Origin of the sequence: Rhodococcus sp. 06-462-5 (assembly GCF_002258315.1) — a bacterium.
In the GTDB taxonomy this organism is placed as follows: Bacteria; Actinomycetota; Actinomycetes; order Mycobacteriales; family Mycobacteriaceae; genus Rhodococcoides.
The window spans coordinates 1-57671 of sequence record NZ_NOYD01000001.1 but is presented as its reverse complement, the minus strand read 5'-3'; the positions used below and the strand labels follow the sequence as shown (position 1 = coordinate 57671).

Genomic DNA, 57671 nt, shown 5'->3' with positions numbered 1-57671 from the left:
GAAAGCCACGGACTCGCTGGGGTATTTGTCGTGGGAACGGGTACGGCCATGTTGCACTGTCACTGAGGTCGCTTTCTCGGGTGTCGACTCACACTATCGATCGATGGGCCGTTCCGCAGGCTCCATACTTCTGTGATCCGAGGGCTTCGAGCAACCGCACCGGTGCAGCAAAATGGTTCGGTCAGTGGCACCAACCATTGACCGAAACCCCGCTCATGGCGGCGACGATGTCGATGGAGTCGGCAGACTTGTCGACGGTGAGCTCGTGCAGTTCGGCGATGTTCATGATCGGACCCCTCGTTCGTGTGGATGTGACACCGAAAATATTGCCGAAGTGAACCCCCCGAGCGGCAGTACCTGTCATCACGTGTTCCGTATGACGCGGTGCGCACCGCGAACATGACACCCGTCATGTCGAGAACCCGCAGCTCGACGCGAATGCGGCTACCGGATCTTGCGCGAGAGCTATCAGTGCCCCGGCGGCTCCGGTCGCGAGATCTGTTGTGTATCGGGCATTCTGGTCGCCCTTGAACATCGTATTGCTGTCGACGGTGCCGACGGACCAGTTCAATCGGCGGGTGAGTTCGGGTAGGTAGGGATGCTCTCCGTTGGAGATGGCGTCGGCGGCGACGGCCAGTCCGGCTCTACCCTCGTACAGTCCGCCGAGCGCCACGATCGGTGTCGCCACTGCTGCCGAGAGCCCGGCGATCACATCCGAGTCCAGTTCGATTCCGCAGAGCTTCGCGGCCACCGCGACGCCGCCACTGCCGCGCCCAAGATACGGCAACAACTTCGCGTCCTGTCGTCCGTAGAGCCCGTTGGCTCGCTGCTCGCACGACTGCAGATCCCAATCGAGCGCAGCATTCGCGGCAGCATCGGTGTCGCCTTGGAGAAGATCCCCGAGAGCTGCTGCAGCGCAGGCGACTCCAGCGCCACCGAACCCGATTCCGGGGACATGATCGGCGGGACGAGTTCCTGATACCGGTAGAGCCTCGGTGAGTTCGAGCGCTGTTTCACGGAGATCGTCGCGTCCGGTCGCGCGAGCCATGTGGGCGAACGCCAGAGCGATGCCGGCCTTTCCATTTCGCCACCACGGGCACGAGGTGTCGGGTCGGCCGTCGTCCAGGCGATCGAGTACCTGCTCGGCCGAAGACAGATCACCCAGTTCACTTAAAGCCCAGGCAATTCCGTGCCCTCCATCACCGAATCCGGACGGCAGTAGCGGTGCTGTGAGTGCGGCGTTCGCCAGCCACTCCACCCCGGCGTCGAGAAACGCGCGGTCCGCTCCGCAGCGTTGCAGTTCGACGAGTACCCCTGCCGTCCCCCACAGCAGAGACAAGCCCGCACCGGACACGTGAAATCGGCGATGGTCGACGGGAAACAGCGAATCCTCCGCGTCGAATGTTGCTGCGCTGCATATTCCGGAAACCAGTTCGGTGGTAGTCGGCACCGGCAATCGGTCGCGATGCGGGGCGAGCCCGAGATCGGCCCGGGCTCCGGCCAGCATGTCGGCGCGCACCGCTGCCGACGTCACGTTCGCGACAGCAGGATGCAGCAATGCGTCGACGATGTTGCGCGCGGCTTCGCGATCGCCCTGCGGTGTGGGAGGTTCTCCGTTCGAGTAGCCGGCCGCCACGATTCCGCGAGAGCACGAGACGCCGTCGATCGCGCACGACTCGAAATCGATTATCGTCGCCGAACCATCCTCCTGCATCACCACATTGGCAGGATGCACGTCTCCGTGCGCAACGCCTGCGGCGTGCACGATGTCGAGTGTGCGGCGCACTGCGGCAAGTACGTCGTCGATCCATCCGACGTACCCCGAAGCTTCCACGTCGAGACCGGGAATGACGGCGGGATGACGGCGTGCTTCGTGATGAACGAGTGTGCCGACCCCTACGTCCTGCATGACGAGGAAGTCGCTGGGGCCGATGGTCCCGTACCAGATCGGCTCGGGCGCAACACCTTTCCCTGAGAGTCGTTGTAGCGCAATATGTTCCTGCGTAAGCCGGATGGGCGCGGCAAGCCCGTCGAGATCGAGGCCGGCGCGATGACGAGCTTCCTTGACGATGACGGCGCGTCCGTCGTCCCACGTACCGCGGTACACCCCACCTGCATTGGTGCGATGAATCAGCCGCGCGTCCCGAAGCGGCAGGGTTGCCGCGGTCAGAGTCCGGCGATGCTCGGCCGCCACTGCATCGGCGTACGGGTGCGGGGGCGACTCGCCTGCCGAACCCCGGCGGTCGTGCTCGAGCTCCCCACCGCGACGTATGGCCGGCACCACGCCGTCCCCGGTGGCCAGCCACTCGCCGACGAACGCGCCGAAGCGCAGGTGCACCGACGAGGTCCCGATTCTGGGTTCACCGACGATGTCCGGCCCCTCGATACCGTCGAGCGCGTCCACCAGAGCCAGGCAGAGATCCTCCAGTGCGTCCGGCTCCGGGTAACACACCACGACTTTGCCGCTGTGGGTCGTGGGCGCAAACTTCGTCTGCAGCGCGTGCACGAGGCCGGACGAGCGGAGGTGCTTGAACGCGACACCGTGATCGACGCACACGCGAGCGGCGAGTCCGATCGCTGCCGCCGCCTGATCGGGGTGCGCGGAGATGTGTACCTTCCAGCCGGAGGGCGCGAGCGGGGCAGCCGGGGAGTGTGACCGCCACGGCCCGCTGACGCGCGAAGTCCACAGCGGGGGGACCGCGGGATCGGGGAAAAGACCCCGCAACCAGGGTGAACCCTCCGTCCAGGGCGGCGCGAAGAAGTGCTCGTGCCCCAGTGCGAAGAACCCCCAGTCGACCCCCATGCGGTCATCGTTACCTGTGCAGACGAGTTTTGCAACAGCAACAGGGCCAGGTGGTCGGTATCAGGACTCGGTGCGGACCTCGGCCCTGGCCAGCGCAATGGCGGGCACTAGCGTCACGGCAGCGGCACCGACGAGCCACCAGCTGGTCTCCGCAAACGCTCCGGCGACCAATCCGCCGTGCTCGGTCGCGGCCCGTGAGAGTACGAGCGAGACAATCGCGGCCGCCAGAGCGCCGCCTATCCGTTGCAGCAAATTGAGCTGAGCTGCGGCATCGGCGATCGACTCGGCGGGGCTCGACTGGTACGCCCTGGTCATCACCGCGACAACCGCAAGGCCGATGCCCGCCCCTCGGACAACGAGCAGTCCGCACAGCAGCGGATAGGATGTGTCGTCGGACAGGGTGACGAGAGGGACGGTCGCAACGAAGGTGGCGACGATACCCACGATCATCGTGCGGCCCGCGCCCCACCGCCGCATCAGGCGCGGGCACAGGCTCCCGGAGATCACCACGCCGAGACCCGCGGTGGAGAGCAACAGTCCGGTGGTGACACTTGATTCACCGCGGGCGGCCGAGAAGTACAGCGGAATGACGACCATCGGGGCGTAGAGCAGGAAGCCGAGGAGAAAGACGTTCACCGAGGCACGAGCGAAGATGCGATGACGCATGAGGCTCAGATCGAGCAACGGGTGCTCGATTCGGTTCTCCCGCAACACGAACAGCATCAACGCCACTGCACTGATCACCGCGAGCCCGGCAACCCGGAACCAACGCAACGAATCGTCCTGCGACAGTGCGGAGATGGCGGAGACAGCGCAGACCGTCGCGGTGGCACCGGTCACCAGCCCGAGGACATCGAGGGGTCGAGGGCGTCCAGTGGGCCTCGGTCCGACGACGAAGGCTCCGATGCAGGCGATGCCGATGCACACCGGGACATTGAGCCAGAACACGGCGGGCCAGCCGCCGACCTCGATGAGCAAGCCGCCCACCGTCGGGCCCAGCAGTGGACCGATGAGTTGAATGCTGCCGTTCAGAGCCTGCACGCGAGCGAATTGCTCGCGGGAGACATCTCGCGCGACCAGAACGGTGGCCAGAGGGATGATGATTCCCGCTGCGGCACCGGACAGGACGCGCGAGGCGACGAGTAGTTCGAGGGACGGACTGAGCGCGCAGAGCGCAGAGCCGATGCCGAACAACGCTATTGCGCCCAGATATGCCCGTCCGGCACCGACGCGAGCGGCGAGCCAACCGGCCAGCGGCATCGCGGCGACCAATGCCAAAAGATACCCGGTGACGATCCATTGGACCTTGTCGATGGTGCCGAACCGTTCGGTCACCGAATGCAGCGCGACGTTGACGACGGTGGTGTCCAGGGTCGCCAGCAAGGTTCCGGCCAGGGCGCAGGCGATGGTCACGCGGGCTCTGCGTGAGGGTGCGTGCTCGGCGGGTGCGGGTGCGGGTGCGGCTGTGGCCGTGTCGGATTCAAGTTCGACGGTACGGATGGTCATCGGATACTTCCTCGGTCGGCGGGGTCGCCGCCCGGCAGCGCCGCGGCGTTCGCGGCACCGCCGAGGGCAACGGAGGCGTAGTTGAGCAAGGCCAGGCACAGCTCTGGGTCGTCGTCGCGCCGGCAGCCGAGGGTCAGTACCGTCGACCTCGACGTCGTGACGGCACTGACGAACATCGACGCGTGCGGCACGACCATCGGCAGTGTACTGATCGTCATCGGGTCGAAAGATGCTGTACCGAACAGACTCTCGTCGATGCTGCCGTGGTCGGAGATGATTGCAGTGACGGGATGCCCACCGGGGGAGTCGGTGCCCAGAGCGGAGTCGAGAGTTCTGGCGAAGCCGTTGGAGGCGCGATAGTCGCTGCGGTACGGGTCGAGTTCTCGGCCGCGCATCAGGGCCATCAACACTGCGCCCTGGGCGGCCCGAGCGTCCGTGTCGCCGGTGATCGGGATCGCGATGGGCGAGGACAGATTGGCGGTGGATCGGACGCTGGGGCTGTGCCGTCGCAGATCGACGGGAATCGACACGGTGCCCGCATCCGATCGCAGTGACTTCGCCACTGCTGCCACGATGTGTCCGACTACCGGTTCGGTGACCGGCGGAAGTTCGGCTCGATACCAGCACGCTGTCGTCTCCTCGCTGTTGCCGCTACGACGAAGCGGTGAGGGACGTGTCTGCGGTGCCGGCGACGGCGCGCTGCGCTTGCCGAATGTCGGTGCTCGGCGTGCGACGTCGATATCGGCGTCCTCCGACGGAAAGCCCAGGGCCGCTTCGCCTCGTAGCTCGCGGAACACGTCGGCGAGCCAGGCGGTGAAGCCGTGCCCGTCGGTGACCGCATGATCGACCACGGCTGCGATGCGGGTGCGCGCGTCGGTGGCCGAGGCCGGATCGGAATGCCCGACGGCGATCCGCACCACCGGGCCCTCGGTGATGTCGATCGGATCGTGAAAGAACGTTGCGTCGGAGTGCAATCGGTCGATCGGCAGATGGGTGACCACCGGTAGAGGGCCGCCGCCGTGCCAGGTGGCACCGCGCCGACGCACCGACAGTCCGGGGGCGAGGGCGAACGCCGCCGCGACGGCCGCGTCGAATTCCGCCGGGTCGATCGATCCGGTGCCGTCCACCACCACGCGAATGAGTGTGTTCGCACCGAGGGTGCGGGCGTTGACGTAGGTGCGTTCCACCCGCGAGAGCCGTCGACGATACCGGTGGTCGAGTACTGGTGCGGCGCTCATGCGGCCTCCTCGAATCTGGACGAACCGTCGATCACGCTGCAGCGCAGCGGTAGTGGTTCGGTGGTGACAACTGCCACGGCACTGCCGTCGGGCCTGACGTCGGTGTGGACCCAGTAGCCGTCGTGCATGGGCCGCCAGCCGGGGGCTGCGTCGGGCAGGCGCACTCCGTGGAACGTCTCCTTTGTCAGATGCGAGGCCTTGATGAGCGCCTCGCATTCGGCGAACTGGGCGATGGTGCACGGACCGGGTAGTCCGACCAGCTCGCCCAACCACGCCAACCCCAGCGGCCGAGGGCGCGAATCCTGCAGGTCCACCCCCACCGGGGCGCTCGGGTGCAATGCCACGACCGCATCGGCACCACAGTGCGCCACCGAGGCATGCAGGCCATGATCGGCAACGGTCCAGCGCCGCAGTGCATCCGTGCGTACAGACCGCCGGTCCGGTGCGACGCCGTCACGGCACTGCACGGCCGTAGCGATCAGACCACGACCGTGCAGTCGTACCGGATAGCCTGCGCGATCGCGTGGCAGAGAGCGTCGGCGAGAGGAGATCACGTCGATGACGGCAGAGGTCCTCACGACAGCCTCCGGGCGACCAACGCGGCGTAGCTGCCGCCGTACGCCTGAGCCGACACCAGTACTCGGGACGGGCCCTCGGGCGTCGACAGTGCGGTCACCAGACCGATGGCGGACGAGGAGCCGAACGTCTCGCCCGTGGTGTTCTTGAACAGATGCCGAGCCGAGTCGGCGAGTCCCGTTGCCGCAAAGGCAGAGTGCTCCGCACGGGAGAGTAGATCACTCCCGACCGCCGAGGGAACTACGGCATCGACATCGGTGGCGTCGATGCCGGCCTGCTGCAACGCGGTCGACATCGCCGAGCTCCAGTGGGCACCGTTCGGATCTATTCGTCCGACGCCGTCGGTGTCGCCGGCGGATCCGAATCCCTCGAGTGCCGCCACCGGAGTCACTCCGCGCGCCGTCGCGGCATTCTCGGACTCGACGAGGAATGCGGCGCATCCCTCGCTGAGCACCATGCCGTCGCCGGTCTCTGCCTCCTCGACGCCGCGATATCCGGGGAACCCGGCCACGGTGCGAGCAGCCATCTCGGGGAATTCGTCTGCGATGACAACGAGGATGCGCTTGGCGGCCCCGCGTTCGATGACTCGGTTGGCCAGGTGCAGGGCCGCGATCGCACTGGTTCCACCCGTCGAAATGGTGGCCGTGTAACCGCGAAAGCGATTGAGCATGGCCAGATGTCCGGCTGCGGCGTTGACGACGGTGTTGGGAAACACCAGAGCATTCGCCCCGGCCGCGCCGTGTTCGACGATGCCGCGGTGGAAATCCGACACGGCCGTCGTCGGGCCGTAGCCGGTCGCGAAGATCACGCCGGTCTCTTCGGCCTCGGCGCGCGTGAGCTTGCCGAACTTTTTCAGTAGGTCGTTGGTGGCGGCGGCGGCCAAGATGCTGAGCGGATCCATCCGACGCAGCTTCGCGGGATTGATGCCTTTCGACAGACCGCGAATATTCGCCTTGCCGAACAACATCGACTTCTCCGAGGGTTCGATTGTCTCGACCCCGAACAACGGCGTTCCCGACGCCACCGCGGCTACGGTCTCCTCGGTGGACGTGGCGGTACCGGCAATGGCGGACATCCCCGTGATGACCGCGGTGGTGCGGACGTGGCGCGGGGCGATGTGCTCGTCACGTGTCTGTCCGGCGCGGGTGATGACGAGCGAGGCGTTGTTGCCGCCGAAGGCGAACGAATTGGACAGCACCACATCGGTCTTCGCGGACCGTCCGATATCGGGAACGATATCGAGGCCCGTCGCTCCCTCGAGCCCGCGGGTGTTGACGGTGGGTGGTTGAAGGTCGGTGGCGATGGCCAGGATGCAGCACACCGCCTCGACGGCTCCGGCTGCGCCGAGGGTGTGTCCGATCATCGACTTCGTGGTGCTGGCGGGTGGCGCATCCTTGCCGAACACGGCCCGAATCGCTTTGGGTTCCACCACGTCGTTGGTCGGTGTACCGGTGCCGTGCAGGTTGACGTAGTCGATGTCGTCGGCGTGGAGCCCCGCTGTGCGGAGCGCCTCGGTGATCGACCGAGCTGCGCCCTCGCCGGTGGGGTCGGGTGCCGTCTGGTGGTAACCGTCGAGTGTCAGGCCGTAGCCGGCGACCTCGGCGATGACGCGAGCCCCGCGGTCACGGGCCTCGTCGGTGCGTTCGAGAATCATGAACCCTGCGCCCTCGCCGAGCGAGATTCCGGTGGACGCCGCCATCGGAGAGCACGGCTGCGGATCCAGAGCACCCAGGCAGGTGAACCCGTGGGCCGACAGGGACGCGAGAGGGTCGACGCCGCCGCAGAGCACCACGTCCACCTCGTCGTTCCACAACAGTTCGGCGGCGTAGCCGACGGCAACGGCACTGGCAGCGCATGCATTGGACGTCACGATGCGAGGGCCCGAGATGTCGAACTCTCCCGCGATCCAGTCGGCGACACAGTGCAGCTGCGAATTCGCCACGGCCACATGATCGAAACCGGACGTCTCCACGAAACGTCGGTGCTCGGCCTCGAGGGTAGGCATGGCCCCCAGACTGCTGCCGACGACCACGGCGACGCGTCGATCCGACCGCGCCGGGTCGAAGTCGGCACCGGCGAATGCCTCGCGGATCGCGCGTTCGGCCAGGGCGTAGCACCGGTCCAGGTCCTCGCGCAATGGCGCTTCGACCATGCCGGCCCATTCGGTACGTAATTGAGATGTGTCGAACAGGGTGTTGATGCGGATGCCGGACCGGCCGTTGGAGATGGCATCCCAGCATTCCTCGGTGGTGGCACCTGCGGCCGTGATGAGCCCGACGCCGGTGACGGCGATCTCCTGATGTGTCATGTCATCTCCTGAAATTGCTTCGGCGATCTCGGTGATCAGGCCGATGCGCCCGCGCTGGAGCGCGAGAGCACCCGGGGCAGGGTGACGGTGACTGCGGTGACCTCGTCGATCGTCACGTCCAGCGCCGGAACGACGAACGGGTCGTCGAGTAGTGCGAACGCGAGCTCCTCGGTGTCGTTGCCCGCCGCTGCAGTCCAGACGATCGTGCCGATACGCTCGCCGTCGGCGATGACCGGCGCTCCTGCGGCGATCCGGGTGCCGGGCGCAGTGACGACCGGGGTCAGTTTGGGCGAGTCGGCCGCCGGGCGAACGAGCTCGTCCGAACCGAGGAATTCCCCGATGCGCTCCCAGTCGACGATCCACGACAGATCTGCTTCGGCAACGCTCAGGGTCGCGAATCCATTGTCGTAGTAGGGCATTCCGGCCTCGGCTCGTACTCGCGCCAGACCGTCGGGACCGACCGCGCCGCCGCCGACCGCCGTGGCCAGTTCCACGAACTGTGCCAGATCGGCCTCGCCGTCGGTGGTGAGTAGCAGGTAGCCGTACTCGCCTGTCGTACCGACTCGGGCGAGCCGGCCCTGCCCGTCACCGGACTCACGCTCGACGTCGACCACCGAGTGCAAGAGCAAGTCCTCGATGTCGCCGTCGACGAAGTTCTCGGCGACGCGGGGTGCGAGCGGGCCCTCGACCGCGATGGCCGACCAGCCTTCGGGGGCCACGGTGACGCTGACGCCCTCGGGGATCTCAAGTGCGCCGACGTACTCGGTCACCTCGGCGTCGGTGATGGGGGTGCGCGGAATCAGCCACGTGTCCTCGTCGCCCTCCACCTGCAGGACGAGGGCGAACGGTGAGCCGTCGGCCCGCAGGGCGAGTGCTTCGCGAGTGGTGTCCGGATCGGCGAAGTCGGAGGACTTGGACAGGAAGGTGTCGAGCAGGGCGAGACGCTCGTCGCCTTCGAGGTGAATCAACGGAGCGGCGATCGGGTACACGCCGGCAGCTTCGCGGACGATGCGGTAGTCGTTGGTGCTCATGGTCGTAGGCCTTTCGTTGCTGTGAATGGGTTCGGTAGTGCGGTCTAGCCGGCGAGCGAGAGGGTCGAGGCTGTTGCTGTGCAGTCGAATTCCCACAATGCGGGTACGTCCGACGCGGCGGTGACGCATCCGACGAGGAGTCCGGACGAGGTGGCACGAACGAGAATTTCCGGGTCGTGGCCGGTGACGTTCCTGATTCGCAGAGTGACGCCTGCTGCGGTGGGAACCGAGAGCTCGTCGGTCCAGATCTCGAACCGACGGTCGAGATCGAGCAGGTTCTCGGGGCCCGATCCGTCGCGGACTCCGATGCGCGCTCCACGAGCGACGGTCGGTGTCGACCAGACGACAACGTCTCCCGATCCGGGAGCGTCGGCTTCGACTGCGAGAAGATCGTGACTGGTGTCGGTGTGGTGGCGAGCAGACCATCGGAGCAAGCCTTCGTGGCCTTCGAGCCACTGTCCGCTCAGACTCCACCGAGTGGATTGTGCTGCACCCCAGCCTATTCCATGATCTTGATCTGTGCGACCCGGTTCGACGGTAACCCAGAGACCACCCGAACGGGCAGGATTGGGTCCGATCGCCGACGTGCGTGGCCACGGCGTGGACAACACTCGGCTGCCGTCCCGCCGCCACCGTGCCAGTACGCCACGTTCGACGTCCAGTGCGATCGTCGTGTTCGGAACCGCCTCGACCGGCAACGCGGCCTCGACGAGTGGCGAGGCCGGGAGCAGCGCCGTGGGCCTCGGTACCGAGGCCTCCACTGTGACGGCGATTGTCTGCGTGCCCGGTTCCACTCGATGGGCGAGCAACGTGCCGGTCACCAATCCGCCGCCGCGGATTCCGTTGTAGCGCAGTACGACCCCACGGGAAGAGTCGTGCCAGATCGGGTCCACGTCCGGATCGAGTTGTACTGCAGCCGAGGGTATCTCGGAGGAATCTCGCAGCTCCACACCGGATGCGATCAGGGCCGGACCGTCGCCGACATCTACGGTGCCGTGCCGGAGGCCGATGGTATCGAACAGATCTGCCTGCCACTCGGACCGAGAATCGCCGACGCAGTCCAGCGCGTACGTGCGGCGCAGTCCGTCGGGGGAGACCTCGAATCGTGCCCGTAGCGTGATGTTCTCGCTGCGTTCCTGTACCAGGATGGTGTGCCCGAGAGCCTGCACATCGAGGGTGCGTGGCTGAGAGTCACGCCACCCGGAGAGATGATCGACGTGCAGGTTCGGCAGGGTCGAGGTCAGCAGTGGGCCGGTGATGCCGGCTCGGTCGTCGAACATCCGCAGTAGCCCGTCGCGGGTATCGACCGTTGCCCTGATCGACCCGGCCGTCACCTCGACCGACGTTGACGCGATCATTGTCGGCCGCGGCACGATCGGCAGGCTCAGAACGTGTTCGGACCCGCCCGGGTCGGTCACGACCGCTCGATCGACCAGGTTGTGGAGCGGATCCACGAGTGCGTCGACTGCATACCCGCCGAATCGCAGCCGGTATCGCACGAAGGACATTCCGTCGACCGTCTCGAGATCCTCACCGAGATCGGTACAGCGCGGGGCAGTCACCGATCCGAACGAGGTGATCGCTCGCAGCGCCGCCCGCGCCGTGTCGTCGAGATGGGGAGCGACGGTACGCAGGACGAGCGGGACGTGGTTGACGAGTTCGACGTTTCCGTCGGCCCCGGCGACAGTGTGCCGCAGGCAGACGCTGCCGACGCGGCGGTAGAGCGAGAACGCGGTTGCATTGGCGGGATCGACCGTCAGACGTAGGACGTCGTAGCCGGCGTCGAACACCGACTCGAGGGCGGCGGCGAAGAGTCGGCCGGTGGCAGTCCCGCCGCGCCGACCCGGTGCGAGATAGAACATGTCGGCGATGACCTCGCGGGGTGCGGTGGTGCGTCGACCCGACGTGCGAAACAGGCCGAGGGTGCCGTACAGCTCGGTCGTATCACCCGAGGTGTCCTCCGCCACGAAAAACGCTACCGTTCGACGCAATTCGAGTTCTCGGAGGACATCTGCGCCGGTGATTCCCCCGGTGACGCGATTGGGTGAGTCCGCTCGCGCGGTGAGCAGAGTGGCAACGCGATCCGCGTCGTCGGGGGTGAACGGTCTGATGGAGGTGTGCGAACCGGTGCTCATGTCACCCCCGCCCCTCGGTCACCACGAGAGAGCCTGCCGCCACTGGCTTGCCGTCCACCGACGCCGTGACATCGACGGAACGCAACCCACCGAGCTTGGCACCGAGGCGAGCACCGAGCTCGAGCATGTCTCCCGGCACGACCAGGCGATTGAACTTCATGGACCGGATCGAACCGAGATAGCCGACGCCGTCGGCCGGGTTCTCGTCGCCGATGGACTTCTCCAGACTCTCGGCCACGTACACGACGGCCACCAGCTGGGCCATGGCCTCGACGATCATGACGCCCGGCATGATCGAGTGGCCGGGGTAGTGGCCGGCGAAGTAGGGCTCGTTGACCGAGACGGCCTTGATGCCGCGGCCGGACTTCCCCGGTACGACGTCGTAGGCCCGATCGATCATCAACATCGGCCACCGATGCGGCAGCATTCGCTGGATGTCGTCTATTCCGAAACTCAGTGTTCGCGTCTTCTGTGCGGGGGAACGCTGCGCGGCGGAATCGAGTGTGGGAGCGCTCATCACTGCGTCCGATCGACGATGTGATCGACCATGGCGTTGATGGAGCCGAACGCCTTGGTGTCGTCGTCGGTGATGTCGACCTCGAACTCGGCGGCCACGGCCACGACGAGCTCGAGCGTGTCCAACGAGTCGAGCTCGATACCGCGGCCGAACAGAGGCTGGTTGTCCGACACCAGTTCCGGCGAGGTCTGCAGACCCAGGCGGTCGATGATGAGTTCCTTGAGCCGGTTGTTCAGGGCGAGGCGTTCGGTGGCTGCGGCGCGAGTGGAGGAGCGGGTTGCGGTGGTCATGATGTTCCTTCCGGATGGTGTGTCGAATTTCGGGGATCGATGGGGGAGTCGGGTCAGGCGGCGATCATGCCGCCGTCGACGGTGAGGACCTTGCCGGTGATGTAGGACGAGGTCGGCATGCCGAGAAATACGACTGCCTGGGCAACTTCGGCGGCAGTACCGAAGCGCTGCAGCGGGATCGCGTTGCGAGCGCTCTCACGCATGGCCTTCGGCACCGCGCGAACCATATCGGTCTCGATGAATCCGGGAGCGACCACGTTCACGCGAATCCCGCGTCCGGCTACCTCGGCAGCGAGGGATTTCGCCATCGAGATGATGCCGCCCTTGCTGGCGGCGTAGTTTCCCTGACCGGCCCTGCCGGCGACACCACTGGTGGAGCTGATCATCACGATCGCGCCGCCGGTGGAAAACATGAGCTTCGTGGTCTCGCGGGCGGTAAGGAATGTGCCGGTCAGGTTGGTGGCGATGACGGAGTCCCACTTGCGGGCACTCATCGTCGCGAAGTGCCCGTCGGCGGTGATACCGGAATTGAGCACCGCGACGTCGAGTCTACCGAAGCGGGAACGTATTTCACGGAACATCGCGATCACGGCTGTCTCGTCGGATACGTCGGCGGCGATGGTGGTGGCTTCGCGTCCGCGCTCACGGACGGACTGGGCGACCTTCTCGGCATCCTCGGAACTGCTGCGGTAGTTGATGATCACGTCGCATCCTGCCTCGGCGAGTCCGATCGCCACGGCGGCTCCGATGCCGCGCGATCCTCCCGTCACGAGTGCCACGGGCGGACGGTCGGTCACTGGGGTGTCGGTCATGAGCGTGCTCCTCTCGAATGGGTGGTTCCTGCCACGATGTGTTCGGGCGGGTCGAAGCCGGGAACCTCGGTCCCCAGACCGAGGCGACTCGATCGCTCGAGAACCAGAGCCGCGACGGCGAGGTCGAGGATGCCGAGGCCGAACGGAGAGAACACAACCCCCGCTGGATCCGGCCGATAGGTGCCGGTGCGCAGAATCGAACCGAGCGTTCCCTGCACGAAAGACAGGTCCGGTTGCTGCTGCGCCGCCAACGCAATCGAGGTGTTCTCCCGATTGACGTGGTCGACGTCGTCGACCACGTTGTGCGAGGACAGAATCGACGTGACCGTCAGATCTCGCAGCGAGACGTGCAGCAACACTTGACCAATCGGCCTACCCGATGCAGCGAGGGTGAGCCAGGGGGCGGGTGCGGTGGTGGTGACGGCGACCGTGTCACCGCGCTGGATCACCTGCTCGGCGCGGTCGACGACGATGGGTGTCAACTGTGGGAATTCGCGACCGATGACGTCCCCGAATTGCCGGGCCCGGTGCGGGTCGTGGTCGAACAACAGTGCCGTGCGTGCCTCGGGATGAGCGACGCGAAGGAACCGAACCTGTTCGAGTGCAATGGTTCCGCAGCCGATCACTCCGATCGTCGTGACGGGTTGTCCGGCTCGCAGCGTCATGCTGGCCAGCGCCGCCGAGGCCGCGGTACGCCAGGCGTTGATTCTGCTGCCTTCCACGATTGCGCGCGGGTAGCCGGTGTCGAGACCCGACAGGAGCACCAGGGACGAGGCCCGCTGACGGCCGGTGTCCACATTGTGCGGAAACGACGACACCCATTTGACACCCGCGAGGGCCTGGTCGCCACCGAGATAGGCGGGCAGTGCGATGAAGCGTGTGCCCGGTTGGTCGATGGGCCGCACGAACGCCGAGAACGGCAGGTCGGATTGACCCAGATCATGTGCGATGTATGCAGATTGGACGGCATGCAGCACTGCCATCTCGGAGTCCGCCAGTGCGCGGTGCACATCGTCTGCGGTCATCAATTTCATCGTCGAAGCAACTCCTCGAGTCGGGTGGATGCGGCGAGTACCGCCGGTAGTCCTATGTGGTCCTGGACCCACGCGTCGTCGTAGATCGAGTGCAGGTATCGGTCACCGCCATCGGGGAGGATGGTCACGACGGTGCTGCCTGCCGGTAGTCGAGGCAGGTACGCGGCGATGGCCGCGATCACCGCACCGGACGAGCCGCCGGCGAGAATCGCCTCGCGCTCGGCGAGCAGCCGGCACGCGGCCACGCACTCGGCGTCGGTGACGAATACGACGTCGTCGGCCAGATCGTCTCGGAAATGACCGGGCACCATGGTGGATCCGTGTCCCGGGAGGGTGCGGCCGTAGTCGGGAGCGGGCGGTGCCATCGAACCGAATATGGCGCTGCCGCAGGCATCGACGGCCACGATGCGCGTGTGGGCTCCGCTGCTGCGTAGGTGATCTGCGATGCCGCGGAGCGAACCGCAGGATCCGGCGGCCACGAACAACACATCGGGTTCTCCTATGGCGTCGACGATTTCGCGTGCTGTTCTCCTGTGTGCGGCCGCTCCGCTCGGATTGTTGTACTGATCGAGGCACAGTGCGCCGGGAATGGACGTCAGCAGCTCCTGGACCCGGAGCAGCCGGGTAGGCAAGAACTCGCCGGTGGCGTGGTCGCGTTCGGTGACTATCTCGACCCGTGCGCCCAGTGCCCGCATGATCGCGAGATTGGTGTGCGATGCCTTCGGATCGGTCACCACGTGCAGACCGAGGCGGTGATAGGCACAGACCAGCGCGAGCGCTACACCGAGGTTGCCTGAACTGGATTCGACGATCGTGGTGACGCCGGGAACAGCGCGTCCCTCTGCCAGGGCGGCCTCGACCATCTCCCGCGCCGGTCGATCCTTGGTGCTACCACCGGGATTGGCGCGTTCGACCTTGGCGAGAACGCTGGCGGACACGGTGCGAAACAGTCGGTCCAGTCGGACCATGGGGGTTGCGCCGATTGCGGCGACGATGCCGTCGTGCACGGGGCTGATCGGATGTCGGGTTGCTGTGCCGTCCAGAATTACGGTCATGATGCACCTCCGGTTCTCGGGGGAGATGTCGCCGGCAACATCTGCAGGCGGATCTCGCTGACGTAGCGGTGCCCGACTGCGTCGGCGAGCCAAGATCTGCCCGGTTCGGGCAGGCATTCGGTGACGACGATCGGATCGAGTCGGTGCTGCTGGCGCCGGACCTGATGGACGAACGCCGCCACGAGTGTCGGGCTGTCGAGGTCGAGATAGAGCGGCTTGGTCTCGCCCGGCACCTTCGCGTACACCCGGCCCGGCAATCCCAGCTGGCGGCGCCAACGGGTGACGGCCACGAAGTCCTGCCATGCAACGGTTTTCGTGGGCAGAGCGAGTTCGGCGATCGGACTACGCCAGGTCTGCCGGAACACCACCGTACGATCGACCTCGAGCCGGGGGGTCTTCTGTCCGTGCAGCCCGACCTTGAAGCCGTCGGCTGCGACGATCGACAGTGGCACGGCGAAGGCTTCGGCGAGGGTGAATCGGCGTCCGTCGGGCAGCACCACGAACGTGTGCCCCTCGGTTCTGTCGAATCGAATGTCCGACGCCGCCACCACCGATCGAGGCTCGCGCGCAGCGGCATTGGTGAAGCCGATCGACGTCTCGTCGTGGCCGCACGTGGTAGGTACGAACCGGCCGGTGTTGCGCTCCCACGTCGAGGGCAGCAGCGGGACCAGTCTGCGGACCCCCGAGACTGCGTTGATGGTGTCGCGGAAGTCGTCGGCGGCGCCCAGGTTCCACGTGAACACCGGCACGTCCAGCGAGACCAGAGCGGCGTGCATCTCGCCGAGAACCGCAGTGGAGTCACCGGCCAGAAGCCGATCGGCGTTCTCGGCGACGAACTGCAGATCCGGACTGTGCGGCAGATTCACCGCGGTACCGGTGAGATCGGTGAATGCTGCCCGTGTCGTCAGTTCGGCTGCGCTGCGCTTGACGACAGCACCATCCAGCTCGCCCGGTTCGAGGCCGATCGACTGCGACCATCGGTCGGCGAGTTCACGGCGAGCGCGGTCGACCCCAGTGCCCTCGCCCCAGAACACCGTCATGGTGCGGGGCCATACCTCGGCAAGAGTGATCGAGCTCAGATCGCCGCGGGCCGCGCGGTCGATGATCGCGTCGATCTCGGCGACGACGTAGTAGGCGAGGCGATCGGTGAACCACCGCGCGGCGTCGGCGATGAGTGCCAGAGCGTCGGCATGCGGGGCTAGCGCAGCGGTACCGATCGTCATGGTCACATCGCGGGCCGCGTCCTCGAAGCAGACGCTGCGGGCGGCGTACGACTTCGCCTCGGCGCGATGTGCTTTCACCTCGGTGATTCGCTCGAAGTCGGCCGAGAGTGCGGTGAGAGCAGCGTCGAGAGCGTCCGGGGTGCCGGCCTCCGAGACCGCCCGAAGCCCACCCTCGATGTCCGCGAGATCGCGAAGGCAGCGGGCCGCCACGGAGGCGTCGGCGATGGGGAGTACGCGGGACTCGAGGATGCGGTGAGCGTCGGCGGTGGTCGGAATTCTGGCGTCCCAGTTCAGTACCTTGCGCCGAACGAGCTTGCGCACTGCCGTGTCCACCGCCGTCGCGTCGAGTGCGAGTTCGTCGGCTATCCGGTCGATGGTGGCGTGCCCGTCACAGCGGAGCACGATGCGGAGGCCGTCCTCGGCGAGCCGGATGCGGCGCGATCCCGACCGGGCCTGCGACCGATCCGTATCGACTGCGACATCGGGGCGCAGGTACGGCGGGAGCCAGCGTCTGATCTGCTCCTCTCGGGACCATGCTGCGCCGATCGCCGCCGCGGCCCAGGCCTCGAGGAAGGTGCGGCGTTCGCGGATCAGCTGCGGCCCGTGCTCGAGCTCTCCCTCGGTGCTCTCACCCAGTTCCACCCACGCCCCGGGACCGAAATAGCCGATGGTCTCGGCCTTCCCGCAGTAGCGCTGCCAGTACAGGGCAAGTGATCGCAGACGCTGTCGACGCTTGGACGGCGATCCACAGAACGGACTGGCAATCTGACGCCAGGCACCGCGGTTCTGCCACACCAGTGCGGTGACGAAATCCTCGCGCTCGACCAGGAGCGTCAGACGAGCTTCCTCCTCGTCGCGGGACGCGGTGAACTCCTCCTCGGTGGTGACGGACGGCCCACCGAAGACGTCGAGGCCGTCGGCAGAGAAGCCGGCGCTGCGCAGATTGGCTGTTCGCCACAGGTCCCAGTCGGTGGTGCCCAGAGCGAGGGTGCGGGTGAAGGGCGGGTCGGTCAGCGCGGCATGCCCGGTGGTGCGCGGAAGTTCGACGGCGGTCACGACACTGCCCTTTCGGTCTCGTCCGCTCGCGCAGCCGTGACGCCTGCGGCGAACCGGGTGACCGCCTCGACCACCGAACCGTCGGGAACGTGGGAGAAGCTGAGACGAATTCCGTCGGCGTGTTCGTCGGCGAGCGAGAAGTGGCTGCCACCCACGACGGAAACGCCCTGAGCTGCAGCATGTTCGACGACCGATGCCGTCGGGTAGCCGTTGCGACGACGCAACCAGATGTAGAAGCCGCCTCGAGGGGATTGCCATTCCCACTCGCCCTGATCGAGACGTTCGGCGAGTTGAGTGTCCATCAGTGCTGCACGACGGGCATAAACGGTGCGGAAGGCGTCCACCAGATCGAGCCAGCCGTGCTTGGCGTAGTAGCGGCCGACGGTTGCTTGGGCCAGCGGCGCGGGGGAGAGAGTGGTGATCTCGGCTACGGTGCGTAGCTCGTCGGCGAGCGCGGCGGGCGATTCGATCCAGCCGCACCGCAGGCCGGGTGCGAGGATCTTCGAGAACGTTCCGAGGTGTATCACCCGCTGCGGATCGAGACTGTGCAGTGTCGGGGCGGTGCGGTTGTCGATCGTCACGCCCGGAAAGCTCAGCAACGCATAGGGATCGTCCTCGATCACCGTCAGCTCGGCCGATGCTGCCGCCTCGACGATATCCCCGCGTCGGTCCGCGGACAACGATCGCCCGGTCGGGTTGTGGAACGTCGGATTGGTGTAGAGCAGCACCGGGCGACCGCCCGTTCGGCGCACGTCGGCAGCGACTGTCCGGATGGACTCCGGAGTGGGGCCTTCGCGGTCCGATTCGACTGCGACGGTGTGCAGGCCGGCGGTACGAAACGCCGCCGCAGCACCCGGGTAGATCGGTGTCTCGCACAGCACGGTGGCTCCGCTGCCGGCGAATGCCAATGCGACGGTGAGCAACCCGTTCTGCGAACCGGCGGTCGGGATGAGATGTGCCGCGTTCACCGAGGCTCCGCGGAATTCCATCGCCCCGGCGATAGCGGCGGCCAGGGCGTCGGGCATGCGATAGGTGGAGTACTGCAGCAGGGTTCGCCCGCCGAGTCGCAGCATGCTGCGCATGGCATCGCTGATGTCGATGGAGGGAAAGAGCTCGGGATCCGGCAGTCCGCCGGCAAGGTTGATGGTGTCGGCCACGGTATCGAACAGGCGGGGTAAGGAAGACCGGGTGGGTCGCGTCGGTGGCAGTGCAGTGGTGAGCATGTGAGATCCGTCCTCGAAGAGTCGGGTGCGATGAACTCCTGCAGCTATGCCGCAGTGAGATTCGATACGGTGTCGAACAGGACGTCTGGACTCAGAGCCGCACCTGCAGTGAGGGATTGCTCGTCGAACTCGACTCCGAATGCATCCTCGATGGCAACCAGGATGTTGACGACGCCGAGGGAATCGATCGACGATTGCGAGAACGGACGGTCGGGTGCCACAACCGACTCGGGGGCGAGAGCGGCGAGAACGGAATCAAACTGCGAGCGCTGCATGATGGTCTCCTGAAGGTGTAGAGGTGGTGGTGTCGAGTTCGGCGCGCAGGGCGCGCCGGTCGGGCTTTCCGTTTGCGGTGAGGGGGATGCGGGCGCGGTGGACCACGGCGTTGGGATGCCGGACGGGATCGAGCGCGGCGCGCAGCTGCTGATGCACCCAGCGCGGATCGGCTGACCCGGTGACGATCAGACGCAGGGCTCCGTCCTCGGTGACAACGGCAACCGCCTCGTCCACGGAGTCGAAGGACTCTGCGCACGACTCGATTTCGACGAGTGAGATGCGAACACCGTTGCGTTTGACGACGTCGTCGTCGCGTCCCAAGAAGTAGAGCCGCCCGCTGTCGTCCATGTAGCCGCGGTCGCCGGTGTGCAGCTCGAGACCATCGGCACCGGGACGAAATCTGTTCTGTGCGTTCATGGGTAAGTTCCAGTACCCGGCCATGACCGTCTCGCCGGAGACGACGATCTCACCGGCAGTTCCTGCCGAAACGGGCGTTCCGTCACCTGCGACGATGCGAATGTCGTCGCCGGCGATGGGGTACCCGACCGAGTCCGGGTACTCATCGAACTCCTCGGGCGGCAGAATGGAGATGCGCTTGCATTCGGTCATGCCGTACATCGAGGCGTAGCGGGATCCTGGGAAAGACTGGAGCAGGGTTCGAGCGAGTTCGGGTGCCAGCCGGGCACCGGTGTTGGTGAAGAGGCGAACCGTGGTGATCGAGGCTGTGCGGCGAGCCACGATGCGCAGGATCTGGGCGAGCGCCGGTACCAGTGGGATGACGGTCACGGAGCGGCGTACCACCAGGTCGAGGATGCGCAGATCCTGGATCCCCTCGGCAACCACCACCGAGGCTCCGACTGCGAAGGACAGAAACACCTGGTAGAGGCCATAATCGAACGACAAAGGGAGACGGCACAGCACAACGTCGTCGGATCGGTAGCCCAGGCCGGTGCCGATGGCGCTGACCGCGGCAGCGACTGCTCCGTGTGGGCACACGACGCCCTTGGGACTACCTGTGGTTCCGGAGGTGTAGATCAGCAGTGCGATGTCGTCGGGTCGAACGGGACTGGTGATCGGAGTTGTGAATCGGGAGCTTCCAAGGGCGGCAGTGACGCTGTCGACGGTGAGAACCCGCACCGGGCTGTCCTCGTGACGCTCTGGGTGATCGGTGACGACGAGTCGGCAGCCACTGTCGCGGACTATGTGTGCTGCCTGGCTCGCGGTGAGTTCATTGTTGATCGGTACGAAAACCGCTCCTGCACAGACGGTTCCGAACAGCAGCTCGACGAATGCTGCACTGGACCGGCCGTGATGTACGACGCGATCGCCGGGCCTGATGCCGTTGTCGATCAACCACGCCGTCGCACGCAGAACGCGCTCCCGCAGCGACCCGTAGGTGAGCTCGGTATCGCCGTCGACGATGGCAATGTCGGTTTCCCGACCCTTGTCGAGGAGCTCAGGCAGCAGCATCGGATCGGCCCTTCGTCGTGGACGAAAGGCGATCGATGTCGCGCGGCGAGGTGATGCGCACGACGGTGGCCGATGGCAATGTGCGCGTGGCGATTCCGGCCAGAGTGCCGGCCGGTGGCAGGCAGATCGCGCTGGTGATGTCGGCTGCGCGGAAGGTCTCGAGGCAGAGGTCCCAGCGGACAGGTGCGGTGATCTGTTCCACGAGTCGCTCGCGCAGGGACGTTGCATTCCTGACGGACGCGCCGTCGGCGTTGGACACGATGGGGACGTCGGCATCGCGCACAGGAACCGACGCAATCGCCTCGGCGAAGACCTCGGTGGCCGACTGCATCGCGGCACTGTGAAACGCACCTGCCACGTGCAGACGGCGTGCGGCGGTTCCGACGGGTGGTGCAGCGACGAAAGCCTCGATCGCGTCGATCGGACCTGCGGCCACCACCTGACCCGGGCCGTTGTGGTTGGCCACGGTGAGGCCGGCTGATTCGATTGCCTCGGTGACGGTTTGCAGATCCCCGCCGAGGACGGCCGCCATAGATCCGGTGGTAGCTGCACACGCGGCGGCCATCGCGCGGCCTCGCACGGCGGCCAGATGTACCGCGTCTGCCGGGTCGAGTGCTCCGGCCAGCGCTGCTGCGGCCAGTTCTCCGACCGAATGCCCTGACACCGCGGCGTGGGCCTGGCCGGCGTCTGCCAGGGCGTCGATCGCCGGAAGCCCGGCAAGGAGTGCAGCGGTGACGAGGAGGGGCTGTGCGTTCTCGGTACGGGCGATCTCGTCTTTGCTCGCGGTGGTGCCGAGCGCGATCAAGTCGATGCCGGCGCGCTGAGACCAGTTCTGTACCAGGCGATGTCGATGGGGGTCCTTGAGCCACGGTGCGAGCATCCGCGGCGTCTGTGCTCCCTGTCCGGGGGCGAGAAGGGTGATCATGGTGGTCCTCGTGCTCGTAGGTTCGGGGCATGCTTTCTCGCGCGGCGGCCGAGGTGGCCGATGCGTCGGGTGCTGCTGGGAGAGGATGGGAAGTACACGTGAGTCACTGGCGGCCGGTCGCCCCAGCGAATCGTCGGACGGCGGCGAAGGAGAATCCGAAGAACCAGGCCGCGAAGTTGATGAGCGCACCTGCGAGCGAGGCGTGGGATCCGTCGAGGTTGTAGCCGTCGGTCAGCGCGTAGCGGGCCAACGTCGCCACACCGTAGAGCGGTGTCACCTGTGCAATTGCGAGCATGCCGCCCGAGAGCGGGATGAAGATGTTGCCCAGGAAGGCGAGGCCGGTCATGACGACGCCTGGAACGTGGGTGACCACCTCGGGTGGCAGCAGCATCCCCAGTACCAGGCCGAGAGCGGAGAAGATGGCAGATCCGATCCAGGCCACGACGAGGCCGGTGATCCAGACGATCGCTTCGGCGCGGGCTCCGGTGAGTGCTCCGAGGACGCCGACCACGATGACCGGGATGGCCGCGTACACCTGGCAGGCGATGATGCGCGATGCGACGTAGCCGCCGGCACCCAAGGGAGACAGGCGAATTGTGCGCAGCCAGCCGTTGGCCTTCTCGTTCGAGATGCCCGCGGCCCGCGAGATGGTGCCGATCGACGCACCGTAGACGGCGATTCCGATCATCATCCAGGCCTGAAAGTTGCCGTGCGGCAGGTCGACTCCGGCGCTGGGTTCCACGACGCGGAACAGGGCGAGGTAGAGCACGGCGGGCAGCGCGACGGTGAAGATCAGATTCTGCGGGGTGATCTGCCTACGGATGTCGTGTAGTACGAACGTGGGGTGTAGTCCGCGGCGGGGGCGTAGTGAGGTCGTAGTGGTCATCGGATGTCCTCAGTTCTGGTGAGTGCGGTCGGTCAGCGCGGAGAATGCTTCGTCGAGTGAGGCCGACACGATCGCGATATCTGTCGCGGAGGTCGACGTGCTCAGTGCGCGCACCACGGGGTCGGTATCGGTGCACACGAAGCGGAACCGGCCGTTGGCGGGTTCCTGTAGCCGCGAGCCGGTCTGCGCTGCAACGAATTCGGCCTCGGAGCGTGGCAGGTTGGCGTCGACGGTCCGATTGGAGACGGTGGCCTTGATCTGGGCCACCGTGCCGTCGGCGACGAGGGCACCGTCGACGATGACGACGATTCGATCGGCGAAGTCCTGTGCCTCTTCGAGGTAGTGGGTTGCGAACATGACGGTGGTGCCGTTGGCTGCCTGTGCGTGCATCGCCTGCCAGAAGTGCTTGCGCGCAGTGACATCCATACCGGCGGTCGGCTCGTCGAGCAGCAGCAGTTCGGGGTCGGACAGGAGCGCGAGAGCGAACCGCACCTTTTGCTGTTCGCCACCAGAGCATTTCGATACGCGTCGATTCACCAGTTCACCGAGTCCGGCGCGGGTGATCGCGGCGGCAGGATCGGCCCCGATGTACAGCGAGCCCATCATCGCGACCAGGGCGCCGACAGTGACGTCCGGCAACAGTCCACCGGACTGCAGTACCGCGGCGCTGCGTCCTGTCGACGCGGCGGTCAGCGGATCGGTGCCGAGCACCTCGATGGTGCCACCGTCCGGTTCGGTGAGTCCGAGGATCATGTCGATTGTCGTGCTCTTGCCTGCGCCGTTCGGCCCGAGAAACGCCACAACCTGCCCGCGGGGAATCGAGAGGTTCAACTCGCGAACGGCGCGGAACTTCGAGCCCGTGGAGTCGCTGAACGACTTGTGGACACCGGTGGCGTGTACCGCGAGTGCTGTCTCGGTAGCCACCGCCTCGGTGCGAGTCGAATTCTGCGTGATCATCTGCAATTCCCTTCGCTCTTTCGTCTGTGGATCTTCAGCCGTGTTCCTCGGCGACACATCAGACTCTCCACCTCGAAGAAAGCGCAGGTCAACGCCAATTGCCAGGTCGTTTCGGCCGTCATGGCGAACTGTTGACAACTGTCACGTGCAACTACGGACCAGGTGTCACGTAAGTGCCCCGATGCAGATCAGGCGGTGGACCTATCGTGGCGGAATGGAATTCGGATTCGACGTGGGTTCGTATGCGGTCCGGGAGGTCGAGGGCAGCGATGGTCCTGAGGACTTCCTGGCGGTGTTCAACAGCAACCCCGAGTTCCTCGACGCGAGTACGTTGCACACCGGTATCACCGCATTCTCCACGGAGGATGTCGAGAAGTTCTTGTGGCACAACACGGTCATGGAGAATTCGCATTGTTTGGCGATTCGTGTCGCAGAACGAATCGTGGGAGTGGTGACGTTGCTGGTTCCGCATCCCCGCGAAGGTCAACCGTGGGTGGGGAGTCTGATCGTCGACGGGGACGTGGGCCACGATCGTGTGGCGAATCCGGTGTTGGCGGAGCTCGAGCGCATTCTTGCGGCACAGGGGTGGACCCGTGTGTTCGTGGGTCCGATGGTCAGCATGGTCGAGAGCATCGGATGGTGGCGTTCACTCGGCTATCTGCCGGTCGAACGGCGACTGGACAACGACAAACGCGAAGTCGAGGTCCATCGAAAAGTGTTGCGGTGCTAACCTCCCGGGGTCAGAGCGGTGACGTTCGCAGCTGTCTGGGTGTCGGTGGCCTCGGTCTCGTCGAAGTAGCGACGAAAGAGCATCCGCATCGACTCGATGACATCGATGTGCTGCTGAAGAATGACATCGAGAGAGCGATCGGTGCCGGTGGCCTTCCTGAGGAATCTGTCGCGCAGGTCCTGGGCGGACTTTAAGTCGCCCCAATCTTGGAATTCGCCCAGCTGGGTCGCCTGTGCTTGCATCTTTTGAAGGTGAGCGAGGTAGGTGACACAGGCTGCGTCGCATTTTGCGGCGACATCGGAGGGAATGGTGATCGTGCCGGCGTCGGCTTGGGCGTTGAGGTCTTGCCAATGTGCGATGAGGTTCGGCTGGGCGTCGGTCACAGTCTCGGCATCCTTTGATCGAAGATCTAGCTGGGAAATTCGGGATCGAGCTTTGTGACCACGGAGTTGAGCTCCACGCACGGGTCGTGCGCCGGTGTGCGGACGAGTGCGCCAGTGATCCAAGTTGCTCTTATCAATTCCGGTCCGGCGGTGAACGCGACACCGCAGTTGCGCGTCGAATCGGCATTGACCTGCTGATACTGGATGGCGTTGCGAGTGCCCACTCGAACGGGCTGGAGTCGATCGAAAGTACTCGGTTCGTCGATGTAGTCGATGCCTTCGAGCCCGACGAAGATCGAGAAGTAGTACACACCGGTTGGTGCCTGGTTCTCCCAACCACAGATCTTGAATCCGTATTGATCCCGTCCGAAGATGCCCGACTCCTTGGTGTCGACGCTCAGTCCCGCACGCTCGATGGCCTCGTCGGGGATGGTGCATGGGTCCCAGGGAGTCGGGGTGGAGGCGGTCGTAACAGCCGCACCACTCGATGTCGCGCCGGCGAGGGCGTCGCCATCGGTTGTGTCGGAGCAGCCAGCGACCACCAGAACTACCGCTACCACCGGTATCCATTGTCGTGCCCTACGCATTACCTCACCCATTTCTCGCGAACGTCTACATCCTTGGACGCAGCACGACCGCTTTCGGTTCCGGGATTACCGCTTTGCTCGCCCGTACCTCGATCAGCTTCATCTCCGCGGCCAGCACAGTAGCCGCAGTGTGCGACGGCCGGGGTAGGGCTGACCCACGGATTTTTCGTAGTGCGTGCGTCACTGTGCTTTGTTGATGAAACCGATTCGATGAGTAGATGATTCGACAGGATGAAGTTGCGGTTCGACTCGTCGGAGTTCGGAAGATTCATGGCGAGGGGCATCGTGCGGTTTCGGCTCTCGACGGCGTGTCGATGGACTTCGAGCGGGGGAGCTTCACTGCGATCATGGGGCCGTCGGGTTCCGGCAAGTCGACATTCCTACAGTGCGCAGCTGGCCTCGATCATCCAACCGAGGGCACCGTCACGATCGCAGGCTTCGATATCGCCGCGTTGGACGAGAAAGCGCGGACCGAGCTGCGGCGACGGCACGTGGGGTTCGTCTTCCAGGCGTTCAATCTCGTGGGTTCACTGACAGCGGCGCAAAACGTCGAGCTGCCAGTGCGATTCGCCGGTGATCGCGTTCCGACGAACGAGGTGACGGCAGCGCTGGCAGAAGTGGGGCTCGAGGATCGCGCGTCGCATCGTCCCGCTGAGATGTCGGGCGGTCAGCAACAACGGGTCGCCCTGGCGCGCGCTCTGATCACCCGTCCGGATGTGCTCTTCGCGGACGAACCGACCGGCGCATTGGACACTCGTACCTCGAAAGAGGTTCTGTCGTTGATGCGAAAGCTCGTCGACGATCGACACCAGACGACGGTGATGGTCACCCACGACCCGCTCGCCGCCTCGTATGCGGACAGGGTGATCTTCCTCGAGGACGGTCGCATCGTCGACTCGCTACAGATCGGCCGCAGTCGCTCGGACAACGCTGCGGTGATCACGGCTCGGATGGCTGGGCTGGAGAAGTGATGCTCGCCTGCGCCAACGTTCGCAAGCACTGGCGAAGCTTTCTGGCCGCGTTGTTGGCCACGACGTTCGGGGCAGCGCTGATCAGCGCCACACTCATCGTCTACGACTCCTCACGCCCGGTGGTTGCGCCGCGACTGGAGGGCGCAGCCGCGCTGATCTTGCCTGCACAGGCACAGAACGAGTTCGGTAACAAAGCAGACTTCATTCCTTGGAGCGCAGGACAAGCTGGGCAGATCGCCGACGATCTCAGCTCGGTACCAGGAGCGGAAGCTGTGATCATCGACCGATCGTTCTATGCCCAGCCGTTCGTCGACGGTGCGCCGATCGAGGACGAGGGAGCTAAAGAGGCCGGACACGGCTGGTCCAGTGCGCAATTGAAGCCGCACCGGTTGATATCCGGTGTTGCACCGTCGAATTCCACCCAGATTGTCGTCCCGAGTTCGGTGGGGATTTCTCCTGGAGATCCGGTATCGGTCAATCTCGCGTCGGGGATCGAGAGTTTCACGGTGTCGGGAACACTGGACGGTGAGGGGATCTACTTTGCAGACAACGTTGCAGCGCAACTCGATCCCGGAGTGCGCGCGATCGGGATCGTAGCGTCACCCGATTCGAGCATCGACGACATCGTGATGAAGGCCGAGCAGCGACTGGGCGAGCGAGGTCGGATTGCTACCGGCTCCGATCGCGCTGCCTTCGAACCGGAGTTCGTTTCACACCGAAGAAACCTCGGCACTCAGCTGGTGGCCGCGATGTCCGCATTGGGCCTGTTCACGACCGTCTTCGTTGTCGGATCGACACTCGCCCTCGCCATGTCCGAACGTCGGCGGGAGATCGGCTTGCTCAGGGCTGTCGGTGCGTCGCCGAGACAAGTTCGGCGCATGGTGCTCGGTGAGGCTGCGGCAATCGGCCTCGTCGGCGGTCTCGTCGGTGCTGCGTTCGGCGTTGCTGCAGCTCCGGCGCTTCGGATCCTGCTGTTGAACCTCGACGTCCAACCACCGGATTTCGAGCTTCGTATCTCGTTGTGGCCCTTGCTCATCACCGTCGGGATCGGGGTCTCGGTTGCGATGGTCGGTGCCTGGACAGTCGCTCGGTCCGCTACCAGGGTTGCTCCGATCGAGGCGCTGCTCGCCGCCGCAGTGGAACGACGTCCGATGACGAGGCCGCGGTGGGTCGCCGGACTTGTCGCGCTCATCGGCGGTGTGGGTGCGACAGTGCTGACAGCGACAACCGGATCCGACAGCAGAATCAACACCTCCATCGGTGCCGCCATGCTGTTGATCGTTGCTGCATCGCTGCTTGCACCGGTCGTGATCGGACCGATCGCGCGCATCGTGACGTGGCCGCTCGAACGCGGATCTCGTTCCGCAGCAATGATGCTCGTCAGAACGGAACTGACCACGAGTACCCGACGGGCAGCTGCTACCGCTGCCCCTGTCATTGCTGCAGTCGGCTTTGCGGTGCTCCTGAGCGGAATGGTGCAGACGATGGGAGAGGCATATCCGGCGGAACAGGCCGAGCAACTGCGTGGTCTGGCGCTCGTGACATCCGATGGAACAGCAGGGCTGAGCGATGAGGTCGTGGCCGAAACAGGTGCCGGCCCGGTCGGAACGCGAGCCGGTCTACCGACTCGGGTGTTCGTTTCGAGAGCCGCGAACGACGTTGTGGTCATCGACGCAGTGGGCAGCCTCGACGACCGGTATGCCGCCCCGGGACAGGCGGTGCTCGACGAGCCGACTGCGACGTTGCTCGGTGTCGAAGCCGGTGAGTCGATGTCGGTGCAGTTCGTGGACGGGAATTACGAGAACGTTGTGGTGTCGCAGGTGCTTCCACTCGATCCCGCCCGCGGGTCGTTCGTGCTACCTCGTGACGCGGTGCGCAGTCACGATCCGTCAGCGTTGACCGATATCGTGTTCCTGCCGGAAGATCAGGCACCGACACACGTGACCTCCGGTGCAAAGGTCGAGGACGCCTACAGTTTTGCGCTGCAGGACTACATGGTCGACGCACGTCTCACCATTTGGCTTGCGACGGTGTTGATGGCAATGACGGTGGGATACAGCGGGCTTGCGATTGCGAACAGCCTGGCAATGTCGGCATATCGTCGCGGGCCCGACACTGCTGTTCTGAAAGCCTCCGGAGGCACTGCCCGCCAGCTGCTGTCGATGGCCGTCGGGGAGACCGTGATCGTCGTGGCGATCGGTTCCCTGTTGGGCGTACTGGTCACTGTGCCGCCGCTGTACGGCATGGCGGCAGGCCTGTCGCAGGTGACGGGAACCGAGGTCGGTCTGCACGTCGATTGGCCGTCCGTGGTGTGGGTGGTCGCGGGATGTTCGGCCCTTGCGCTGGTGGCCACCGTGACAGTGACCCGACGGGTGCTTCGGGTGCAGGCGGGATAGGGGTGCCGACGAAAGGTGTTGTGCGCCCTCAGTTCGGCGGAGTCAGAGCGGTGACGTTCGCAGCTGTCTGGGTGTCGGTTGCCTCGGTCTCGTCGAAGTAGCGACGAAAGAGCATCCGCATAGATTCGATAACGTCTATGTGCTGCTGAAGAATGATGTCGAGAGAGCGATCGGTGCCGGTGGCGAGGCGTCCGAACCGGGCTTGAAGATCCTGCGCGGACTTCAGGGCGCCCCATGGAGTAGCGACATCCATCGCTCGAGCGTCAACCTTCATTTTGTCGAGGTGCGCGAGGTAGGTGACGCAAGCGGCGTCGCATTCGGCGGCGACGTCGGAGGGAATTGTGATTGTGCCAGCGTCGGCTTGGGCGTTGAGATTCTGCCAGTGAGCGATGAGATCTGGTTGGGAATCGGCCACGGTTTCGACATCCTTCTTTTCGACAGTTTAGGTGGGTAGCTCGGAATCGAGCCGAGCGACAATTTCGTTGACTTCCGTGCAAGGGTCGTAAATGGTGCGATCGACCAGTGCGCTCGTATTCAGTGTCGCCATCACCAGTTCGGTCCCAGCAGTGAAGGCGACCCCGCAGTCGAGGGACGAATCGGACGCGACCTGCTGAAATTGGGTAGCCGCACGTGCGCCTATCTGCACGGGTTCGAGCCGATCGAAACGACTCGTGTCGCTGATCCAGTCGATGGTTTGGAACCCCACGAAAATTCGCACGTAGTACTTGCTCTCCGGCGTCGCCTGGTTTTCCCACCCACAGATCTTGAATCCGAATTGATCCCGCCCGAACACCCCGGACTCCTTGGTGTCAACGTTCAATCCCGCTCGCTCGATGGCCTCGTCGGGGATGGTGCATGGGTCCCATGGCGTCGGCGCGGAGGTCGTCGTGGTGGCCGCCCCACTCGATGTCGCGTCGGCGACGGCGTCACCATCGGTGGTGCTCGAGCAGCCCGCGGCGATCAGCAGCACCGCCATCGCTGGCATCCATCGTCGTGCCCTACGCATTGCCTCACCCATTTCTCGCGAATGTCTACGTCCTTGGACGCAGCCGAGCTCGTGATGGTTCCACGACCTTCGGATCGAACCTGGGCGTTCAGAATCGCAGTCGATCGGCGGGTAGTTGCGCGCCGTGGACGATAGTGAACCATGAGGTGCGGCCGTAGATCTCCGACGTCATGGGCGCGGTCGAATCGATTCTTCCGTGACGGTCCTGCGGGCAACGCGCTGACAGATCTGCCTCCCTTTGGCATGGTGGAGAGATGCAGCGGCGCGTGGGCGAGAGTTGGTCCGCGGGACCGGTCTCAGGGGTAACCCCTGGGTACATCACGAGAATCGAGCACTGCGTCCGAAGCAGCTCAGCACGCTACGCGTGCCCGCCTGCTCCGAGGACGAAAGATTTCGGTCGCCCCGCGCCGTTGCATGTCACAGCCTTGCATTTCACAGCGCTGCACCCGATCGGTAGCCGCCTGTGACCGAACGCGAATTGACCCCACCGGCCGCCGCGACTCTGGCGCGCCTGGCCGCCGATGCCGAGTGGACGCGGTCGGGGCTCGAGGTTGCGTTCGCACGTTTTGTGCCAGTCAAGGCATCGTGGTTGGCGGATCGGGTCATCAATCTGTATCCCAGCCCGCCGTTCGACGAGGCGTCGATCTTCGTTCTGCTGCGCGACCTTCCGTTCATTCCGGAGCCGTCCGTGTCGTCACAGAGACCGACGCGTAACAGTGAAAAGCCCTGGCGATTCGAGGTACCGCGATACGAGACCACCGGCCAGCTCGCGCGGTCGCTGGACCTGACGATCTCGGAGATCGAATGGTTCGCCGATCTGCAGGGCAGGCTCCGCACCGCGCCGTTCCCGCTGCAGCACTATCGATCTGCGCGACTCGACAAACGTCAGGGGATTCGACTTCTGGAGGTCCCGAAACCACGCCTCCGTGAGATTCAACGAAAGATACTGCGGCGCATCCTCGATCGCATCCCTGCTCATCCGGCCGCGCACGGCTTTCGCACGGCACGCAGCCCCAGGACGTTCGCAATGCCGCATTCCGAACGTGACGTCGTGATCTCGGTGGATCTTCGGCGCTTCTTTCCGTCCATCGGCTTCGATCGCGTGGTCGCGATCTTCGAGGCGGTCGGCTATCCCAGGAAGGTCGCGGCGAATCTCGCCGCGCTCTGCACGACGGTCACCCCGGCAGCTGAATTGGTCGGCGTGGACCGCCCCACTGCGGCGCGGCTGCGAGCCACCCACTTGCCGCAGGGCGCGCCCACGTCACCCGCGTTGGCGAATCTGGCTGCGCGACAGCTCGATATCCGGGCCGCAGGCCTGGCGCGGTCCGTCGGTGCCCGCTACAGCCGCTACGCCGACGATCTGGCGTTCTCCGGTGGTGCAGACATCGACGTGGACAGACTGCTGTGGCTGATTTCTCAGATCGCCCACGACGAAGGCTTCACGATTCATCCCGACAAGACCCGGATCAGGCGTGCGCATCAGCGACAACAGCTGACCGGACTCGTCGTCAACGCGTGGCCGGCAGTGCCCCGAGAGGAGTACGACAATCTCAGGGCACTGCTGCACAACTGCATCAGCACCGGACCAGCCGAGCAGAACCTGCATGACCACAACGACTTCCGAGCTCACGTATACGGACGCATCGCCCGGATCGGCGAAACGAACGAAACGCGTCGAGCAAAGCTGCTGAGCATGGCGTCCCGGGTGAATTGGGACTGAAGCGGCGAATCGGCTCCTCGGATTCGGATTCCATCCTCTGATCGCAGTCGGAAATCCAGAACTGAGGAGCCGATTCACAGTTCAGACGGCTTGCACCCTGAGCAACACCCCGGTCTGCGGGAACAACACCGGTAGCGCCACGCCCGCGTGCGCCAACATCGAACCCGACAGTTCGACCACTCCGCCGTCGGCGATCCACGGCGGCATTGCGATTCCGTTGCCCAGATCGCTGAGTTCCCGAACGAATTCGACCCGGTACCTGACGGCCGAATCGAGGCCGGGAAGCCGAACCCGATCGGTGCGGTCCTCGGGCGAGGTGTCCATCCGTACTACCGCATACACGGCCTCCGAGCGGTCCGCAGCCACGACGCCGTGCACCCAGACACTCGGGTCCGGATGGTCGGCGCGTACCACGTTGCCGGTGTGGAGCAGCCCGCGCAATTCCTTGTACAGCGAAGTCCACGACCGCAGGTATTCGTGATCTTCCGCCGCCAGCTCGGTGACGTCCATCTCCAGCCCGGCATGGCCGAACAATGATGTCAAGCAACGGAACTGAAGAGTGGACCACCGACCGGACGTGTGCGCGATCTGCGGACCGACGTGCGATCCGATCAGCTCCGGCGGCAGCAACTGCGTCGTCCACCGTTGCAGGCGTTGACGTTCCAGCGGATCGTTGGTGTCCGACGCCCACACCCGGTCGGTGTGTTCGAGGACCTCCAGATCGATGCGGGCGCCGCCGGAAGCACAGGACTCGAACTCGATGTTCGGATGCCGCGAACGCAAGGCGTCGAGCAACCGACAGAACGCCGAAGTCTGAGCATGCACCGCTGCCCGTCCGTCGGAATCGACCGCCAACATCAGGTCTCGGTTGTGGTCCCACTTCACGTAGTCCGGTCGCTCGTTCGCCAACACCGTATCGATGGCAGAGAGGAGATACTCGAACACGTCCGGACGGGTCAGATCCAGCACGTGCTGGTGACGCCATTCCAGGGGTATTCGTCCGGGAGCCGTGAGCAGCCAATCCGGATGCGCGCGAGCAATATCGGAATCCAGGTTGACCATCTCGGGCTCGAACCACAGGCCTGGACTCATACCGAGTCCGCGAACGTGATCGAACAGCGGGGCCAGCCCATCGGGCCAGACTCCCTCGTCCACCTGCCAGTCGCCGAGGCCGGCTCGATCGTCGCGTCGATGCCGGAACCAGCCGTCGTCGAGCACGAATCGTTCGACGCCCACGTGCGCGGCGACGTCGGCGATCCCGCGGAGCCGGGTGAGATCGTGATCGAAGTAGACGCCTTCCCACACGTTCAACACCACGGGCCGCGGCGACGTGGGATGCGCGGGTCGCGATCGCATCCATCGGTGCAACGATTGCGCAGAACCATCAAGTCCTGCAGCGGAATACACGAAGTGCACCCACGGAGTCGTGTAAGTATCGCCGTCTTCCAGTACTACCTCGCCTGGCGCGAGCAGCTCTCCGCCGCCCAGCACTCCCGAGGCCTGGCCGGCCCGCTCGGGTAGACGCTCGGCCAGATGCAGGTGATCGCCGCTCCAGGCGACATGTGCGCCCCATACCTCGCCAGTGCGAAAGCCGAAGCCTTCACTACCGGCGGTGAGAACCAGGGTGGCGTCGTGCCCGGTTCTACCGCGTCGTGAGGCACGCACGGTCGAGCCGTGGTCGAACCGTCGCCGCTGTGGGGTACGTTCGCGGCAATGCCGCCCCGTCAGGTCGAGTAGTTCGGTTGCATTGTCCGGCAACGGCATCAGTGTCACCACGCCGTCGACGGTCAAGGGTCCACCGGAGACGTTCCGGACACTCTGACGCACCCGCAACGATCCGCCGACCTCGAGCGACAACTCGATCGACCACGCAATTCCCAACTCGGAGTCGGACGCCTCGACCTCACAACGGAAGTCGTCGGCACGAACAGCGACGTCGCCCCACCGTGGGTACTGCACCGACCCATTGCGGTGCAATGCCAGAGCCGGTGTTCCCTGCCAGGCGTCGTCGCCACCGGGTGCAAGGGTGAGCCACCGGGGCACATCCACGCTCGAATGCGGAACAGCGGGGATCGCGGCCTTCCGCAGCTCGGTGAGGTCGTGCTCGGACAGCTCGCCCAGATCGGTACCCCAGTGCAGCACAGCCGGAACGGCGGTGGACGACCGGCCGAGGATCACCATGACACCGTCACGGCGAAGGACGGAAAAACTCACTTGTTGGCACCCATCGTCAGACCGGACACGAAATGGCGTTGCAGCGCAACGAATACGAGCACCGTCGGTAGAGCCACCAGCACCGAGCCCGCGGCCAGCAGGTTGGTATCGGTGAAGAAGCTACCCTGCAGATTCTGCAGCGCCGTCGTCACCGGGAGCTTGTCGCCGCTGACCATCAGGGCCAGAGCCCAGAAGAAGTCGTTGTAGATCCACGTCACCATCAGCGTGGCGAGAGCGGCCAATGCCGGACGGCACAGTGGCATCACCACCTGCCAGTACTGGCGGAACAGGCTCGCTCCGTCGACGGTGGCGGCCTCGAGCAGTTCGTGCGGCACGGTTTTCATGTAGTTGCTCAGCACGAACACACAGAATCCGGTTTGGAACGCGACGTGCACGATGATCAGACCCCAGTAGCTGTCGTACAGCGAACCGGAGGAACTCATCCAGTACGGAACGGGAATTGCGTTGTACAGACGAAAGAGTGGCGTGAGCAGTGTCTGCTGGGGCAGCAGGTTGCCTGCGATGAACACCGCGAGCATGAAGATGTTGAACTTCCAGCTGAAGCGGGCCAGGATGAACGCCGCCATCGAGCCGAAGAACAGGATGAGCAGTACCGACGGCACGGTGATGATCAGCGAGTTGAAGAAGTAGTGCGGGATCCCGCCGATCTGCCACGAGTCGATGTAGTTACTGAACGTATAGCCGCCGACGGACAGGTATCCGTTGAGCAAGACGTAGTCGTAGTCGCGGAACGAGTTGTACACCGCCCACACGAGCGGGAACATCCAGACGAGCGCCATGACGGTCAGCAGCACGTAGATCGCGATCTGGGCGGTGCCGGCGCGCCGACGGTTGGCGACGGCGGCGCGGTTGCGGGTCAACGGATCGCGCTCGGGAGGTGCTGTGCGGGTGAGTGAAGTGGTCATCAGTCTTTGCTCCGAAGAACGATGGCGAGGTACAGGGCGATGAAGACGAGAGAGATGAGAAGCATGACGGTCGCGAGGGCCGAGCCGAAGCCGATGCGGCCTGCTTCACCTACGACGTTGGCCGTGACCAACGCCGATATCAGTTCCAATCCGTTTCTGCCCCTGTTGATCACCCAGACCAGGTCGAAGGCGCGCAGTGCCTCGATGACGGTGATGACGACGATGAGCAGATTGGTGTTCTTCATCAGCGGGAAGATGACGCTGAAGAACGTGCGGATCGGCCCGGCACCGTCCATCACCGCGGCTTCGCGGACGGACGGATCGATGGCCTTGAGGCCGGCCAAGTACAACAGCATGATGTAGCCGGTGTGACGCCACCCTGCCGCGACCATCACGGCCCAGATGTTGATGTCCGGGTCGCCGAGCCAGTCGACGTCGGTGCCCAGCAGGCTGTTGAGGACACCGCCCTCGGTGGAGTAGATGAGTTGCCAGATGAAGCCGATGAGGGCCATGGACAGCACCACGGGAATGTAGAAGATGCTCTGGTAGAGCCGAGATCCTTTGAGGTTCTTGTCCAGAAGGATCGCCAGCAGGATGCCGATGACGGTAGGGACGAGGAACAGGAACACCAGCCACAGCACGTTGTTGTGCAGAGCCTGTTGGAACGGTGGGTACGCCTCGACGGCATCGACGTAGTTCCGAGTGCCGATCCACTCGATGCTCGACGTGCCGCCGATGCCGTCCCAGCGGGCGAACGACAGGATCACCGTGAAGATCGTCGGAATCCAGACGAGACCGATGACGATCAGCGCGGGGACTCCGAGCATGAGCGCGATGGTCCACTTCTCGCGAACACTGCGCCGAATCTTCGGCGACTTGACCCGTTCGGGTGCGGTCATGGCATTACCTGATCTCGATGTCGAGTGGATGATGGGGGCCGAATCGCACTGCGCACGATCATGTTCCGAACACCGCCGACTTCTGGCGTTCGATACTGCGTACCAGGCCGTCGACATCGTTGGGGTTGCCGATGAACTGTTGTAGGGCCGGGATCATGACGATCGACGCGAAATCGGGACGGGTATCGCGGTCGAAGAACTGCGTGATCTCCTCGGCGTTCTGCACCAGATCAGCCGATTTGCGCACCAGCGCAGGGAAACTCGACAGGTCGGCGTCACGGTGAGCGGGAATGGCCTGCGGATCCTGCTTCGCGTATGCGACGGCAGGGTCGGGTCCGGTCATGTAGGTGAGGAAGTCCTCGGCTCCGGGCCGGTTACGCGGGTCGGTGCGCATCATGAACCCGTCCATCGGTGCCTCGACCGTGGACGTTCCGACGGCGGAGTCGAGTTCGGGGAAGGTGAAGAAGTCCAGATCGTCGCGCTCGGCACCGGCGGGGAAGCTCTGGGCGACGAACATTCCGGCGACGAGCGAGCCGACGCTCTTGTTCAGCAGTGCCATCTGCGCATCGGCGATCTTGCGGCCCAGTGGTTGTGGCTGGTGGAACGGCAGCAGTTCACGCCAGGTGTCGAACACCGAGCGCACGCGATTGTCGGTCCAGCTCACGTCGCCGGCGAGCAGGGTTCGGTGGAACTCGACGCCGTTGAGTCGAAGATTCAGATAGTCGAACGTTCCGAAGGGCGGCCATCCGTCGCGGGCACCGAAGCCGATCGGGGTGAGGCCGTCGGCCTGCATCTGCTTGCTCAGTGCCACCCACTGGTCGTACGTCGCCGGGGGCTCGTACCCGCGCTCGGCCCACAGGCTCGGCCGGTAGAACACCGCCCACGGATAGTAGAAGAACGGGATCAGGTACTGCTTGCCGTCCATGCCGGTCGAGTTCTCGCGGAAGCTCTCGTTGAAGCCACCGCCGTGGTTCGCCCAGATCGGCGACAGGTCCTCCACCAGCCCCTTCTCGGCGAAGTACTTCACCCGATACCCACCCATCCAGGTGATGACGTCGTCGGGCGTGCCCTGGAGGTAGTTGTTGACGTTCTCCTGGAACGACGTCGAGTCGACGGTGTTGACGGCGAGCTGTCGCCCGGTTTGCTGTCGGTACATCGCGACGAAGTCCTCGACACCCAGTTTGGAGTTGGGGTCGGACAAGCGTGACCCGAGCGTGGTGACGTTCGGGTCGACGCTGTTCGAGCATGCCGACAGCGCGCCACCGGCGGTGATCGCACCCGCTGCGACGAGCGCTGACCGCAGGAAGTCGCGTCGGGACGGCTGCCACGTGCGCGGCCACTCGTGTGGGTTCATGGAAGTCCTTCGACGAGAAGTATCGATAACGATCAGAAATGAACATCTACGCGGTAGGCCCCGCGTCGCTTCTCTGACCATTCGGGGTGATGCAGGTTACAGAAACACGACGCAACGGCGTCTGTCAAGCCCCTGGAGGGCCGCTCACCTGCATCAGTAAGAAAATGTTCATTCATGTTGACATCTGAGAACCGCTCGTTCATATTGTGAGCATGGACACAGCGCGACGCAGCACCTGGCCGACCCAGGGAATCTCTTTCGGCGGCGACTACAACCCCGAGCAGTGGCCCGAGGACGTCTGGCGACGCGACGTCGAGCTGATGCACGAGGCCGGCGTCGACTTCGTGACCGTCGGTGTCTTCTCCTGGGCTCGCCTGCAGCCGACCGCGTCGACGTGGAACTTCGAGTGGCTCGACCGCGTCATGGATCTGATGCACGAGGGCGACATCCGCGTCGACCTCGCAACGGCGACGGCCTCACCCCCGCCATGGTTGGCCACCGCTCACCCGCAGATGCGTCCGGTCGACGAGCGCGGCTACCGCTACGCCATCGGCAGCCGTCAGACGTGGAGCCCCAGTTCCGCTGTGTATCGCGAACATTCGCTCGTGCTTGTCGAGAAGATGGCGCATCGCTACGGCGAGCACCCCGCCCTGGCGATGTGGCACGTCTCCAACGAACTCGGCTGCCACAACGCACTGTGCTACTCCGACGACAGCGCGCATGCATTCCGAGAGTGGCTCAGCGCCAGGTACATCGACCTCGAGACCCTCAATACCGCCTGGGGAACCGACTTCTGGAGCCAGCGCTACAGCGACTGGGACGAGATCGTTCCGCCCTCGGTGAGCACCACGTTCGGAAACCCGACGCACCAGCTCGACTGGCGCCGCTTCTGCTCCGATGCCCTCCTCGAGCAGTACCGCGCCGAGAAGGCCGTGCTGAACCGGATCACCCCGGACGTGCCGGTCACCACGAACTTCATGGTGGGTATGGGCCAGGGCCCCGCGCTCGCGGGCAACATGGACTACGCGTCCTGGGCCCCCGAGCAGGACATCGTCTCCACCGACCACTACCTCGTCGGACCCGAGACCGGCGACGCCGCAGCGCATCACAAGCTCTCGTTCTCGGCCGACCTCACCCGTGGCGTTGCCGGCCGTCGACCCTGGTTGTTGATGGAGCATTCCACCAGCGCCGTCAACTGGCAGCACATCAACCGCGCCAAGGTCCCCGGTGAGATGATGCGCAATTCCCTGGCGCACATGGCACGTGGAGCAGACGGTATCGCCTACTTCCAGTTCCGTGCCTCCAAGGCGGGCGCTGAGAAGTTCCATTCGGCTCTGGTTCCGCACGCGGGTGAGGACTCCGCCCGCTGGCGCGAGGTCGTCGAACTCGGCGCGGCGCTGCGTCGCATGGCCCCGGTGGCAGGCAGCACCGTCGATGCCCGAGTTGCCGTGCTCTTCGACTGGGCCTCGCAGTGGGCGTGCGAGCAGGAGGGCCATCCGTCGATGGCGATGCAGCCCATGGAGATTGCCCGACGCGCACACCGCGGCTTCACCTCCGCCGGCGTGACCGTAGACGTCGTTCCGTCGTCCACGGACCTCAGTGGCTACGACATCGTCGTCGTGCCGGCTCTGTACCTGTGCAGCGACGAGACCGCGGCGCGGATAGCCGACGCGGCCGATGCCGGCGCGCAGGTACTGGTCACCGCATTCTCGGGAATCGCCGACGAGGACGACCACGTGCGACTCGGCGGCTACCCGGGCGCATTCCGCGAGCTGCTCGGCGTCCGAGTCGAGGAGTTCTTCCCGCTCGCCGACGGCGAGACGCTCAAGCTCGACGACGAGACCGTCGGCGAGATCTGGAGCGAATATCTCACCGCGGCGGAGGATGTCGACGTGCTGGCGCGGCACACCCGGGGCCACCTGCGGGGCGTCCCCGCGTTGACCAAGCGCACCGTCGGCAGCGGCGCGGCCTGGTACGCGGCCACCGTGCCCGACGCGGCAGGCTGGGCCTCACTGGCCGACAAGCTCTGCGCTGCAGCCGAAATCGACACCCGACGCGACCTCGGATCGGACGTGGAGATCGTCCGACGGTCGGCGGGGGAGCAGTCCTGGCTCTTCGTGCTCAACCACGGAACCGACAAGGTCAGCGTGCCTGCCTCGGGTACCGATCTGGTGGGCGGCGCACAGATCGACGGCGAACTCATCCTGGCCGCAGGCGGCAGTGCCGTGATCGCCGAGAACCGCTGATGCTCGCCCATCAGCGTCAGCAGAAGATCCTGGACCAGGTGACGGCCGAGGGCGCGGTCAAGGTCGCAGATCTCGGTGCTGCACTGTCGGTGTCGGACATGACCATTCGACGCGACGTCAACGAGCTCGTCGCCCGCGGTCTGGTCGAGCGGGTGCACGGCGGCGTGACGTTGCCGCGATCGGCCAGCGTGTTCGAGCCGGGGTTTTCGGCCAAGTCCGAACTCGATCGAGATGCCAAGGCCGCCATCGCCCGTGCCGCAGCACGATTCGTGCGGCCCGGGACCTCCATCGGCATCTCCGGCGGCACCACGACGCACGCACTCGCACAGGAACTGCTCGACGTTCCGGACATCACCGTCGTCACCAACTCCCTGCCCGTCGCCGAGGTCTTCCACACCGGTGGCCGGTCGGATCAGACGGTGCTGCTCACCGGCGGACAGCGCACGCCGTCCTACGCGCTCGTCGGACCTCTCACAGTCAGTGCCCTGCAGAGTATCCACCTGGACATGCTGTTCCTCGGCACACACGGTGTGGACATCGAATCCGGGCTCACCTGCCCCAATCTCATGGAAGCACAGACCAATCAGGCACTCGTCGCGTCGTCTCGACGCGTCATCGTCCTTGCCGACCACACCAAGTGGGGTGTTCGCGCGCTGGCCAACACCATTCCGCTTTCGCGCGTCGACGTATTCGTCACCGATGCCGGACTCGACCCCGGCGTCCACGAGGCGTTGTCCGAGACGGTCGACGACGTGGTGATCGCCGGAGAGCAATCCCCCGACACGAACGAGGAACGAGCACTCGATGACCGCGCATGACGCCACGACGCACTCGATGCGCAAGACGTCGACCACTCTGGCCGACGGCCGTGAACTGATCTACTACGACGACACCGAGCCCTACCTCTCCGGTGGAGCCACCCGCGATCTGGTCGATACGCGAGCCCTCTCGCCGTCGATGTCGCAATCGCAGATGCGATTCGACATACTCACCGGTGAATGGATCGTCATCGCCGCGCAGCGGATGGACCGCACGTTCCTGCCGCCGGCCGACGCGTCGCCGTTGGCACCGAGCCGACCGGACCGTCCGGCCACCGAGATCCCGGCGGCCGACTACGACGTGGTGGTGTTCGAGAACCGCTTTCCGTCTCTGTCCGAAACTGCAGCGCAGCAGTCGCTTCCGACCGAGGTGGACGGCGAAGCGCTGTGGTCGTTGGCACCCGGCACCGGTCGGTGCGAGGTGATCTGCTTCGCCAGTGACCCCGATACGTCCTTCGTGGCGCTGGAGCTCTCTCGCGTCCGCACCATCATCGACGTCTGGGCCGATCGCACCACCGCGCTGTCCGCCATCCCCGGCGTTGCGCAGGTCTTCTGCTTCGAGAACCGCGGTAAGGAGATCGGCGTCACTCTGACCCACCCGCACGGTCAGATCTACGCCTACCCCTACCTCCCGCCGCGCACCGATGCGCTGATCCGTCAGTCTCGCAAACACTTCGAGCGAACCGGCCGAGTTCTGCTGGCCGACGTGCTTGCCGCCGAGCTCCGTTCGGGTCGACGCATCGTCGTCGACGCCGAGCACTGGGTTGCGTACGTGCCTGCAGCATCGCGGTGGCCGGTCGAGGTACATCTCGCTCCGCGTCGCGACGTCGCAGATCTCGCCGAGTTGACCGGTGCCGAGCGCGACGAGCTGGCCGTGGTCTATCGGGGTCTGTTGCGCGGAGTCGACGCATTCTTCGAGGGCGTCGACGAGGTGCCGTACATCGCGGCGTGGCACCAGGCACCCGTTGGAGCAGATCGCGAACTGGGACGCCTGCATCTGCAACTGTTTTCGATGATGCGCTCACCCGGTCGGATGAAGTTCCTCGCCGGTTCGGAATCTGCGATGGGGGCCTGGATCAACGACACCACTCCCGAGCGGATCGCGGACCGGATGCGCGAGGTACTGGCGTGAACTGGCTCGACGTGATGGCCGACGAGGATCTCGCCGACGGTGCAGCAGCGTTGTTCCGCAGTACATTCGGCGGTGATCCCGACGGCGTCTGGATCGCTCCGGGTCGCGTCAACCTCATCGGTGAGCACATCGATTACGCAGGCGGACTCGTGCTGCCGTTCGCGCTGCCGTACGCCACCGCGGTGGCAGTGCGTCGCCGCGAGGACACCACGATGCGTGCCGTGTCGACGCACACCGACCGGTCGTGGACCGGTGAGCTCGGCGAGATCGGTCCGGGCAACCCTTCGGGTTGGGCGGCCTATGTGGCCGGGGTGTCCTGGGCACTTCTGGAGCATGGAGTCGGCGGAGTCGACGTGGCCGTGCACTCCTCGGTGCCGGTGGGTTCGGGGCTGTCGAGCTCGGCGGCCCTGGAATGCTCGTTCGCTCTCGCGCTCGACGACCTGTTCGATCTTCGCCTCGACCGAAAAGTATTGATCGAAGCCAATATTCGCGCCGAGAACGAGATCGCCGGCGCGTCGACGGGCGGCATGGATCAGAACATCGCGATGTCGGCCGAGCGAGGACACGCGCTGCTGCTCGACTGCCTCGACGGTTCGACGCGTCAGATTCCCCTCGATCTGGCCACGTCGGGGACTCGCCTGTTGGTGATCGACACCAACGCCCCGCATCGTCTGGTGGACGGTCAGTACGGAGCCCGGCGCGCCGCCCTGGATACGGCGTACGCCGAACTGGGGGTGACGACGCTACGGGGTCTCGACCTCGAGCGGGCGGTCTCGGGACTCGTCGACGAGACCTTGATCGCGCGAGTTCGCCACGTCGTCAGCGAGATCGGTCGAGTCGAGCAGGCCGTCGAGCTGCTGGACCAGGGTGTTGCAGGTGCCGAACTCGGTGAGCTGATGACCGCGTCGCACACGTCGTTGCGAGACGACTACGAGGTCAGCTCACCGGAACTCGACAGCGCTGTCGACGCGGCCCTGCGCGCAGGTGCGCACGGAGCGCGGATGACCGGCGGTGGATTCGGCGGCTCGGCCATTGCGCTGGTGCCCTCGGATCTCGTTGTGGCCGTGGCGGACGAGATCACCTCCAGCGCAGCAAGATACGAACTGCCGGAACCCACCTTCCTCACCGCCGAGCCCGCCGGCTCTGCGCACAGATTCTTCTAACCCATACAAAGGAGCACTCCCATGGCACAGGTCACGTACGAAGGAGCCACCAAGCTCTACCCGGGATCGGACGTCGCAGCAGTCGAATCGCTGGACCTCGCCATCGAGGACGGCGAATTCCTCGTCCTCGTCGGGCCTTCCGGCTGCGGCAAGTCCACCTCGCTGCGGATGCTCGCCGGGCTGGAGGACGTCGACTACGGTGCCATCAAGATCGGCGACCGGGACGTCACCTCGCTGGCACCCAAGGAACGCGACATCGCGATGGTGTTCCAGAACTACGCGCTGTACCCGCACATGACCGTTGCCAAGAACATGGGCTTCGCACTGCAGATCGCCGGAATGGACAAGGCCGAGGTGAGCCGACGCGTCGAGGAGGCTGCGAAGATCCTCGATCTCACCGACTACCTGGGTCGTAAACCCAAGGCGCTCTCCGGAGGTCAGCGTCAGCGCGTCGCAATGGGCCGCGCGATCGTGCGCAACCCGCAGGTGTTCCTCATGGACGAGCCGCTCTCCAACCTCGACGCCAAACTGCGCGTGCAGACCCGTACCCAGATTTCGCTGCTCCAGCGCAGGCTCGGCACCACCACCGTGTACGTCACTCACGATCAGGTCGAGGCCATGACCATGGGCGATCGCGTCGCCGTCATGAAAGCCGGTGTGCTGCAACAGTGCGCCAGCCCCAAGGAGCTCTACGAGCGCCCGGTCAACGCATTCGTCGCAGGATTCATCGGATCGCCCGCGATGAACCTGTTCGAGGTGGACGTCGTGGCCGGTGCTGCGAAACTCGGATCGCTGTCGGTGCCCATCGAGCGCGCGATCTCCGACCGAATCGACGGCAGCCGAGTCACGATGGGCGTCCGACCGGAAGCGTGGACGCTCTCCGACTCCGGTACCGACATCGTCGTCGACGTTGTCGAGGAACTCGGTGCGGACGCCTACATCTACGGCCGCACCGTCGAGGACGCGTCGAACCTCGGAACCGTCGGCGCGCAGATCATCGCGCGAATCCCCGACATCGCGACCCCGTCGCAGGGCGATGTCCTCCGAATCGCCCCCCGCGCCGAGGCTGCCCACTACTTCTCGACCACGACGGGATTGAACCTGCGCCGCTGATATTCGGTCAGCTACGAACTCGATCCGCAGCGAACTGGGCACCGTCGGTGGTCGACCCGTTGGTTCCGTACCGAAGGTGCGCGAGAACATCGAAGCCGCCGATCTGGCACACCGGGTCGCCGACGGCGCAGAAGCTCTGTGTGCGCGGGCCGTACGTGACGCTGGCGGTCTCGATCCTGCTGCCGCGGAGCCCGAGCGGGTTGCCGAACACCACTATCGCGTCGATGCGGTCGGCGATCTCCGCCGGAATGACGGCTCCGGTGAGGCTGCTGCTGGTCCGCACACCCACAGCGTTGGTCACCACGGTGGCCCCTTGTGAGTAGCCCGCGATCACGAACGTCGTCGACGGGCATGCCGCTGCGACGGATGTGAGGTGTGCGACGAGGTCCCGTGATCCCGGGCCTGCGCTGGCCTGGGTGAAGTCGGCCGCGTAGTTCACCGCGTACGTACCGACCGAGCGGTCCGACAACTCCGACTTCAGCCGATCGACGAACGGCGTGCCGGTGATGCCGAGACCGGGGAATTCCCCGGTGCCGCGAGCGAACGACACATCGACGTCCGAGCACGGGGCAGCGTTCGCCACACCGGCGGGCTGTGCCACGAAGAATGTGGAAACAGCCAGTGCTGTAATCGAATACGATGCCAGGCGCTTGTTCATGGAGTTTCTCCTAGGTCGGTGACTGTGCAGGTCGAACCATAGCCGTGTCGTACCGACAGGTCCGAAATTTCTGTCCGATGCGATCTCCCCAACTCTCGCTTCTCAACGCCTGTTGCGCTAGTCTCCTCGGCGGGGTGAGTCCGATCTGCACCATTTGCGGATCCATATTTTCCGGGGGATACGAAGTGTCGAAGAAGTGGTTGCGCGGCGTCGTGGTGTCTGCAGTGGCGGTCGCGTTGAGTCCGATTGCTACGGCCTCGGCGGATCCTGCGCCGAGTCCGGCACCAGCGACCATCATGGGGTCCATCGACAACGGGCCGGGTAACTTCAGCGTCTTCCGTACCGTCGACAGCGGCCAGCGTCCCACCGCGGAGGACAACGCCGCGTGCAACGACTACTTCGGCTCCCCGCGTTCGTCGACCGTGGTCGAGCGTCTCGACGCGCGGATGTACACCTTCACCAACGACCCGTCGACGGGCTTCCTGCAGAACCCGACGGCTCAGAACGTCGGACCGATCTACGTGTGCGACGGACCGATCATCGACGGCCAGGCCTTCCTCGACCAGTGGGGCGCACTGACGGCTCCCGGTCTGGGCGAGCTCTCGATGTACGGCCCGTGCGGGCTCGAGTTCATGATCGGCTTGCCAGGACGGGCGGCCGTCGATTGTGTTCTGCGAGTGAACCCCAACGATTCCGGGGTGGTCGACGGTGTCGCGACCAGTAACTCCATCGCCAACCCGCTTCGTCTGCCGGACGGACGCACCGGATCGCTGTGGACCCTCTACACACTCGGTGAAGGTACTGCTCCCGTGCCGGAACCCGTTGCAGGAACACCGCAACCGACCGGTTCGGTGAAGTACAGCGTCGGACGCGAGGTGAACTCGGTCTCGACCGGAAGCACTCCCGCATGCCCGGGTGGCGTACGCACCACCGAGATCCACGCCGTGTCCGTGGACGCCGCCACCGGCGCGGCATCGACGGAGCCCTCCGCAGACGTCGCAGCCACCGCGTCGGTCTGCTATCAGAACCCGTCGTCCCCGGACTTCGGCGCATCGTTGAGCATCACGAGCTACGGCGTCACGCCCGCGCTCACGGCCACGTCCACCGGGCAGTGCCGTCGTACCGACCTGCCCATCGAACCGGGCACCGTACAGCAGTCCTGCGGCTTCACGTTGCCGCCGCAGCCCGCTCTCGGGCTGACCGGTGGTCAGGTGACGCTCAACGGTCTGGTCCCGACGAACGACGCTGCAGGATCTGCCAATTCGGCGATCTGGACCACCTCCTTCCTCGGTTCCATCGCCCCTCGATGAACGGACGCCGGATCGGGGTTCTCGTTCTCTCGTTGATGGCAGCCTGCCTGTCGGGCGCGGTCGTGACCGCGCCCGAGGCGGCGGCCGAACCGCCGGACGGTTCCCCCGACTACGGGCAGACGAGGGATATCGCTGTGGTGCCGCTGCCCGGGCAACCCGAAGGAATTGCGGTCGATCCCGAGGACGGCAGTATCTGGTTGGGGTCGAACCGGCCCTATTCGTCTGCGGACGTCTGGCATTGGGCCGCCGACGGTAGCCTGCTGGAGACATATTCCTTGGCGGATCGCGTACCCGCCGAACACGGCGTCACCGGGATTGCACTCGACGGCGACGGTCGGGTCTACGCCCTCGACTACTCGGGGGCGCGGGCAGTACGCATCGATCCGGCGATCGGCACGCAGACGGTCTACGCGACATTTGCCGACCTCCCGACCTGTGCCGGGGCCGCAGGCAACCCTTGCGAGCCGTCGCCCGTCGATCGACCGGCCTGGCCGAACTGGGCGACGTTCGCGCCCGACGGAACCATGTACGTCAGCGACCTGAACCAGGCCACCATCTGGAAGGTGCCTGCCGGCGGTGGGGCGGCCGAGATCTGGTATCAGAATGCGGAATTCGCTTCTGTCTACGGTGTCAACGGCATGCAGTTCGACGCTGCCGGACGGCTGAACTTCGTCGTGACCGCGTCCCTGGTGCCGCGCGTCGAATCGTTCGGTCGTGGTGTGGTCCATCGACTTTCGGTACTGGCCGACGGTAGCCCAGGTGCTCTCGAGACAGTGGCGGTGGCGAGTCAGGGTGACGGCGTGGCCATCGGGTCCAGCGGGCGCATCTACCTGCCGATCGGGAATCCGCTGTACAACGCCGTCGAGGTGGTCGATCCCGACACACGTTCGGTGGTGGCGTCGCTGCCCACGCCCGTCGAGAGCATCACTCGGTCCATCCCGTACTCGACGCCCGCGTCGGTCGCATTCCGCGGGACGTCGCTGATCGTGTCGAACCACGGACTACTCGCCATCGACCCGCGTCAATGGGCGATCCTCGAACTCGGTGTCGGAGAGACGGGATTACCGCTGCACTATCCGGTGGGAGTTGCCTGAAGGCCTCCGGTCGGGTCGCTGGAGCAGGGCCGCTCGAATGCCGAGGAATGTTACCGTCGCCCGGTGAATCTCACTCGTAGCGAACGCTGGAAGCTGAGTGCTCTTGTTCTGGCTATGGTTGTCGGCGCAGTGTTCGTCGTTGTTCGGGTCGCGACAAACGAGCGGGAGACCGTGGACGCCCGACAGTCGGAATCGGTTGTCGAATCGTCACTGGATTCGCCTCCGGAGCTCGCGTGGACTGCCGACGTGCGGGCCTTGAGCGACAACGAAGGCTATGTGTTGCTCTCGATGCCAAGCCTGCTCGATCAGTACTACGGGTACAGCGGACTTCTCGACGCCGGAACTGTGCTCATCGCTGCCACCGGCTATCCGCTTCCGGCTGTAGATTCGTCGAGCGGTGCCGAGGTCGGTGCGGTCACGCTCGTCGGTGTCGATCCCGATGACGGAGCGCCACTGTGGCAGACGCCCATCGGGCGGGTGAATCAGTGTGCGCCGGAACTGGAATCGGAGTTGCTCGCGTGCTGGGGTGATCGGCGCGTGGTGTCCGTCGACACGTCCGACGGGGCGCTGGTCGCGGACGTCGGAACGGATTTCGATGTGAACGGAGCACGAATCGTGGACCAGACCGTCTTCGTCTCTGGAAATCTGGACGGAACGCCGGTGCTGACGAAAGGTACTCCAACGGCCGTCGAGTCCGACTTCCGCCGCACGTTCGAGCGGTCCGGCGACTTCTCCTCGGTGTATGTCACGCCGGATCGAAAGTCGGTGATGTTGACGTCCAGGGGTGACGGCACCCCGCAATACATCTACACGATTTTCGATCTCGACAGTGGCGCAGAGGTATTCACCTACGAGGGTGACTCGGTCCGGAGCGTCGGGAACGGCTTGTGGCTGTCGAGCATCGGAAGCGAATCGGGAACCGTCGGCACTCAGAATCTCCTGGCGGCAGACGGCTCGGTGATCCGAGCGATTCCGCGGCCGTCGTACGGTGCATCGATGTACCCGAGCAACCCACGGAATCCGCCGCCGATGTTCCTCGGCGACGGTGCCTACGACCCCGATACCGGCGACGAGCTCTGGCGCAATCCAGCCATGGTGCAGTCGGAGTTCAGCGGAGCTCAATCGGCCCTGGTTGCAGTGGTCGACCGAGTCGTCATCGTCACCGATCCGGAGGCGAAGACGCTCACAGGTCTCGACATCGACGACGGCGCCGAGCGATGGGTGACGCCGTGGGAGGACGCATATTGGGTGCGCAGTGGACTGACCGACGGGAAGAACTTCGTCTTCGGCGACTATCAGGGCGCGCATTCCATCGACGCCCGCACCGGTGAGATCGGATGGTCGATTCCGCAACCCGAAGGTGTAGATCCGCGGAACATGGTCGTGGCCTCGGCTGCGGGACACATGACCCGATCATGGGGCGATCAATTCACCGTGTACCGCTGACGGCGCGTATGTTTCGACCTCGGATCTGAATTCCATCCTCCCGTAACCGTCGTTAATCCGAAACGGAGGCAGGTATGGGCGTCGATCTTCGAGCGGGTGCTGTGGAACTGGTCGAGCCATCCAACGATCTGCGTGACGCGTGGCTGGACTGTCGTACGGAGTGGGGGCCGGGGTTCCACGAGGACGGTTTCGGGTTGACGGTCGACGACGATGTCGAGACGGCACAAGGCTTTTCGGATTGGGTCGAGCGGCTTCGAGGCGATACGGAGTGCAAGTACCGCTGGATCGTGGCGGGCGAACGAGTGTTGGGCGGCGTCGCACTCAGACACGACAGCCACGAACTCGCCGACCGTCTCGGGCATATCGGCTACGGGGTTCGCCCGTCCGAACGAGGTCGGGGAGTTGCATCGTGGGCAGTACGCGAGGTGCTGACGCTCGCCGCGGGCATGGGCATGACCCGGGTGACGGCGGTCTGCGAGGTGAGCAACGCGGCCTCGATAGCGACCCTGAAGCGTGCCGGAGGTGAGCGAGTCGACTGCATCGGCTCGGTGGTTCGCTTCCGGATTCCCGTGCCGTGAAGAATCGGGTGCAGTCGACCGCGCTCAGCGCGGTTCAGTGCACCCGATTTTCGGCACTTGACTCTCACACTGTGTGAGACGAGAACCTCGGAGGGTCATGTTCAGCATCGGAGAGTTCGCATCGATCGGCCGGGTGTCGGTTCGCATGCTTCGGCATTACGACGAGATCGGGTTGTTGACGCCCGCGCGGGTGGATCCGTTCACGGGCTACCGCTCGTACGACGGTTCGCAATTCGAGCTTCTGGGACGCATTCTCATGTTCAAGGACCTCGGGTTCAGGCTCGACGAGGTGACGCAGATCGTGCACGGCCAGGTCGATGCCGATCGGCTACGCGAGATGCTCACCGCCAAGCGCGATGATGTCGCTCGTCGACTCGATCTCGACGCCGCTCGCTTGCGTCGTATCGATGCGCGACTCTCCTACACCGAAGGGATTTCGATGATCACCGTGGATACCAAGTCGTTGCCGGCCACCCGTATTGCCGCCGTCACCGAGACAGCCGCCGGGTTCGGGCCCGAGAACATCGGCCCGGTCATCGGCCCGATGTACGCCCGGCTCGCCCAGACGCTCACCGGGCACGGCGTGACGTTCGGGCCGTCGTCCATCGCCATGTACGAGGCCGTCGACGACGGGGACGGCACCGGCATCACCGTGCATGCAGCATTCGAGGTGGGACCTCAGGTCGTGGCCGGCGAGGGCTACGAGGTTCGCGAGCTACCTCCCGTCGAGCTCGCGGTGACCACCGTTCACCACGGTTCGATGGCCACGATCGGCGAGACCTGGGAGCAGTTCATCGCGTGGATCGAGGCGAACGGCTACGAACTCTCCGGTATCTGCCGCGAGTTCTACCTGGTGTCCGAGCCGCAGCCGCAGGAGAATTGGGTGACCGAACTGCAGCAGCCGGTGGTTCGACGTCAGGATGCCTGAGCGAACTCCACGAGGGCGGTGCACTGGCAACCGCCGGTGACCTCCTCGCATTCGAGCACCAGGAAGTGACGTACGTACTCGAGATCCACGCAGTCCGGCTCCGTGCACTCCGCACCGCCGACCGCGTGGATCACGAGTGTGCCGTTGCAGGTATCGAAGCGTGCGGACATGCGAATCCCTTTCTGTCGTCTCTCTGTACCTCCTTGATATCACCGGGCTCCGACAAGTTCGGGAGAAGACGAGCGTGTTCGACGCCTGAGCTGCGTGGCAGCCATGATGGTCACGGCCGGAATCCAGGCGTACCCGAGCGCGGTCCTGATGAGTGTCTGGTCACCCAGCCACGCTCCGGCCGACACCAGTGCACTCGCCCACACGACAGCGGCCAGCAGGCTGAGCACCGCGTATTCGCGATGCCGCAGTGAGGAGGTCGCTACCAGTCGCGGCGTGATGGTGCGGATACCCCCGATGAGATGTCCGGCGGTGGCGACAGCGCGTGGTCGTGATCGCGCCTGTTTGGTCAGCCCGAGGACGACCCTCATCACCGCGGCAGGCAGCGCCGACTCAGCACGCCCGAGACCCAACACCGTATCGGTGCGGCGACCGTGCCAGAACGCCCACTGCGCACCCATGCTCGACGCCACCGCCGCGGTGACGACGGCAGGCAACCACGGCACGACACCGATCGACGTCAGCACCCCGAGTGTGATCGGCACGCTGTTTCCTGGCGTGAAGAGACCCAGCAACGACGCGGACTCGAATGCCAGCAGTACGAAGACGACGGCGAAGACGACCCACACGGGCACGGACGACAACCGGTCGACATCGAGGATGTTCAGGTTCATACCTGTCGAATCTTGTCGTCCGGACCGCGGAAAACACCACGATCGACCCACGGATCGACGGTAGGGCTGGCCCTACCTCGGGTCGTGGGTTCACAGTGCGGACAAGCCGATGACGCCCGACTTAGGCTGATCCGCATGAACGAGGCACTACCGATTCCCCTGAATCCGCTCAGGGCATGGATATCGCCACACTGGTGGCTGGCGGTGGCGTCGTTGCTGGCATCGACGGTCGCCGGCCTCGGTGGCTGGATGATCCTGGGACTGCTGATACTGGCGGTGTGTGCATTGCCGTTTGCGCTCAGCGGTGTGCTCGTCTTCGCGTTGACGATCGTGGCGCTCCGGTGGATGGACCGTGCCGCGCGTGCCGGAATCGGTTTCACCGGTGGAACTCCCATCGAGGGTCCTGACGTGACCGTGTACCCGACCAGTTGGCGCAAGTTCGTCTGGTGCCTCCGCGATATCGGGCTGTGGAAGTCGTTGTGCTACTGGCTCGTTCGCATTCCGGTCTCGGCCGTGCTGCTGTTCTTGCTTCCGGCGCTGTTCGTGGCCCTGCCGGTTCTGGCGGCGGCGCCGGTCGCGTGGATAGTGACGAACCCGGTCGGGAACCAGCTCGAAATCGGCGATCGGGTGGGTTATCCGTTCGTCGCGTTGGTCGGCTTCGCCTCGCTGGTGACCTTCGTTGCGGGTGTGCCGCTGCTGCTCACGGCCCTGGCGCGACTCGACTGGTGGAGTGCCGCAGCCCTTCTCGGCCGATCCGAATCCAGTAGGCGAGTGGACGAATTGACGGTGAGTCGTGCTCGCGTCGTCGACGCTGCGGATGCCGAACGCCGTCGCATCGAACGCGATCTGCACGACGGGGCGCAGCAGCGCTTGGTATCGGTGGCAATGTCACTGGGACAGGCGAAATCGCGCGTCGCGGCGACCGAGGATGCGGTCCTGAAGGAATTGCTCGACGATGCCCACCGGGAGGCCAAGAACGCGATCGGCGAAATCCGCACCCTCACCCGCGGTCTGCATCCGCCGATCCTGACCGACCGTGGTCTCGACGCCGCACTGTCGTCCGTCGCGGCGTTGTGTACGGTACCGGTCACCGTTCGGATCGACCCTGCCCTCTCCGGTGATCGACGCCCCGACGCCACCGTCGAGTCGACGGTCTACTTCGTCGTCTCGGAGGCCCTGACCAACGTGAGCAAGCACGCGAATGCCGAGCACGTCGGAGTCGACGTCTCGAGAGTGGAGTCCGCAGTGCGAGTGACGGTGGTCGACGACGGTTGTGGGGGAGCGCATCCGGCACCGGGAGGCGGCCTGGCCGGGCTAGAGGACAGGCTCAGCGGAATCGACGGAACCCTGTCCATCACGTCGCCGTCCGGCGGCCCGACGCGGCTCGAGGTGAGCATCCCGTGCGAGTGATCATCGCCGACGATTCGGTTCTGTTGCGAGAGGGCGTCGCTCGCTTGCTGATCGATACCGGAGCAGACGTGATCGGGAAGGTGGCCGATGCGTCGGAACTGCTCGCAGCCATGTCCGCTGCCGATCCGCTTCCTGACGTCTGCGTGATCGACGTACGCATGCCGCCGACCTTCTTGGACGAAGGTCTGCGCGCAGCGCTGGTCATTCGCCAACGGTGGCCCGCTGTAGGAGTTCTCGTGCTCTCTCAGTACGTGGAGGAACGGTACGCAGCCGAGCTCATCCGGCAGAGCACGGACGGCGTCGGATACCTGCTGAAAGACCGAGTGGCCGATGTGGACGAGTTCGCCGACGCCGTGCGGACCGTTGCGACCGGCGGAACCGTCATCGATCCCGAAGTGGTGCAGCAGATCCTGGCGCGGGCCCCACGATCGGATCCACTCGATTCGCTGACTCCGCGGGAGCGGGACGTGTTGACCGCCATGGCCGAAGGTAAGTCGAACGCCGGAATTGCCTCTGCACTGGTGGTCGGTCAAGCAGCCGTGGAGAAGCACATCGGAAACATCTTCGCCAAGCTCGGTCTACTCGGAGACAGTGCCGATCACCGCCGCGTCATGGCCGTCCTACGATATCTGGGAGCGATCCAATGAAGAAGTCGATGTGGCGCAACGTCGTTGCCGTTTCGATAGCTGTCGCGGTCATCGGCACCGCAGGAGCGGCCACGACGGCCACCCTCGCCGTCGGTTTCACCACGCCGAAGACGCAGTCCTTCGACTACTCCGCCGATACCGCGATCGTCGGAAAGAATCTCTCTGTCACAACCAGATTCGCCCGTGTGTCGGTATCGACGAGTTCCGACTCGGAGTTGCACGTGCGAGCGGAGGGGTCCTACCGAGGAGATACCCCGACGGTCGGTATCAGTGACGACGGCTCGAAGATCGAAGTGGAATGTTCCTACCGAAAGCGTGGCAGCTGCGACATCGGTCTCGAACTACGGGTACCGGCTGGACTGATGCTCGACATCGACGGCGCGGCGGCCGACGTCGTACTCACCGACGTCGACGCGCAAACATCGGTGTCCACGTCGGCAGGCTCGGTGACCGCTCGGGGATCTGCCGGGACCCTGGACGTAACAACCAGATTCGGTGACGTCGACATCACCGATGCGGCTGTGTCGGCACTGGACGTGGACACGACGTTCGGCCAGGTCGCACTGGATTCGAGGGTGCCACCGAATTCGGTACGTGTGCAGAACATGCAGGGTGACAGCATGATCGAACTTCCGGCGGCCGAGTTCTACGACGTCGAGGCGACGTCCGAGAAGGGAGATGTCGACATCGACGTCGTCGACGATCCGAACTCGCCGAGGTCGGTTTCCATCACCAGTGAAGAAGGCCAGATTTCGGTGCAGCGGAGATAGATCCGGTCAGTGACTGCCGTTCAATGACTCCGACGCCACGCGCTGAACGAGCGGACCGAGGAGGTGGTGGGTCGCACCAGCCACGGCCACGGGTGCAACTCGACCGGGGCTGTGGCGTCGGCGATGCGGGAGAAGCCGGGAACGGGCGCCCAGGTGGTAGCCAAGGCGCGTCCGGAGAGTTCGTCGGCAACTCGACCGCGGCGCACCTCCAACGAACGGGTCGACGCGATCTCACCGAGCGTCTCGGCGAGAAAGACCAGCCTCTTGCCGGAGAGCCTCAGTTTGCGCAGGAGCGGCTCGTCGAAGACGAACACCGCGGGTCGGTCGGTCTCGGCGGCCAGTGCCGGGTCTGCAGTGCCGAGTGACTCCGCTGTTATCCACACCTGCTCTGCACCAGCGCCTTCCACGTGGGCTGGGCCGGCGGGAATCGGGGCCTTGTTCAGATCGGGACCGTCTACCGCTGGGCCGAGATCGTCGTCGGGCCACTTCTCGATGGGGCACGCATCTTTCAGTGCACAGTTGCGGCACAGGGACGGTGCTCGCTTGTTCACCTGCCACCGGCTGAATCCGTAGACCTTGCCGCTTCCGGTACCGACGGTCCACTGCCAGCCGAGGCGGTTGGCGGCGCGGGAGCCGTCGAGCAGGTGGGCGAACATCTCGTCTTCGCCGTCGCGCCACGTCGCTCCGGCGCGGACTGCCCACTGGGAGGCGAGCCACATGCGAGTTTGGTTGACCAGCCAGCCGTCCTCGTGCAATTCACCCACGACCGAGGACATGCAGTTCATCTCTTCGGCCCAGGGCTGCGCGGTCCAGCCCTGCGGTCGCGGCTGCTCACGACGTAGCGAACGGCCGAGATCCGATCCGGTGCGCGCGTAGAGATGACGCGCGTACTCCTGCCACATCAGCTCGTCGCGATAGCGGGAACGGTCACGTGGGGGAGCGTCGGCGACGGCATCCCAGACCTCTCGCAGAGTCAGCAGTCCGTGGCGGATGTACGGCGACATGCGGCTTGCGCCGCGGCGATTCACCGGTAGAACGGTGCTGCGATCGCGCGCATATCCGGTGATGTCGAGTCCGGCCAGGGCGGCATCGGCAGCGGACTGCCCGCCGCGAATGCCACCCGCCGTGACGCCATCCGGACCCTCGCGCGTCAGATCGCCCAGATGCTCGGCAACCCAGTCGACGACGTCCTCGGTGGTGGAGCCGTCGGCAATCGACGGGGGAGCTGGCAGTGTGGACATTCCGTCGGACTTCCCTGTCGGCACGAAAGGGAAACGCCGGGTCGTCAGGGGCGAGGCAGGCGGCGATGCAGTGGATTGGATGTGGTCCTTGTTGCCGATCTGCCGGCCGGTGGTAGGGACGAGACCACGGCAGGTGTGTCCGCGGTGGCGCGAGAGGCGTCGTGTGCCTTCATCGCAGCGCTGTTCCCACGTCCGAGAGCAGGCGAAGAGACCTGTCGTGGGGCCGCTTCTCCGCAGTCCGGGCACGTCACCTGCGGGGGCGCGTCGGCCATGGAGAATCGCTGTTCGACGGGGGCGCATCGTCGCGCGCAGCGGAAACTGTAGGTGGGCACGTATACGAGGGTAGCCGGAGACGAGATATCAGCAACGTTATGGCACAACCTCATACAAGATTTGGTCATACAAGATTTACACGCCATATCCGACCGGACGGACCGCGACGGTGCAATGATCGAGGCAGGAGAATCCGCGCAACCGGAGGTGCCTCGTGCCCGAACTGCTGTTTCCGCTCGACTCGACGAAGAGTTTCACCGAGCAGGAGGTCGTCGGCCACAACCGATGGCATCCCGATATCCCGGCTGCGGTCACAGTCAAACCCGGCACGTCCTTTCGGGCCCACTGTCGCGAATGGTTCGACGGGGCCATCCACAACGACGATTCTGCCGAGGACATCCTGAATGCTCCGCTCAACAACGTGCACACACTGTCCGGGCCCTTCCACATCGAGGGTGCCGAGCCCGGGGACCTGCTGATAGTCGACATCCTGGACGTGGGACCGATACCGCAGGAGGATTCGGGTCCGCTGGCCGGTCAGGGTTGGGGTTACACGGGGATCTTCGCAAAGCAGAACGGCGGCGGGTTCCTCACCGATCGATTCCCCGACGCGTACAAGGCGATCTGGGATTTTTCCGGTCAGACCACCACATCTCGCCACGTGCCGCACGTGAAGTACACCGGCATCACTCATCCCGGCCTCATGGGGACCGCGCCCTCGGCGCAACTGTTGGCGAAGTGGAACGCTCGTGAAGGTGCGTTGATCGCGACAGATCCCAATCGGGTTCCGCCACTGGCCCTGGCACCCGAGACCGACGGTGCAATCCTCGGCTCGTTGAGCGGTCACGAATTCACCCGTGTCGCAGGCGAAGCCGCACGCACGGCACCGCCTCGCGAGAACGGTGGCAATCAGGACATCAAGAACCTCACCAAGGGCACCCGCGTCTTCTATCCGGTGTTCGTGCCGGGCGCGAAGCTGTCCTTCGGTGATCTGCACTTCTCCCAGGGTGACGGGGAGATCACGTTCTGCGGTGCCATCGAAATGGGTGGCTTCATGGACCTGCACGTCGACCTGATCAAGGGCGGCATGGAAACGTACGGAGTGAGCGAGAACGCGATCTTCATGCCCGGCAACACCGCGCCGCAGTACTCGGAATGGATTGCGTTCTCGGGTATTTCGGTGACCGTGGACGGCGAGCAGAAGTATCTGGATTCCGACCTGTCCTACCAGAACGCCTGCATGCATGCGATCGACTACCTCACCAAGTTCGGCTACAGCCCCGAGCAGGCATACCTGCTACTGGGATCGGCCCCGATCGAAGGACGCCTGTCCGGGGTGGTGGACATCCCGAACTCCTGTGCCACCGTGTACATCCCCACCGCGATCTTCGACTTCCCGATAGCGCCTTCTGCAAGCGGACCGTTCCAAATCGACCCGGGAATGGGTGCGCCGAGGGCGCAGTTCTGATTGATTTCTTTTGACATGCCGCACCTGTGGATGCTCGAGGACATGGAACCCTGGCCTGACGAGCCAGTAGTAGGTGCGGTGTTCTCACCCACGACGTACTGGGCGTCACCAGAGCAGATGGAACTGCCCCCGGAGGTGTGCGCTGAGGTGCCGGCTCGGGTCGAGGCCGTGGATATCGATGGCAGAACGGAGTGGATCGCTCACCTCGGCAACGGTTTTACCGCGATGATGTCCGACGGCAGCATGGTCGGGGACGTGATGTTGCACGGCTGTTTGGTGTGGGACAGATACCTGTGGTTGGACTTCAGGACGAGACCGCGGGGTAGCGTCCGCGTGTTGGATCGCCCAGGATTCCTGGCACAGCACGAGGAACGAACTGCGACGCCGCACCCTGGCATGTTCAGCGTGACGCCGTACGGGCGGATGGAGTATCGCGAAAACGGGTCATTACCAACGAGTTTCGGTGTGCAGCGAAACGTACTTCTGGTCGAGACCATTGCACCGAATGGTTGAGGATCTGAGTCGTTGGTGGGCTGGTCGTAGTTCACGGTGATGACTGCCGTTTCGCGAATGTCGTCGAGTGCGGTGTTGCCTTCCCAGACCGCGAACCAGCATTCTTTCGGTGTGTTCGTGCTTCGGGCGAGTACCTCGATGATGGAAACCAGCTGAACATGCCAGGCTACAACGGTTTTCGCCGGCGACAAGGGGTTCGGCCTGCCGTTACGAGCGGGATAGTCGATGCGCGCATAGGCGTCGAACACAGTGGGGACCAGCGAGCCCACCGTGGTTTCGGCGACGACTTTCAGACTGTCATCTACCCAGCCTGCTTCCGAGACATCCTGTTGCAGATCAGCGTTCGACCATTCCGTGCGATAAGTGCTCGATGCCACAGACGTCAGACTACCGACATCCGGCCTGGCTGAGACAACCCGTTGTGTACGCGAGGAGTGGCTAGGGCACAATCTGCGAACCGGCATCCAATTGCTCGATTTCGGAGCTGTCGAGTACCAGCTGCGCCGCATCGATGTTCGCGCGCAGGTGAGAAATCGACGACGTCCCGGGTAGCGGAACAACGGTCGCGGCGGCATCGTTGCTGCGATGATGAACCCAGGCCAACGCGATCTGGCCGGTTGTCATGCCTCTGTTCGACGCGATCCTCTCGAGAGTCTCGACAAGTGGTGTGTCGTCCGAGCCGGTCAGGCTGCCATGGCCGAGGGGGGAGTGTGCGACGAGTGCGATGTCGAGCTCTGCGAGAGTCGGGAGGAACGATTCTGCCTCGCGGCGGGCGAGCGACCACTGTTGTTGCACAACGGCAATGGGATGTGTTGCGTGGGCGCGCCGGATGTCATCGACGGTGACGTTCGACAGACCCAGGTGGCGAATCTTGCCTGCCTGCTTCAGTTCTGCCATCGCAGCGACGGTCTCCTCTATCGGCGTCTCCTCGCTGCGATGATGCAGGTAGTAGACATCGAGGTGGTCGACACCGAGTCGCTCAAGCGTGCCGTCGATTGCAATGTGGACGGTGTTCGGATCTGCCCTCACCGACCAGTCGTCGAACCGACCCGACTCGCCCCAATAGACGCCGAACTTGCTGCATAGTGTCACCTGATCGCGATGCGAACCCAAGGCGCGCCCCACAAGTGCTTCGTTGCCATACATTTCGGCGGTATCGAACAACGTCACGCCGGCTTCGACGGCAGTTTGGACCAAGACGGCAGGATCCCGGTCCGAATCTCCCCACCCATCGTCCTTCAGGCGCATCAAGCCCAGACCCTGAATCGGTGGGATGTCCCTTGTCCACGGCGTCGCGTCGGTCATGGGCGATACCGTAGAACCTCGAGGGCAGTCGAGGTCAAGTGATGGGCTCTTCGTCGGCGCACTCGGGCGCTCGCTACCGTTCGAAACTATCAAACGCGTGTTCGAAAGTGTGTCGGTGGGTCGCGGTAGATTCTGTTCATGCTTTCGGGGGACGGCGGATCAGGGGTGGACGGCATCGAGACGGTGCCGCCCGCCCCTGAGGTGTCCGA

At 64.8% G+C, this 57671-nt stretch carries 53 protein-coding genes (1 of these 53 running past the window's edge); 18 read left to right on the top strand and 35 right to left on the bottom strand.

What is annotated here, in order from left to right:
• From CH251_RS00265 to CH251_RS00170, 20 genes are all read right to left on the bottom strand, one after another.
• Nucleotides 1-9, bottom strand: the 5' portion of a protein-coding gene (locus CH251_RS00265) for a sensor histidine kinase (protein ID WP_179273656.1). The gene continues 1074 nt to the left of window position 1, outside the view; 9 of the gene's 1083 nt are visible here — the first part of the coding sequence; its start codon is at nucleotides 7-9; its stop codon lies off the left edge, out of view.
• Between the two features lie 400 nt (nucleotides 10-409).
• Entirely contained in the window at nucleotides 410-2803 is a 2394-nt protein-coding gene (locus tag CH251_RS00260) for a phosphotransferase (protein ID WP_094611309.1), read from the bottom strand.
• 60 nt (nucleotides 2804-2863) lie between these two features.
• Nucleotides 2864-4309: a DHA2 family efflux MFS transporter permease subunit gene (locus CH251_RS00255; protein ID WP_094611308.1), complete on the bottom strand. Its 1446-nt coding sequence runs from the start codon at nucleotides 4307-4309 to the stop codon at nucleotides 2864-2866.
• Complete coding sequence (locus tag CH251_RS00250; protein ID WP_094611307.1) at nucleotides 4306-5547, bottom strand: hypothetical protein; 1242 nt, start codon at nucleotides 5545-5547, stop codon at nucleotides 4306-4308. The genes CH251_RS00255 and CH251_RS00250 overlap by 4 nt, the downstream gene beginning before the upstream one ends.
• Nucleotides 5544-6125 (bottom strand): 4'-phosphopantetheinyl transferase superfamily protein, encoded by a 582-nt coding sequence (locus tag CH251_RS00245; RefSeq protein ID WP_143537933.1) that lies wholly within the window; start codon nucleotides 6123-6125, stop codon nucleotides 5544-5546. The genes CH251_RS00250 and CH251_RS00245 overlap by 4 nt, the downstream gene beginning before the upstream one ends.
• Nucleotides 6122-8431: a beta-ketoacyl-[acyl-carrier-protein] synthase family protein gene (locus CH251_RS00240; RefSeq protein WP_094611305.1), complete on the bottom strand. Its 2310-nt coding sequence runs from the start codon at nucleotides 8429-8431 to the stop codon at nucleotides 6122-6124. Before CH251_RS00240 ends, CH251_RS00245 begins: the two co-directional genes overlap by 4 nt.
• 35 nt (nucleotides 8432-8466) lie before the next feature.
• Entirely contained in the window at nucleotides 8467-9591 is a 1125-nt protein-coding gene (locus tag CH251_RS00235) for a hypothetical protein (protein WP_256978725.1), read from the bottom strand.
• A complete protein-coding gene (locus CH251_RS00230) occupies nucleotides 9507-11597 on the bottom strand; it encodes a GNAT family N-acetyltransferase (RefSeq protein ID WP_094611303.1) in 2091 nt (696 codons plus the stop codon). Before CH251_RS00230 ends, CH251_RS00235 begins: the two co-directional genes overlap by 85 nt.
• Before the next feature lies 1 nt (nucleotide 11598).
• On the bottom strand, nucleotides 11599-12114 hold the full coding sequence (gene fabZ / locus CH251_RS00225; RefSeq protein ID WP_094611302.1) for a 3-hydroxyacyl-ACP dehydratase FabZ: 516 nt from the start codon (nucleotides 12112-12114) through the stop codon (nucleotides 11599-11601).
• On the bottom strand, nucleotides 12114-12404 hold the full coding sequence (locus CH251_RS00220) for an acyl carrier protein (RefSeq protein WP_032378844.1): 291 nt from the start codon (nucleotides 12402-12404) through the stop codon (nucleotides 12114-12116). The genes fabZ and CH251_RS00220 overlap by 1 nt, the downstream gene beginning before the upstream one ends.
• Nucleotides 12405-12457: 53 nt before the next feature.
• Nucleotides 12458-13216 carry a 3-oxoacyl-ACP reductase FabG gene (gene fabG, locus CH251_RS00215; RefSeq protein WP_094611301.1) on the bottom strand — a complete coding sequence of 253 codons (759 nt, stop codon included), beginning with the start codon at nucleotides 13214-13216 and terminating at the stop codon, nucleotides 12458-12460.
• On the bottom strand, nucleotides 13213-14241 hold the full coding sequence (locus CH251_RS00210; protein ID WP_218828253.1) for a hypothetical protein: 1029 nt from the start codon (nucleotides 14239-14241) through the stop codon (nucleotides 13213-13215). Before CH251_RS00210 ends, fabG begins: the two co-directional genes overlap by 4 nt.
• Nucleotides 14242-14246: 5 nt before the next feature.
• Nucleotides 14247-15305 (bottom strand): 2,3-diaminopropionate biosynthesis protein SbnA, encoded by a 1059-nt coding sequence (sbnA, locus tag CH251_RS00205; protein ID WP_094611299.1) that lies wholly within the window; start codon nucleotides 15303-15305, stop codon nucleotides 14247-14249.
• A complete protein-coding gene (locus CH251_RS00200) occupies nucleotides 15302-17584 on the bottom strand; it encodes a lantibiotic dehydratase (RefSeq protein ID WP_094611298.1) in 2283 nt (760 codons plus the stop codon). Before CH251_RS00200 ends, sbnA begins: the two co-directional genes overlap by 4 nt.
• Nucleotides 17581-18807: a PLP-dependent aminotransferase family protein gene (locus tag CH251_RS00195; RefSeq protein ID WP_094611297.1), complete on the bottom strand. Its 1227-nt coding sequence runs from the start codon at nucleotides 18805-18807 to the stop codon at nucleotides 17581-17583. The genes CH251_RS00200 and CH251_RS00195 overlap by 4 nt, the downstream gene beginning before the upstream one ends.
• Nucleotides 18808-18851: 44 nt before the next feature.
• The gene (locus CH251_RS00190; RefSeq protein WP_094611296.1) at nucleotides 18852-19082 is read right to left on the bottom strand and encodes a phosphopantetheine-binding protein; all 231 of its coding nucleotides are present in this window, start codon (nucleotides 19080-19082) and stop codon (nucleotides 18852-18854) included.
• Nucleotides 19063-20553: a class I adenylate-forming enzyme family protein gene (locus CH251_RS00185; protein WP_094611295.1), complete on the bottom strand. Its 1491-nt coding sequence runs from the start codon at nucleotides 20551-20553 to the stop codon at nucleotides 19063-19065. The genes CH251_RS00190 and CH251_RS00185 overlap by 20 nt, the downstream gene beginning before the upstream one ends.
• On the bottom strand, nucleotides 20540-21478 hold the full coding sequence (locus tag CH251_RS00180; protein WP_094611294.1) for an ACP S-malonyltransferase: 939 nt from the start codon (nucleotides 21476-21478) through the stop codon (nucleotides 20540-20542). The genes CH251_RS00185 and CH251_RS00180 overlap by 14 nt, the downstream gene beginning before the upstream one ends.
• A gap of 103 nt (nucleotides 21479-21581) precedes the next feature.
• On the bottom strand, nucleotides 21582-22364 hold the full coding sequence (locus CH251_RS00175; protein ID WP_094611293.1) for an ABC transporter permease: 783 nt from the start codon (nucleotides 22362-22364) through the stop codon (nucleotides 21582-21584).
• A 9-nt stretch (nucleotides 22365-22373) separates the two neighbouring features.
• The gene (locus CH251_RS00170; RefSeq protein WP_094611292.1) at nucleotides 22374-23321 is read right to left on the bottom strand and encodes an ABC transporter ATP-binding protein; all 948 of its coding nucleotides are present in this window, start codon (nucleotides 23319-23321) and stop codon (nucleotides 22374-22376) included.
• Between the two features lie 214 nt (nucleotides 23322-23535).
• Between CH251_RS00170 and CH251_RS00165 the strand changes: the two genes are divergently transcribed.
• Nucleotides 23536-24051, top strand: coding sequence for a GNAT family N-acetyltransferase (locus CH251_RS00165; protein WP_094611291.1), 516 nt, complete (start codon nucleotides 23536-23538; stop codon nucleotides 24049-24051).
• On the opposite strand, the gene CH251_RS00160 is transcribed toward CH251_RS00165, so the two are convergent.
• Nucleotides 24048-24434: a hypothetical protein gene (locus CH251_RS00160; protein ID WP_094611290.1), complete on the bottom strand. Its 387-nt coding sequence runs from the start codon at nucleotides 24432-24434 to the stop codon at nucleotides 24048-24050. The two genes, CH251_RS00165 and CH251_RS00160, sit on opposite strands and share 4 nt — an antisense overlap.
• Nucleotides 24435-24460: 26 nt before the next feature.
• Nucleotides 24461-25021, bottom strand: coding sequence for a DUF3558 domain-containing protein (locus tag CH251_RS00155; RefSeq protein WP_256978724.1), 561 nt, complete (start codon nucleotides 25019-25021; stop codon nucleotides 24461-24463).
• 218 nt (nucleotides 25022-25239) lie between these two features.
• Between CH251_RS00155 and CH251_RS00150 the strand changes: the two genes are divergently transcribed.
• Nucleotides 25240-25992: an ABC transporter ATP-binding protein gene (locus CH251_RS00150; RefSeq protein ID WP_094611288.1), complete on the top strand. Its 753-nt coding sequence runs from the start codon at nucleotides 25240-25242 to the stop codon at nucleotides 25990-25992.
• Nucleotides 25992-28388 carry an ABC transporter permease gene (locus CH251_RS00145; RefSeq protein WP_179275124.1) on the top strand — a complete coding sequence of 799 codons (2397 nt, stop codon included), beginning with the start codon at nucleotides 25992-25994 and terminating at the stop codon, nucleotides 28386-28388. The genes CH251_RS00150 and CH251_RS00145 overlap by 1 nt, the downstream gene beginning before the upstream one ends.
• A 28-nt stretch (nucleotides 28389-28416) precedes the next feature.
• Here CH251_RS00145 and CH251_RS00140 read toward each other — a convergent pair whose 3' ends face one another.
• Both CH251_RS00140 and CH251_RS00135 read right to left on the bottom strand, forming a co-directional pair.
• Nucleotides 28417-28803: a hypothetical protein gene (locus CH251_RS00140; RefSeq protein WP_094611287.1), complete on the bottom strand. Its 387-nt coding sequence runs from the start codon at nucleotides 28801-28803 to the stop codon at nucleotides 28417-28419.
• Between the two features lie 27 nt (nucleotides 28804-28830).
• Nucleotides 28831-29364, bottom strand: coding sequence for a DUF3558 domain-containing protein (locus tag CH251_RS00135; RefSeq protein ID WP_256978723.1), 534 nt, complete (start codon nucleotides 29362-29364; stop codon nucleotides 28831-28833).
• A 493-nt stretch (nucleotides 29365-29857) separates the two neighbouring features.
• Between CH251_RS00135 and CH251_RS00130 the strand changes: the two genes are divergently transcribed.
• Nucleotides 29858-31114, top strand: coding sequence for a reverse transcriptase family protein (locus tag CH251_RS00130; protein ID WP_094611285.1), 1257 nt, complete (start codon nucleotides 29858-29860; stop codon nucleotides 31112-31114).
• Nucleotides 31115-31195: 81 nt separating this feature from the next.
• On the opposite strand, the gene CH251_RS00125 is transcribed toward CH251_RS00130, so the two are convergent.
• The 4 genes from CH251_RS00125 to CH251_RS00110 are packed head-to-tail and all read right to left on the bottom strand — an operon-like array spanning nucleotide 31196 to nucleotide 36507.
• Entirely contained in the window at nucleotides 31196-33328 is a 2133-nt protein-coding gene (locus CH251_RS00125; protein ID WP_256978722.1) for an alpha-galactosidase, read from the bottom strand.
• On the bottom strand, nucleotides 33325-34254 hold the full coding sequence (locus CH251_RS00120) for a carbohydrate ABC transporter permease (protein WP_082073862.1): 930 nt from the start codon (nucleotides 34252-34254) through the stop codon (nucleotides 33325-33327). Before CH251_RS00120 ends, CH251_RS00125 begins: the two co-directional genes overlap by 4 nt.
• Nucleotides 34254-35153 (bottom strand): carbohydrate ABC transporter permease, encoded by a 900-nt coding sequence (locus CH251_RS00115; protein WP_045197906.1) that lies wholly within the window; start codon nucleotides 35151-35153, stop codon nucleotides 34254-34256. Before CH251_RS00115 ends, CH251_RS00120 begins: the two co-directional genes overlap by 1 nt.
• 58 nt (nucleotides 35154-35211) lie before the next feature.
• Nucleotides 35212-36507 carry an ABC transporter substrate-binding protein gene (locus tag CH251_RS00110; RefSeq protein WP_094611283.1) on the bottom strand — a complete coding sequence of 432 codons (1296 nt, stop codon included), beginning with the start codon at nucleotides 36505-36507 and terminating at the stop codon, nucleotides 35212-35214.
• Nucleotides 36508-36719: 212 nt separating this feature from the next.
• Between CH251_RS00110 and CH251_RS00105 the strand changes: the two genes are divergently transcribed.
• Genes CH251_RS00105 through CH251_RS00085 form a run of 5 tightly spaced genes read left to right on the top strand, consistent with a single transcriptional unit; the run spans nucleotide 36720 to nucleotide 42979 of the window.
• Entirely contained in the window at nucleotides 36720-38753 is a 2034-nt protein-coding gene (locus CH251_RS00105; RefSeq protein ID WP_094611282.1) for a beta-galactosidase, read from the top strand.
• Entirely contained in the window at nucleotides 38753-39571 is an 819-nt protein-coding gene (locus CH251_RS00100) for a DeoR/GlpR family DNA-binding transcription regulator (RefSeq protein ID WP_094611281.1), read from the top strand. Before CH251_RS00105 ends, CH251_RS00100 begins: the two co-directional genes overlap by 1 nt.
• 16 nt (nucleotides 39572-39587) lie before the next feature.
• Nucleotides 39588-40703, top strand: coding sequence for a galactose-1-phosphate uridylyltransferase (gene galT, locus CH251_RS00095; protein ID WP_094611618.1), 1116 nt, complete (start codon nucleotides 39588-39590; stop codon nucleotides 40701-40703).
• Nucleotides 40704-40717: 14 nt separating this feature from the next.
• On the top strand, nucleotides 40718-41866 hold the full coding sequence (gene galK / locus CH251_RS00090) for a galactokinase (RefSeq protein ID WP_094611619.1): 1149 nt from the start codon (nucleotides 40718-40720) through the stop codon (nucleotides 41864-41866).
• 21 nt (nucleotides 41867-41887) lie between these two features.
• A complete protein-coding gene (locus CH251_RS00085) occupies nucleotides 41888-42979 on the top strand; it encodes an ABC transporter ATP-binding protein (RefSeq protein ID WP_094611280.1) in 1092 nt (363 codons plus the stop codon).
• Nucleotides 42980-42986: 7 nt separating this feature from the next.
• Here the strand turns inward: CH251_RS00085 and CH251_RS00080 are convergent, their stop codons facing one another.
• Nucleotides 42987-43637 (bottom strand): cutinase family protein, encoded by a 651-nt coding sequence (locus CH251_RS00080; protein WP_094611279.1) that lies wholly within the window; start codon nucleotides 43635-43637, stop codon nucleotides 42987-42989.
• A 185-nt stretch (nucleotides 43638-43822) separates the two neighbouring features.
• Between CH251_RS00080 and CH251_RS00075 the strand changes: the two genes are divergently transcribed.
• The 5 genes from CH251_RS00075 to CH251_RS00055 all read left to right on the top strand — a co-directional run bounded on the left by CH251_RS00075 (nucleotide 43823) and on the right by CH251_RS00055 (nucleotide 48993).
• Entirely contained in the window at nucleotides 43823-44947 is a 1125-nt protein-coding gene (locus CH251_RS00075; protein WP_094611278.1) for a hypothetical protein, read from the top strand.
• A complete protein-coding gene (locus tag CH251_RS00070) occupies nucleotides 44944-46041 on the top strand; it encodes an SMP-30/gluconolactonase/LRE family protein (RefSeq protein ID WP_094611277.1) in 1098 nt (365 codons plus the stop codon). Before CH251_RS00075 ends, CH251_RS00070 begins: the two co-directional genes overlap by 4 nt.
• Before the next feature lie 63 nt (nucleotides 46042-46104).
• Nucleotides 46105-47487, top strand: coding sequence for a PQQ-binding-like beta-propeller repeat protein (locus CH251_RS00065; RefSeq protein WP_256978721.1), 1383 nt, complete (start codon nucleotides 46105-46107; stop codon nucleotides 47485-47487).
• Between the two features lie 74 nt (nucleotides 47488-47561).
• On the top strand, nucleotides 47562-48065 hold the full coding sequence (locus tag CH251_RS00060; protein WP_094611276.1) for a GNAT family N-acetyltransferase: 504 nt from the start codon (nucleotides 47562-47564) through the stop codon (nucleotides 48063-48065).
• Between the two features lie 97 nt (nucleotides 48066-48162).
• Complete coding sequence (locus CH251_RS00055; protein ID WP_094611275.1) at nucleotides 48163-48993, top strand: MerR family transcriptional regulator; 831 nt, start codon at nucleotides 48163-48165, stop codon at nucleotides 48991-48993.
• On the opposite strand, the gene CH251_RS00050 is transcribed toward CH251_RS00055, so the two are convergent.
• Nucleotides 48981-49163: a hypothetical protein gene (locus CH251_RS00050; protein ID WP_032397091.1), complete on the bottom strand. Its 183-nt coding sequence runs from the start codon at nucleotides 49161-49163 to the stop codon at nucleotides 48981-48983. The two genes, CH251_RS00055 and CH251_RS00050, sit on opposite strands and share 13 nt — an antisense overlap.
• A gap of 39 nt (nucleotides 49164-49202) precedes the next feature.
• Nucleotides 49203-49835 carry a DedA family protein gene (locus tag CH251_RS00045; protein WP_094611274.1) on the bottom strand — a complete coding sequence of 211 codons (633 nt, stop codon included), beginning with the start codon at nucleotides 49833-49835 and terminating at the stop codon, nucleotides 49203-49205.
• Between the two features lie 135 nt (nucleotides 49836-49970).
• Here CH251_RS00045 and CH251_RS00040 point away from each other — a divergent pair, with 135 nt between their 5' ends.
• The 3 genes from CH251_RS00040 to CH251_RS00030 are packed head-to-tail and all read left to right on the top strand — an operon-like array spanning nucleotide 49971 to nucleotide 52662.
• Entirely contained in the window at nucleotides 49971-51245 is a 1275-nt protein-coding gene (locus CH251_RS00040; RefSeq protein WP_094611273.1) for a histidine kinase, read from the top strand.
• Nucleotides 51236-51892 carry a response regulator transcription factor gene (locus CH251_RS00035; RefSeq protein WP_094611272.1) on the top strand — a complete coding sequence of 219 codons (657 nt, stop codon included), beginning with the start codon at nucleotides 51236-51238 and terminating at the stop codon, nucleotides 51890-51892. Before CH251_RS00040 ends, CH251_RS00035 begins: the two co-directional genes overlap by 10 nt.
• Nucleotides 51889-52662, top strand: a complete 774-nt coding sequence (locus CH251_RS00030; RefSeq protein ID WP_094611271.1) for a DUF4097 family beta strand repeat-containing protein — start codon at nucleotides 51889-51891, stop codon at nucleotides 52660-52662. The genes CH251_RS00035 and CH251_RS00030 overlap by 4 nt, the downstream gene beginning before the upstream one ends.
• Before the next feature lie 20 nt (nucleotides 52663-52682).
• Here CH251_RS00030 and CH251_RS00025 read toward each other — a convergent pair whose 3' ends face one another.
• The gene (locus CH251_RS00025; protein ID WP_094611270.1) at nucleotides 52683-53903 is read right to left on the bottom strand and encodes an FAD-binding domain-containing protein; all 1221 of its coding nucleotides are present in this window, start codon (nucleotides 53901-53903) and stop codon (nucleotides 52683-52685) included.
• A 44-nt stretch (nucleotides 53904-53947) separates the two neighbouring features.
• Nucleotides 53948-54289 (bottom strand): FmdB family zinc ribbon protein, encoded by a 342-nt coding sequence (locus tag CH251_RS00020; protein ID WP_094611269.1) that lies wholly within the window; start codon nucleotides 54287-54289, stop codon nucleotides 53948-53950.
• A 101-nt stretch (nucleotides 54290-54390) separates the two neighbouring features.
• Between CH251_RS00020 and fmdA the strand changes: the two genes are divergently transcribed.
• Nucleotides 54391-55644, top strand: coding sequence for a formamidase (gene fmdA, locus CH251_RS00015; protein ID WP_094611268.1), 1254 nt, complete (start codon nucleotides 54391-54393; stop codon nucleotides 55642-55644).
• 200 nt (nucleotides 55645-55844) lie between these two features.
• On the opposite strand, the gene CH251_RS27310 is transcribed toward fmdA, so the two are convergent.
• Together CH251_RS27310 and CH251_RS00005 are read right to left on the bottom strand one after the other, a co-directional pair.
• On the bottom strand, nucleotides 55845-56534 hold the full coding sequence (locus tag CH251_RS27310; RefSeq protein WP_179273655.1) for a hypothetical protein: 690 nt from the start codon (nucleotides 56532-56534) through the stop codon (nucleotides 55845-55847).
• Between the two features lie 61 nt (nucleotides 56535-56595).
• Nucleotides 56596-57462 (bottom strand): aldo/keto reductase, encoded by an 867-nt coding sequence (locus CH251_RS00005; RefSeq protein ID WP_218828252.1) that lies wholly within the window; start codon nucleotides 57460-57462, stop codon nucleotides 56596-56598.
• Nucleotides 57463-57671 lie beyond the last annotated feature (209 nt).

Bases quoted from the DNA above. Each gene is read 5' to 3' on its own strand.
- CH251_RS00100 (WP_094611281.1), top strand. From the start codon at position 38,753: ATGCTCGCCCATCAGCGTCAGCAGAAGATCCTGGACCAGGTGACGGCC.
- galK (WP_094611619.1), top strand. From the start codon at position 40,718: ATGGCCGACGAGGATCTCGCCGACGGTGCAGCAGCGTTGTTCCGCAGT.
- CH251_RS00230 (WP_094611303.1), bottom strand. From the start codon at position 11,597: ATGAGCACCGGTTCGCACACCTCCATCAGACCGTTCACCCCCGACGAC.
- CH251_RS00195 (WP_094611297.1), bottom strand. From the start codon at position 18,807: ATGCTCACCACTGCACTGCCACCGACGCGACCCACCCGGTCTTCCTTA.
- CH251_RS00250 (WP_094611307.1), bottom strand. From the start codon at position 5,547: ATGAGCGCCGCACCAGTACTCGACCACCGGTATCGTCGACGGCTCTCG.
- CH251_RS00235 (WP_256978725.1), bottom strand. From the start codon at position 9,591: ATGCGTCACCGCCGCGTCGGACGTACCCGCATTGTGGGAATTCGACTG.
- CH251_RS00165 (WP_094611291.1), top strand. From the start codon at position 23,536: ATGGAATTCGGATTCGACGTGGGTTCGTATGCGGTCCGGGAGGTCGAG.
- CH251_RS00255 (WP_094611308.1), bottom strand. From the start codon at position 4,309: ATGACCATCCGTACCGTCGAACTTGAATCCGACACGGCCACAGCCGCA.
- CH251_RS00115 (WP_045197906.1), bottom strand. From the start codon at position 35,153: ATGACCGCACCCGAACGGGTCAAGTCGCCGAAGATTCGGCGCAGTGTT.
- CH251_RS00050 (WP_032397091.1), bottom strand. From the start codon at position 49,163: ATGTCCGCACGCTTCGATACCTGCAACGGCACACTCGTGATCCACGCG.
- CH251_RS00105 (WP_094611282.1), top strand. From the start codon at position 36,720: ATGGACACAGCGCGACGCAGCACCTGGCCGACCCAGGGAATCTCTTTC.
- CH251_RS00260 (WP_094611309.1), bottom strand. From the start codon at position 2,803: ATGGGGGTCGACTGGGGGTTCTTCGCACTGGGGCACGAGCACTTCTTC.
- CH251_RS00180 (WP_094611294.1), bottom strand. From the start codon at position 21,478: ATGATCACCCTTCTCGCCCCCGGACAGGGAGCACAGACGCCGCGGATG.
- CH251_RS00070 (WP_094611277.1), top strand. From the start codon at position 44,944: ATGAACGGACGCCGGATCGGGGTTCTCGTTCTCTCGTTGATGGCAGCC.
- CH251_RS00120 (WP_082073862.1), bottom strand. From the start codon at position 34,254: ATGACCACTTCACTCACCCGCACAGCACCTCCCGAGCGCGATCCGTTG.
- CH251_RS00155 (WP_256978724.1), bottom strand. From the start codon at position 25,021: ATGCGTAGGGCACGACAATGGATACCGGTGGTAGCGGTAGTTCTGGTG.
- CH251_RS00150 (WP_094611288.1), top strand. From the start codon at position 25,240: ATGATTCGACAGGATGAAGTTGCGGTTCGACTCGTCGGAGTTCGGAAG.
- CH251_RS00060 (WP_094611276.1), top strand. From the start codon at position 47,562: ATGGGCGTCGATCTTCGAGCGGGTGCTGTGGAACTGGTCGAGCCATCC.
- galT (WP_094611618.1), top strand. From the start codon at position 39,588: ATGCGCAAGACGTCGACCACTCTGGCCGACGGCCGTGAACTGATCTAC.
- CH251_RS00045 (WP_094611274.1), bottom strand. From the start codon at position 49,835: ATGAACCTGAACATCCTCGATGTCGACCGGTTGTCGTCCGTGCCCGTG.
- CH251_RS00020 (WP_094611269.1), bottom strand. From the start codon at position 54,289: ATGAGGTTGTGCCATAACGTTGCTGATATCTCGTCTCCGGCTACCCTC.
- CH251_RS00175 (WP_094611293.1), bottom strand. From the start codon at position 22,364: ATGACCACTACGACCTCACTACGCCCCCGCCGCGGACTACACCCCACG.
- CH251_RS00135 (WP_256978723.1), bottom strand. From the start codon at position 29,364: ATGGCGGTGCTGCTGATCGCCGCGGGCTGCTCGAGCACCACCGATGGT.
- CH251_RS00080 (WP_094611279.1), bottom strand. From the start codon at position 43,637: ATGAACAAGCGCCTGGCATCGTATTCGATTACAGCACTGGCTGTTTCC.
- sbnA (WP_094611299.1), bottom strand. From the start codon at position 15,305: ATGACCGTAATTCTGGACGGCACAGCAACCCGACATCCGATCAGCCCC.
- CH251_RS00170 (WP_094611292.1), bottom strand. From the start codon at position 23,321: ATGATCACGCAGAATTCGACTCGCACCGAGGCGGTGGCTACCGAGACA.
- fabZ (WP_094611302.1), bottom strand. From the start codon at position 12,114: ATGAGCGCTCCCACACTCGATTCCGCCGCGCAGCGTTCCCCCGCACAG.
- CH251_RS00185 (WP_094611295.1), bottom strand. From the start codon at position 20,553: ATGCTGCTGCCTGAGCTCCTCGACAAGGGTCGGGAAACCGACATTGCC.
- CH251_RS00040 (WP_094611273.1), top strand. From the start codon at position 49,971: ATGAACGAGGCACTACCGATTCCCCTGAATCCGCTCAGGGCATGGATA.
- CH251_RS00085 (WP_094611280.1), top strand. From the start codon at position 41,888: ATGGCACAGGTCACGTACGAAGGAGCCACCAAGCTCTACCCGGGATCG.
- fabG (WP_094611301.1), bottom strand. From the start codon at position 13,216: ATGACCGACACCCCAGTGACCGACCGTCCGCCCGTGGCACTCGTGACG.
- CH251_RS00210 (WP_218828253.1), bottom strand. From the start codon at position 14,241: ATGACCGCAGACGATGTGCACCGCGCACTGGCGGACTCCGAGATGGCA.
- CH251_RS00190 (WP_094611296.1), bottom strand. From the start codon at position 19,082: ATGCAGCGCTCGCAGTTTGATTCCGTTCTCGCCGCTCTCGCCCCCGAG.
- CH251_RS00240 (WP_094611305.1), bottom strand. From the start codon at position 8,431: ATGACACATCAGGAGATCGCCGTCACCGGCGTCGGGCTCATCACGGCC.
- CH251_RS00030 (WP_094611271.1), top strand. From the start codon at position 51,889: ATGAAGAAGTCGATGTGGCGCAACGTCGTTGCCGTTTCGATAGCTGTC.
- CH251_RS00145 (WP_179275124.1), top strand. From the start codon at position 25,992: ATGCTCGCCTGCGCCAACGTTCGCAAGCACTGGCGAAGCTTTCTGGCC.
- CH251_RS00055 (WP_094611275.1), top strand. From the start codon at position 48,163: ATGTTCAGCATCGGAGAGTTCGCATCGATCGGCCGGGTGTCGGTTCGC.
- CH251_RS00220 (WP_032378844.1), bottom strand. From the start codon at position 12,404: ATGACCACCGCAACCCGCTCCTCCACTCGCGCCGCAGCCACCGAACGC.
- CH251_RS00005 (WP_218828252.1), bottom strand. From the start codon at position 57,462: ATGACCGACGCGACGCCGTGGACAAGGGACATCCCACCGATTCAGGGT.
- CH251_RS00110 (WP_094611283.1), bottom strand. From the start codon at position 36,507: ATGAACCCACACGAGTGGCCGCGCACGTGGCAGCCGTCCCGACGCGAC.
- CH251_RS00025 (WP_094611270.1), bottom strand. From the start codon at position 53,903: ATGTCCACACTGCCAGCTCCCCCGTCGATTGCCGACGGCTCCACCACC.